57 protein-coding genes and 1 pseudogene (1 of these 58 cut by a window edge) are annotated in these 54,857 nt (G+C 62.3%); 28 read left to right on the top strand and 30 right to left on the bottom strand.

What is annotated here, in order from left to right; translation table 11 throughout:
- The 5 genes from ACEN9O_RS18950 to ACEN9O_RS18930 all read right to left on the bottom strand — a co-directional run.
- On the bottom strand, positions 1-165 hold the start of the coding sequence (locus ACEN9O_RS18950; protein ID WP_495613388.1) for a hypothetical protein. It extends 2,397 nt beyond the left edge of the window; only the first 165 of its 2,562 coding nucleotides appear in the window; the start codon lies at positions 163-165; its stop codon lies beyond the left edge, outside the window.
- Positions 166-336: 171 nt separating this feature from the next.
- A complete protein-coding gene (locus ACEN9O_RS18945) occupies positions 337-684 on the bottom strand; it encodes a DUF2185 domain-containing protein (protein WP_495613387.1) in 348 nt (115 codons plus the stop codon).
- Between the two features lie 57 nt (positions 685-741).
- A complete protein-coding gene (locus ACEN9O_RS18940) occupies positions 742-1,248 on the bottom strand; it encodes a hypothetical protein (protein WP_495613386.1) in 507 nt (168 codons plus the stop codon).
- Between the two features lie 60 nt (positions 1,249-1,308).
- Positions 1,309-1,773, bottom strand: a complete 465-nt coding sequence (locus ACEN9O_RS18935; RefSeq protein WP_495613385.1) for a GNAT family N-acetyltransferase — start codon at positions 1,771-1,773, stop codon at positions 1,309-1,311.
- Positions 1,774-1,811: 38 nt separating this feature from the next.
- Positions 1,812-2,303 carry a hypothetical protein gene (locus ACEN9O_RS18930; protein WP_495613384.1) on the bottom strand — a complete coding sequence of 164 codons (492 nt, stop codon included), beginning with the start codon at positions 2,301-2,303 and terminating at the stop codon, positions 1,812-1,814.
- Between the two features lie 181 nt (positions 2,304-2,484).
- Between ACEN9O_RS18930 and ACEN9O_RS18925 the strand changes: the two are divergent.
- A pseudogene (locus ACEN9O_RS18925) lies at positions 2,485-2,692 on the top strand (tyrosine-type recombinase/integrase); the annotation flags it as partial.
- A 130-nt stretch (positions 2,693-2,822) separates the two neighbouring features.
- Here the strand turns inward: ACEN9O_RS18925 and ACEN9O_RS18920 are convergent.
- Positions 2,823-3,254 (bottom strand): hypothetical protein, encoded by a 432-nt coding sequence (locus ACEN9O_RS18920; protein ID WP_495613383.1) that lies wholly within the window; start codon positions 3,252-3,254, stop codon positions 2,823-2,825.
- 710 nt (positions 3,255-3,964) lie between these two features.
- Positions 3,965-4,222 carry a hypothetical protein gene (locus ACEN9O_RS18915; RefSeq protein WP_495613382.1) on the bottom strand — a complete coding sequence of 86 codons (258 nt, stop codon included), beginning with the start codon at positions 4,220-4,222 and terminating at the stop codon, positions 3,965-3,967.
- A gap of 359 nt (positions 4,223-4,581) precedes the next feature.
- On the opposite strand from ACEN9O_RS18915, the gene ACEN9O_RS18910 reads away from it, so the two are divergent.
- From ACEN9O_RS18910 to ACEN9O_RS18900, 3 genes are all read left to right on the top strand, one after another.
- Positions 4,582-5,700, top strand: a complete 1,119-nt coding sequence (locus tag ACEN9O_RS18910; protein ID WP_495613381.1) for a sensor histidine kinase — start codon at positions 4,582-4,584, stop codon at positions 5,698-5,700.
- Between the two features lie 5 nt (positions 5,701-5,705).
- On the top strand, positions 5,706-6,443 hold the full coding sequence (locus tag ACEN9O_RS18905; protein ID WP_495613380.1) for a LytR/AlgR family response regulator transcription factor: 738 nt from the start codon (positions 5,706-5,708) through the stop codon (positions 6,441-6,443).
- A 120-nt stretch (positions 6,444-6,563) separates the two neighbouring features.
- Positions 6,564-7,541 (top strand): TolB family protein, encoded by a 978-nt coding sequence (locus ACEN9O_RS18900; RefSeq protein ID WP_495613379.1) that lies wholly within the window; start codon positions 6,564-6,566, stop codon positions 7,539-7,541.
- 90 nt (positions 7,542-7,631) lie between these two features.
- On the opposite strand, the gene ACEN9O_RS18895 is transcribed toward ACEN9O_RS18900, so the two are convergent.
- The 5 genes from ACEN9O_RS18895 to ACEN9O_RS18875 all read right to left on the bottom strand — a co-directional run bounded on the left by ACEN9O_RS18895 (position 7,632) and on the right by ACEN9O_RS18875 (position 13,943).
- Positions 7,632-8,318 carry an SDR family NAD(P)-dependent oxidoreductase gene (locus ACEN9O_RS18895; protein ID WP_495613378.1) on the bottom strand — a complete coding sequence of 229 codons (687 nt, stop codon included), beginning with the start codon at positions 8,316-8,318 and terminating at the stop codon, positions 7,632-7,634.
- A 47-nt stretch (positions 8,319-8,365) separates the two neighbouring features.
- Positions 8,366-9,001, bottom strand: coding sequence for a GNAT family N-acetyltransferase (locus ACEN9O_RS18890; RefSeq protein ID WP_495613377.1), 636 nt, complete (start codon positions 8,999-9,001; stop codon positions 8,366-8,368).
- Between the two features lie 145 nt (positions 9,002-9,146).
- Positions 9,147-10,709, bottom strand: coding sequence for an FGGY-family carbohydrate kinase (locus ACEN9O_RS18885; RefSeq protein ID WP_495613376.1), 1,563 nt, complete (start codon positions 10,707-10,709; stop codon positions 9,147-9,149).
- Between the two features lie 31 nt (positions 10,710-10,740).
- On the bottom strand, positions 10,741-12,342 hold the full coding sequence (locus ACEN9O_RS18880) for a glycerol-3-phosphate dehydrogenase/oxidase (protein ID WP_495613375.1): 1,602 nt from the start codon (positions 12,340-12,342) through the stop codon (positions 10,741-10,743).
- Entirely contained in the window at positions 12,339-13,943 is a 1,605-nt protein-coding gene (locus ACEN9O_RS18875) for an FAD-binding oxidoreductase (RefSeq protein WP_495613374.1), read from the bottom strand. Before ACEN9O_RS18875 ends, ACEN9O_RS18880 begins: the two co-directional genes overlap by 4 nt.
- Positions 13,944-14,065: 122 nt before the next feature.
- On the opposite strand from ACEN9O_RS18875, the gene ACEN9O_RS18870 reads away from it, so the two are divergent.
- Positions 14,066-15,085 (top strand): AraC family transcriptional regulator, encoded by a 1,020-nt coding sequence (locus tag ACEN9O_RS18870; protein ID WP_495613373.1) that lies wholly within the window; start codon positions 14,066-14,068, stop codon positions 15,083-15,085.
- On the opposite strand, the gene ACEN9O_RS18865 is transcribed toward ACEN9O_RS18870, so the two are convergent.
- From ACEN9O_RS18865 to ACEN9O_RS18855, 3 genes are read right to left on the bottom strand one after another with little or no spacing between them, the layout of a single operon-like run.
- Positions 15,082-15,528 (bottom strand): hypothetical protein, encoded by a 447-nt coding sequence (locus tag ACEN9O_RS18865; protein ID WP_495613372.1) that lies wholly within the window; start codon positions 15,526-15,528, stop codon positions 15,082-15,084. The two genes, ACEN9O_RS18870 and ACEN9O_RS18865, sit on opposite strands and share 4 nt — an antisense overlap.
- 18 nt (positions 15,529-15,546) lie before the next feature.
- The gene (locus tag ACEN9O_RS18860) at positions 15,547-16,071 is read right to left on the bottom strand and encodes an SRPBCC family protein (protein ID WP_495613371.1); all 525 of its coding nucleotides are present in this window, start codon (positions 16,069-16,071) and stop codon (positions 15,547-15,549) included.
- A 35-nt stretch (positions 16,072-16,106) separates the two neighbouring features.
- Positions 16,107-17,540 (bottom strand): cytochrome P450, encoded by a 1,434-nt coding sequence (locus tag ACEN9O_RS18855; protein WP_495613370.1) that lies wholly within the window; start codon positions 17,538-17,540, stop codon positions 16,107-16,109.
- An 80-nt stretch (positions 17,541-17,620) separates the two neighbouring features.
- On the opposite strand from ACEN9O_RS18855, the gene ACEN9O_RS18850 reads away from it, so the two are divergent.
- Positions 17,621-18,013 (top strand): VOC family protein, encoded by a 393-nt coding sequence (locus ACEN9O_RS18850; RefSeq protein ID WP_495613369.1) that lies wholly within the window; start codon positions 17,621-17,623, stop codon positions 18,011-18,013.
- Here the strand turns inward: ACEN9O_RS18850 and ACEN9O_RS18845 are convergent.
- Entirely contained in the window at positions 17,998-18,387 is a 390-nt protein-coding gene (locus tag ACEN9O_RS18845; RefSeq protein ID WP_495613368.1) for a nuclear transport factor 2 family protein, read from the bottom strand. The genes ACEN9O_RS18850 and ACEN9O_RS18845 overlap by 16 nt on opposite strands.
- Positions 18,388-18,527: 140 nt before the next feature.
- Between ACEN9O_RS18845 and ACEN9O_RS18840 the strand changes: the two genes are divergently transcribed.
- Positions 18,528-20,564: a M13 family metallopeptidase gene (locus tag ACEN9O_RS18840; RefSeq protein ID WP_495613367.1), complete on the top strand. Its 2,037-nt coding sequence runs from the start codon at positions 18,528-18,530 to the stop codon at positions 20,562-20,564.
- A gap of 274 nt (positions 20,565-20,838) precedes the next feature.
- On the opposite strand, the gene ACEN9O_RS18835 is transcribed toward ACEN9O_RS18840, so the two are convergent.
- Both ACEN9O_RS18835 and ACEN9O_RS18830 read right to left on the bottom strand, forming a co-directional pair.
- The gene (locus tag ACEN9O_RS18835; protein ID WP_495613366.1) at positions 20,839-21,849 is read right to left on the bottom strand and encodes a hypothetical protein; all 1,011 of its coding nucleotides are present in this window, start codon (positions 21,847-21,849) and stop codon (positions 20,839-20,841) included.
- A gap of 179 nt (positions 21,850-22,028) precedes the next feature.
- Positions 22,029-22,364, bottom strand: coding sequence for a hypothetical protein (locus tag ACEN9O_RS18830; protein WP_495613365.1), 336 nt, complete (start codon positions 22,362-22,364; stop codon positions 22,029-22,031).
- Between the two features lie 349 nt (positions 22,365-22,713).
- On the opposite strand from ACEN9O_RS18830, the gene ACEN9O_RS18825 reads away from it, so the two are divergent.
- The 3 genes from ACEN9O_RS18825 (at position 22,714) to ACEN9O_RS18815 (ending at position 23,928) form a co-directional block, all read left to right on the top strand.
- Entirely contained in the window at positions 22,714-23,052 is a 339-nt protein-coding gene (locus tag ACEN9O_RS18825; RefSeq protein WP_495613364.1) for a PEP-CTERM sorting domain-containing protein, read from the top strand.
- 202 nt (positions 23,053-23,254) lie between these two features.
- On the top strand, positions 23,255-23,740 hold the full coding sequence (locus ACEN9O_RS18820; RefSeq protein ID WP_495613363.1) for an Xre family toxin-antitoxin system antitoxin: 486 nt from the start codon (positions 23,255-23,257) through the stop codon (positions 23,738-23,740).
- Positions 23,740-23,928, top strand: coding sequence for an RES domain-containing protein (locus ACEN9O_RS18815; protein WP_495613362.1), 189 nt, complete (start codon positions 23,740-23,742; stop codon positions 23,926-23,928). The genes ACEN9O_RS18820 and ACEN9O_RS18815 overlap by 1 nt, the downstream gene beginning before the upstream one ends.
- Positions 23,929-23,976: 48 nt before the next feature.
- Here ACEN9O_RS18815 and ACEN9O_RS18810 read toward each other — a convergent pair whose 3' ends face one another.
- The 3 genes from ACEN9O_RS18810 to ACEN9O_RS18800 form a co-directional block, all read right to left on the bottom strand.
- A complete protein-coding gene (locus ACEN9O_RS18810; protein ID WP_495613361.1) occupies positions 23,977-24,177 on the bottom strand; it encodes a hypothetical protein in 201 nt (66 codons plus the stop codon).
- Between the two features lie 54 nt (positions 24,178-24,231).
- Positions 24,232-27,000: a M16 family metallopeptidase gene (locus ACEN9O_RS18805; protein WP_495613360.1), complete on the bottom strand. Its 2,769-nt coding sequence runs from the start codon at positions 26,998-27,000 to the stop codon at positions 24,232-24,234.
- Positions 27,001-27,127: 127 nt separating this feature from the next.
- Positions 27,128-28,516 (bottom strand): MFS transporter, encoded by a 1,389-nt coding sequence (locus tag ACEN9O_RS18800; RefSeq protein WP_495613359.1) that lies wholly within the window; start codon positions 28,514-28,516, stop codon positions 27,128-27,130.
- Between the two features lie 109 nt (positions 28,517-28,625).
- Between ACEN9O_RS18800 and ACEN9O_RS18795 the strand changes: the two genes are divergently transcribed.
- The 5 genes from ACEN9O_RS18795 (at position 28,626) to ACEN9O_RS18775 (ending at position 32,419) form a co-directional block, all read left to right on the top strand.
- Positions 28,626-29,492, top strand: coding sequence for a LysR family transcriptional regulator (locus tag ACEN9O_RS18795; RefSeq protein WP_495613358.1), 867 nt, complete (start codon positions 28,626-28,628; stop codon positions 29,490-29,492).
- A 50-nt stretch (positions 29,493-29,542) separates the two neighbouring features.
- Positions 29,543-30,331 carry an MlaE family ABC transporter permease gene (locus ACEN9O_RS18790; protein WP_495613357.1) on the top strand — a complete coding sequence of 263 codons (789 nt, stop codon included), beginning with the start codon at positions 29,543-29,545 and terminating at the stop codon, positions 30,329-30,331.
- Positions 30,332-30,344: 13 nt separating this feature from the next.
- A complete protein-coding gene (locus ACEN9O_RS18785; RefSeq protein WP_495613356.1) occupies positions 30,345-31,319 on the top strand; it encodes an MlaD family protein in 975 nt (324 codons plus the stop codon).
- On the top strand, positions 31,316-31,987 hold the full coding sequence (locus ACEN9O_RS18780; RefSeq protein ID WP_495613355.1) for a hypothetical protein: 672 nt from the start codon (positions 31,316-31,318) through the stop codon (positions 31,985-31,987). Before ACEN9O_RS18785 ends, ACEN9O_RS18780 begins: the two co-directional genes overlap by 4 nt.
- Before the next feature lie 81 nt (positions 31,988-32,068).
- Entirely contained in the window at positions 32,069-32,419 is a 351-nt protein-coding gene (locus tag ACEN9O_RS18775) for a translation initiation factor Sui1 (protein ID WP_495613354.1), read from the top strand.
- On the opposite strand, the gene ACEN9O_RS18770 is transcribed toward ACEN9O_RS18775, so the two are convergent.
- The gene (locus ACEN9O_RS18770) at positions 32,416-33,033 is read right to left on the bottom strand and encodes a cysteine hydrolase family protein (protein ID WP_495613353.1); all 618 of its coding nucleotides are present in this window, start codon (positions 33,031-33,033) and stop codon (positions 32,416-32,418) included. The genes ACEN9O_RS18775 and ACEN9O_RS18770 overlap by 4 nt on opposite strands.
- Positions 33,034-33,140: 107 nt before the next feature.
- On the opposite strand from ACEN9O_RS18770, the gene ACEN9O_RS18765 reads away from it, so the two are divergent.
- The gene (locus tag ACEN9O_RS18765) at positions 33,141-34,130 is read left to right on the top strand and encodes a GlxA family transcriptional regulator (RefSeq protein ID WP_495613352.1); all 990 of its coding nucleotides are present in this window, start codon (positions 33,141-33,143) and stop codon (positions 34,128-34,130) included.
- Between the two features lie 12 nt (positions 34,131-34,142).
- On the opposite strand, the gene ACEN9O_RS18760 is transcribed toward ACEN9O_RS18765, so the two are convergent.
- Positions 34,143-35,396, bottom strand: a complete 1,254-nt coding sequence (locus ACEN9O_RS18760) for a DEAD/DEAH box helicase (protein ID WP_495613351.1) — start codon at positions 35,394-35,396, stop codon at positions 34,143-34,145.
- Positions 35,397-35,514: 118 nt separating this feature from the next.
- Here ACEN9O_RS18760 and ACEN9O_RS18755 point away from each other — a divergent pair, with 118 nt between their 5' ends.
- Entirely contained in the window at positions 35,515-36,504 is a 990-nt protein-coding gene (locus tag ACEN9O_RS18755; protein ID WP_495613350.1) for a dipeptidase, read from the top strand.
- Here ACEN9O_RS18755 and ACEN9O_RS18750 read toward each other — a convergent pair whose 3' ends face one another.
- Positions 36,505-37,116 carry a TetR/AcrR family transcriptional regulator gene (locus tag ACEN9O_RS18750; protein WP_495613349.1) on the bottom strand — a complete coding sequence of 204 codons (612 nt, stop codon included), beginning with the start codon at positions 37,114-37,116 and terminating at the stop codon, positions 36,505-36,507.
- A 66-nt stretch (positions 37,117-37,182) separates the two neighbouring features.
- Here ACEN9O_RS18750 and ACEN9O_RS18745 point away from each other — a divergent pair, with 66 nt between their 5' ends.
- The gene (locus ACEN9O_RS18745; protein ID WP_495613348.1) at positions 37,183-37,755 is read left to right on the top strand and encodes an isochorismatase family protein; all 573 of its coding nucleotides are present in this window, start codon (positions 37,183-37,185) and stop codon (positions 37,753-37,755) included.
- Here the strand turns inward: ACEN9O_RS18745 and ACEN9O_RS18740 are convergent.
- On the bottom strand, positions 37,745-38,155 hold the full coding sequence (locus tag ACEN9O_RS18740; protein WP_495613347.1) for a hypothetical protein: 411 nt from the start codon (positions 38,153-38,155) through the stop codon (positions 37,745-37,747). The two genes, ACEN9O_RS18745 and ACEN9O_RS18740, sit on opposite strands and share 11 nt — an antisense overlap.
- Positions 38,156-38,233: 78 nt before the next feature.
- On the opposite strand from ACEN9O_RS18740, the gene ACEN9O_RS18735 reads away from it, so the two are divergent.
- On the top strand, positions 38,234-38,620 hold the full coding sequence (locus tag ACEN9O_RS18735; RefSeq protein ID WP_495613346.1) for a MerR family transcriptional regulator: 387 nt from the start codon (positions 38,234-38,236) through the stop codon (positions 38,618-38,620).
- Here the strand turns inward: ACEN9O_RS18735 and ACEN9O_RS18730 are convergent.
- Positions 38,604-40,421, bottom strand: a complete 1,818-nt coding sequence (locus ACEN9O_RS18730; RefSeq protein ID WP_495613345.1) for a DUF4153 domain-containing protein — start codon at positions 40,419-40,421, stop codon at positions 38,604-38,606. The two genes, ACEN9O_RS18735 and ACEN9O_RS18730, sit on opposite strands and share 17 nt — an antisense overlap.
- Before the next feature lie 160 nt (positions 40,422-40,581).
- Here ACEN9O_RS18730 and dapC point away from each other — a divergent pair, with 160 nt between their 5' ends.
- The 3 genes from dapC to ACEN9O_RS18715 all read left to right on the top strand — a co-directional run bounded on the left by dapC (position 40,582) and on the right by ACEN9O_RS18715 (position 43,883).
- The gene (gene dapC / locus ACEN9O_RS18725; protein WP_495613344.1) at positions 40,582-41,796 is read left to right on the top strand and encodes a succinyldiaminopimelate transaminase; all 1,215 of its coding nucleotides are present in this window, start codon (positions 40,582-40,584) and stop codon (positions 41,794-41,796) included.
- Between the two features lie 11 nt (positions 41,797-41,807).
- Positions 41,808-42,635, top strand: coding sequence for a 2,3,4,5-tetrahydropyridine-2,6-dicarboxylate N-succinyltransferase (gene dapD, locus ACEN9O_RS18720; RefSeq protein ID WP_495613343.1), 828 nt, complete (start codon positions 41,808-41,810; stop codon positions 42,633-42,635).
- 105 nt (positions 42,636-42,740) lie between these two features.
- Positions 42,741-43,883, top strand: a complete 1,143-nt coding sequence (locus tag ACEN9O_RS18715) for a PilT/PilU family type 4a pilus ATPase (RefSeq protein ID WP_495613342.1) — start codon at positions 42,741-42,743, stop codon at positions 43,881-43,883.
- Here the strand turns inward: ACEN9O_RS18715 and ACEN9O_RS18710 are convergent.
- Positions 43,880-44,041 carry a hypothetical protein gene (locus tag ACEN9O_RS18710; protein ID WP_495613341.1) on the bottom strand — a complete coding sequence of 54 codons (162 nt, stop codon included), beginning with the start codon at positions 44,039-44,041 and terminating at the stop codon, positions 43,880-43,882. The two genes, ACEN9O_RS18715 and ACEN9O_RS18710, sit on opposite strands and share 4 nt — an antisense overlap.
- A gap of 243 nt (positions 44,042-44,284) precedes the next feature.
- Here ACEN9O_RS18710 and ACEN9O_RS18705 point away from each other — a divergent pair, with 243 nt between their 5' ends.
- From ACEN9O_RS18705 to ACEN9O_RS18690, 4 genes are all read left to right on the top strand, one after another.
- Positions 44,285-44,638, top strand: coding sequence for an arsenate reductase (locus tag ACEN9O_RS18705; RefSeq protein WP_495613340.1), 354 nt, complete (start codon positions 44,285-44,287; stop codon positions 44,636-44,638).
- A 2-nt stretch (positions 44,639-44,640) separates the two neighbouring features.
- The gene (gene dapE, locus ACEN9O_RS18700; RefSeq protein WP_495613339.1) at positions 44,641-45,774 is read left to right on the top strand and encodes a succinyl-diaminopimelate desuccinylase; all 1,134 of its coding nucleotides are present in this window, start codon (positions 44,641-44,643) and stop codon (positions 45,772-45,774) included.
- A gap of 99 nt (positions 45,775-45,873) precedes the next feature.
- Positions 45,874-46,761, top strand: a complete 888-nt coding sequence (prmB, locus tag ACEN9O_RS18695; RefSeq protein ID WP_495613338.1) for a 50S ribosomal protein L3 N(5)-glutamine methyltransferase — start codon at positions 45,874-45,876, stop codon at positions 46,759-46,761.
- Positions 46,762-46,887: 126 nt separating this feature from the next.
- Entirely contained in the window at positions 46,888-48,861 is a 1,974-nt protein-coding gene (locus ACEN9O_RS18690; protein ID WP_495613337.1) for an ATP-binding cassette domain-containing protein, read from the top strand.
- Between the two features lie 11 nt (positions 48,862-48,872).
- Here the strand turns inward: ACEN9O_RS18690 and ACEN9O_RS18685 are convergent, their stop codons facing one another.
- Positions 48,873-49,361 (bottom strand): chemotaxis protein CheW, encoded by a 489-nt coding sequence (locus ACEN9O_RS18685; RefSeq protein WP_495613336.1) that lies wholly within the window; start codon positions 49,359-49,361, stop codon positions 48,873-48,875.
- 126 nt (positions 49,362-49,487) lie between these two features.
- Between ACEN9O_RS18685 and ACEN9O_RS18680 the strand changes: the two genes are divergently transcribed.
- Together ACEN9O_RS18680 and arfB are read left to right on the top strand one after the other, a co-directional pair.
- The gene (locus ACEN9O_RS18680) at positions 49,488-50,561 is read left to right on the top strand and encodes a CaiB/BaiF CoA transferase family protein (RefSeq protein ID WP_495613335.1); all 1,074 of its coding nucleotides are present in this window, start codon (positions 49,488-49,490) and stop codon (positions 50,559-50,561) included.
- A complete protein-coding gene (arfB, locus tag ACEN9O_RS18675) occupies positions 50,558-50,947 on the top strand; it encodes an alternative ribosome rescue aminoacyl-tRNA hydrolase ArfB (protein ID WP_495613334.1) in 390 nt (129 codons plus the stop codon). Before ACEN9O_RS18680 ends, arfB begins: the two co-directional genes overlap by 4 nt.
- 1 nt (position 50,948) lies before the next feature.
- Here the strand turns inward: arfB and ACEN9O_RS18670 are convergent, their stop codons facing one another.
- Both ACEN9O_RS18670 and ACEN9O_RS18665 read right to left on the bottom strand, forming a co-directional pair.
- On the bottom strand, positions 50,949-52,814 hold the full coding sequence (locus tag ACEN9O_RS18670; protein ID WP_495613333.1) for a flagellar assembly protein A: 1,866 nt from the start codon (positions 52,812-52,814) through the stop codon (positions 50,949-50,951).
- A 114-nt stretch (positions 52,815-52,928) separates the two neighbouring features.
- Positions 52,929-54,773, bottom strand: coding sequence for a flagellar assembly protein A (locus tag ACEN9O_RS18665; protein WP_495613332.1), 1,845 nt, complete (start codon positions 54,771-54,773; stop codon positions 52,929-52,931).
- Positions 54,774-54,857 lie beyond the last annotated feature (84 nt).

Below are 54,857 nucleotides of genomic sequence, written 5' to 3'. Positions count from 1 at the left end.
ATCGAGAGACTCCGCTCCTCTTTTAAAGCTTGCAAGTTCCAACATAGCATGTTCACTAGCAATGTAGTCATCAGACCAAAACGCTACGAACAGCTTGCATGTATTAACTTCCGCCTCAATCTCTTTTCGAAAAGCGACCCCCTCCTCGCCATTTCGTGTGTACATATACACTAGTCCATCCGGGAGGAGACTTTTTACCTGAGCTGCAAGGTGGGTGTCACGTACACCACCCATCGAAAGGAAAATTGAATGCATATGATAATTTTAATGTTTATCTAAAAAATCGCGCCAGGGGTCAGAATCTCATGCGAAAGTCGGCTATTGGCCGCTTACAGCCTAAGCGCCGTGTTCCAGAAGAACCAAATCACCTTCACCATCTCGCTCAAGCGCGGAACCAACTGGGAGGTCTATGAAAGCCAGTATCGACGGGTCGTAATTCACGATCGTATTGACGTCGTAGACATCATGATGCTCACTTTGACCCATATACCGTTCGTCTTCGTCACCCGCAAAGAAACGCCAACCGCTGTCTTGCTCGTTTAATGGTATCCCTCGGTACATATAGCCTACTGGACAACCATCGACGACAATCCGGTCAGTGGCTAAGCATCCTCCAACCCCACTTACTATCGGCGCTATTTCTTCCGGCGAAAGCTTGAATTTCTTGGTCTGCAATTTTTTCACCCAATATTTCTTGACACACTGCTATGCTTGAAGGGCTGCTTGTGGCCGATAGGCGAACTATTCGTATAACTCAGACCAAGCCAATCGTTCTTCCGTCCATTCATCTAGTTCGGACTCATCCAGGCTGGAAAGCATTGCACCGAGCTTCAGCTCGCCTTTCGCCAAGGCGAGCACACCGAGAATAGCGTTAGTAGTGGCGCTGTCGATTTCTGCGCCGATGTCCGCCAAGGCCAAAGCGGAGGCTTGCTCCCACGCGCTATCGTAATCCGCTTTCAACCATTCGGGTACAGCGGGATTATCTTTACGATGACGCGCAACCTCTATAGTCGCTAACAGTCCGTAGAAATTCCAATCGCGGGCTGCAGCGTTGTTTGCGATGCACACCAGTTGGGGCACCGCAGCGTAAGAAGCAATATCAACATTGCCTTGATGGTGAAGCTCGTCCCATAGCTCATTCCATACATCACTTCCATTTTGCATCGACCGCAGGGCTATCGACACATCATATGGAACTCTGTAACCGCCGTGGAACTCCTGCCATTTGTTATCTTTCAAACTCAGCATGAATTAATCGTCTTTCGTTTGCGACGGGCTGCTACTGGCCGGTAGCCGCATCATTTGAAGTTATAGCCTGAGTTTGAAGCCCTCATGGCTGCCAGCAAAGCCAAGGCGCGTATAAAAACGATGTGCTTCGATTCGGGTTTTGTCACTGGTAAGTTGCACTAGGCTGCAGCCACGTTCATTTGCCAGCTGAATTGCCGCCTTCATAAGCCAACTACCCATGCCTTGTCCGCGCATAGCGCCATCAACGCGGACGGCTTCAATATTAGCCCGAAGTGCGCCACGACGGCTAAGTCCCGGTATGAAGGTCAACTGCAGCATTGCAATTACCTTCTCACCCAGCTCGCCGACCAACAAATACTGATTAGCGTCGCTATCAATGGCATTGAATGCCTGAACATAGCACGCATCAGTGCTACCGACAGCCTCTCGATTTTTCCCTAATGCGTCGTCGGCCAACAGTTCAAGGAGCCGAGGCAAATCGCTGAGCGTCGCGCGTCGCGTAGACAAGCTCTGATGGTCGATCATTGATAGTGTCCGATGAGTCTGCAATTGGCCGTTAACGGCTAAGCTTCAAGCAGCCAATTATTTGGACGAACGAAGCCAATAACGTCCGCCGAAATCTGTTCGAAAAAGTGGCGGAACACCTCTGCATTTTCGACCTGCTGGCGCTTTGCCACGTAGCTGAAGGGCGACACGGAGACCGAGGAGCAGTCAGCGGTTTCCGCCTGTGCCATCGTCAAAAACGTTCCGTCTGCATCGCTTGCGATGCACCATTTCAATTGAGTGCACGCACCGAGAAGCAGTCCGAAACCAAAACCTAAGCCCGATATCGCCACGTCATCTGTCGCGCGGCCAAATTCTTTATCCTGACGCCACCGAGCTCTTAGAAAATCCACGTAGATTGGGGTAACTGGAAAAGCGTTGACTACGTCAACGTGTGGCGTATATCGGGCATTCAACGCGAGTAAGTTCGGCAGATTCTCGGTCCGCAGACGGTCGAGTTCTCCCGCATCAAGCTGGTGGTCAATCGTGAATCTGTAAGCTTCAGAATTCATGCGCAAGGAATCAATTCAATTAATAGAGACGTCTGCTCTTGGCCGTGCCCGACCCAATACACAAGGATACCAGCTTGCCCAAATGAAAAGCTCACCAATTTCCACAGCGTTCGAATATAGCCGCATCTTGTCAGGCGTATAGTAGAGCTTCAATTCAGAAGGTCTCTCATGTCGCCCCATCCAATGGTTCGACGAAATAGGTTTAGACCCCACGGCGTACAGCACACACACAACGCGCCGGACGAAGCCCACTCTCATCTACCGACACAAAAAAAAATCTGCGAGCGGTGCAGCTATTGCTCGGCCATACGCGACTGGACAGCACAGTTCGATATCTTGGTATTGAGGTAGACGATGCACTGGAAATGGCCGAGCAAACAGACGCTTAAGAAGAGGAGCGACGCCAGCAGTCGCCCGAAGCCGCCAATCGTCGTTCCCGCGAAAGCGGGAACCCATGCTGAGCATTCAGACAAGCGGCGTATGGATTCCCGCCTACGCGGGAATGACGGGTCTTGGCCGTCAACGGCCAATAGGCTCTACCGAAATAACACTTGCACGTAAAGCCTTAAAGCCACCGGATAGACCATAGCAGTGGTTTATCTCAACGGCAAGCGCTTGCGCATCCTCATCAGCATCGTGCATCAACCTAAAGTCCAATCCCGAAATCACGTTTTGATGGTTTAGACCATCCAGTTCCAGGTCGCTGACATGCTCGAACAGAAAATGAATGAGGGAATCATTTTCCAGCCGATACGCGCTCTCTTCGGAGGTATCACGCGTCATGTTCCAACCCCGCACGTACAAATCAATACTTGGATAATATTTGCCATCGGGTAGACGGCGCGTGCGGTCAAGTACAACTTTGTACACCTCGCCGTCATGGAAGCCAGGCCAACGTCCGAAGACGTTTAATACAAGTTCATGGTTCTCAATAAATTTGTAAGTGTCCATAAGTCATTCATGCGCTAAGGTCCGGGAACGGCTGCTCTTGGCCGAATCCAGCCGGCCTCGTTCATGATAGCAGCTTGCCTACCTACAAAATCACAAATGCTCACTCCAGGCTGAAGCCGCCCCGTTGCAGACGATCACGTTCTAGCTTCGAAGCTTAGTTCTCCGCCAAGTTCAACGCCATAGTGACCGAGGGGCGTTCCGAACGAATAGCAATCTTCGTAGTCATTTCCGAAGGAACTGCAATGGATGACGAGTGAGTGCTTGTTTTCGAAGTTGAGGCGCAGATCAAAAGCCGGCGTGGAACAAGTCACTGCCGTGATTCGTTGTCCGCAAATGGATCGGCTGCCATTGACCATTGGACCATCATTGGCGTTCGACATATGGCTCCCTGCGACGACTTTCGAGTCAGAGTCAATTCGCCATGGGCACCAGATCAACATCGAATAGGCACCTTCATATCGCCGGATTAGCTCACTCAAATGAGGATTGTTCACAGGCTTTCGTCTGAGCGTCCGGGCGCCAATGTGCAGTCCGAGGACGGATCCAGAGCCTTCACCGCAAACGACGCCCCAACATTCTTCGCCAACCAATACTGAAAGGTCGCACAGAAGTGCATCGCGTAAGGACATGCTGACTTTCCGGTTAATTATTGACGTGTCTGTTGTCACTGCCCGCTTCTGGCCGCTCTCAGTCCCACGCTCCAAGCTGGACTAAGTTGGATCGAGGTCCGTAGGGAAGCGACTTGCTTCTAGCCATTCCGCTTCATCTAACCCCTCGGTTTTCTCGCGGCGATGCCACGCCCGGTTCAAATGCGAAAAAACATGCCCGAGGTCGATACGTAGATTTACCTCGTCATAGTCTGCATCATCGCTCATATTGGATAGCAACGTAGCCAAGTGTTCTTGGGCATCTTCAAGCTCGTGCATAAGTGCCGCCCACGCAACTGGCGCGCTTTCCTTGCTAATCATGGGCAACCTTTAACTGTGTTTAGGCAAATCCGGAACTTTCGCTTGTAGCGGGTACCTGTCGATTGTACTCGAGACCGACCGGCACCTGCGGGCTGGGCCTCTGATCGTCCTTGTACCAACAGATCGGTCCGACCTCATCCTTCGGGTCAGCGGCGAGAGCTCGCATCAAATCGCGGCCATCATCGGTGCGATCGATCCAGACGCTTTCGAGGCCAATATCCTGGCACTGACTCGATCAACGTTTCTGGCTGAAGAAAAATTGTCTTTCTCATAGCGACGCAATACGCTACGATCTAGTCGGTCAACTGCGGCCTGCCGATTGCCGCATCCTTGTCTAAACCTACTTGGTAGCCCTCGCAGTGTCCGAGCAAATTGTCGATCCCGCCGTCGCAGATGCACCCGCGCCGCCCGTTCCGCGGCGAGCAGTTGCCGCAGCCCTTGCGCTGTTCTGGCTGGCTTTCGTCACCATGTACACCTTGCGGGCGGCACTGCTCGGGGTCGACCATCAAGCCGAGTCGTTGATGCGTCGTGCGGCGGTGGCGACTGTTGGCATTTCGCTTTCCTGGCTGATGTATCGGGTGCTCGAACGGACCGCAACGGCATCGTTGCGCCGGAAAATCCTGCTGACCGTGATCATGAGCTTGCCCTTCGGAGCGGGGTTTGCCGCTGTCAATGTTCTGGTGTTTTATGTCATCGCGCCGCTGCCTGGTGCGGACTGCAACATGGACGCGCCATGCATCAACCACCAGGTCATTGTCGCCATTTCAGACTTGTTGATCAGCTGGACCTTTGTTTTCCTTGCGTGGGGCATGTTGTGCCTGTCCCTGACGTCGGCGGCCGCGACCAGGCTCGCCGATTCGCGTGCCAATGCCCACCGAGCTGCGGCCCGCGTCGCTGAAATCCGGGCCTTGCGCTACCAAGTCAACCCGCACTTTCTCTTCAACGTCCTCAACTCGCTGATGACTCTCGTCCGGCGCCGTGACATGGCCGAAGTGGAAGTGATGATTGGGCAGATCGCGCGTTTCATGCGCTACAGCCTGACAGCCGATCCCCTGGCAGACGCCGTTCTGGCCGACGAAGTCGATATACAGGTCGGCTATCTCGAACTTGAACGCCGGCGGTTTCCACTGCGGCTGCAGGTGCGGGTGGACGTCACCGTCCAGGCCGCAGCCTCGCTTATACCAAGCTTGCTGTTGCAGCCGCTCATCGAGAACGCCGTCAAGCATGGGCTGGGCTGTTCAGCCGACCCTGTACTGATCCAGATCCTGGCCCGCGTCCTGCCCGATGGCCAGCTTCAGATTGTGATCGAAGACGATGCCGTTCATGTAGGCACGGCGCCAAAAGGCATGGGCATAGGCCTGAAAAACGTCGCCGAACGTCTGGCCCTCCAGTACGACGGCAAGGCGACGTGCACGGCCGGGCCTGTGTCGCCGAGTGGTTTTCGGGTGGTGTTGCTGCTGCCAACGTCCAGGCGCTAGCAGCAATGTCGATCCGCGCATTTATCATCGACGACGAGCCGCTCGCGATCGACGCTGTATGTCAGATGTGCCAGCAAGCCGGCACGGTGGATGTGATCGGCCACGCCAGCGATGGAGCAGCGGGCCTGATCGCGCTCGCATCGCACAGGCCCGAGCTTGTTTTTCTCGACATCGGCATGCCCGGTATGGATAGTCTTGCGCTTGCCATGGCGATTCAGGCCTGGAACCCCGCGCCGCTCGTCATTCTGGTGACCGCGTTCGATCACTTCGCCACGCAGGCCTTCGATCTGGCCGTCGTCGATTACCTTCTCAAGCCCTTGGAATCGAACCGCTTCATGCGGGCCGTGAACAGAGCGGAGCGGATCCTCGCGGCACGCAGGGCCACCGTTGGTCACGCGCCGCCGATGCAGGACTTCTGGGTTCCCCACGCGGGCAGCATCGTGCGCGTGCCCGCCGATTCAGTGCTGCGCATCGACGCCGAGCGAGACTATGTCCGGCTCAGCGTCGAAACACGCTCCTACTTGATGCGCGCCGTGCTGTCGGCGCTTGTTGGCCGCCTCGACCCGGCGCTGTTTGTGCAAGTGCACCGCTCCACGGTCGTGCGCATTGACTGCGTTGCCCATTTAAGGCACGTAGGCGCGGGTGCCTGGGAAATCATCGACCGCGACGGCCGACCTGCCAGAGTCGGTCGCAGCTATCTCACGGAAGTCAAGGCGCGGCTCGGATTGCCGCTACCGGATTGACCGTGGGCGCGTGCAGTTCGTCGCGCTGAAACGTCGTTCGTCGATTATCAATCGTCTTCGCCTGGTCTCCCAATTACAGTGCTGCGCAAGCCCGGAAACCACCACCTCTATCGAGAACGCATGAATGCCACCAAACCCAATTATGTAGCGATCCGCGCCGGCATGCTCGGCGCGTTGCTGATCCTGGCGCAGCAAGTTGGCATCGCGGCCGACACGCCCCCGGCCGGCGCGCCGAAAATTTTCGCGGCGGGGGTCATTTCCGGCCCCGCCAATGATGCCGACCCCACTTTTTCTCCCGATGGGAACACGGTCTATTTCTCCCGCAATAACACGATCATGCGCTCACAGCGGGCCGGCGACCATTGGAGTCCAGCGCAGATCGCCGCGTTTTCGGGGCAATGGATGGACCAGCAACCGAGCATGGCCCCGGACGGCTCCTTCCTGGTTTTTGTCTCCAACCGCCCCGTCAAGCACGGCGACTTGACGGGGCCCGCGGGCAACCTGTGGCGCGTCGATCGCCTCGGCGACGGCTGGGGCGAACCGGTGCACCTGCCCGCCACCGTCAACCGCGGCAATAGCACGTGGGCGCCCAGCGTGGCAGGCGACGGCAGCCTGTACTTTATTGAGCGGGCCAGTGCCGAAGCGCCGTTCCGCCTGTGGCGCTCGCAATATCGAAACGGCGCCTACTTGCCGCCAGTAGCGCAATCGTTCGGCGACCCACGCACGCAGGATGTCGACCCGGCCGTCGCGCCGGACGAATCGTTCATCGTGTTCGGCTCGATGCTGCCTGGGCCAAACGCATACGAACGCTTGTCGATTGCGTTTCGGCGCGGTGAAGGCTGGGGCACGCCGGTTGATCTAGGCGAGCTGGTCAATGGTCGCGGCTCCATCGATACCAACGAGGCACGGCTCGGGCCCGATGGCCGAACCCTGTATTTCAGCACCAGCAGAACCGAAGCTGTCCGTTTCCCGCGCACACTCGCGCAGGCGCGGGAGGATCTGGCCAGGAGCGAGCAATGGGACAACGGCAGCCAGAACATCTGGAGCGTGTCCCTGGCGCCGTGGCTCGATGCGCACGCGGCGGAAGCGGGCCGGTGACCTGTTGGCGCACCACGTCATGACCTGCGCACGCGTTACGGCGTAAGGTGCCGCCGCGTCACCCGGAGCGCGGCCAGGCCGCAGATAAGGCTAGCGGCAATTGCTGCCATTGTTCATATCGATCACGTCGCCGTTGATGAACGCCGGCGCATCGGTGGCCAGCCAACTGACCGTCTCCGCAACCTCCACCGCGAGGCCGAGCCGCTGGCTGATGGTCGCCGCCATCAAGCGCTTCTTGCGCTCTGGCGGGATGGTCTTCGTCATTTCCGTTTCGACGGGGCCCGGCGCAACCGAGTTGGCGATCACGCCCCGTGGCCCGTATGTGCGCGCGAGCGAGCGCATGGCGTTCATGAGGCCAGCCTTGGAGATGCCATACCAGATATCCGGATGGCCAATTTCGCCTGCGATCGATCCCATACTGATGATGCGGCCGCCGCCATTATTGGCCATCCGCTCGGCCACGGCGACACTCAACCTGACTGCAGTGATGAGGTTCACATTGAGGATGTGAAGGATAGCGTCCGCATCGTAATCGCTGGCCGTCATGGGATTCATGATGCCGGCATTGTTAATGAAAACGTCGGGCGTACCGATCTTGTCGATGATCTGCGCGGTCTGTTCGTAATCCGACACATCGGCGGTCCACGAAGTCAATCCCTGGTGGACGGAAGCCATGCCAGACCGGGACAACACATGCACCTCAAATCCCTTATCCAGAAGCTTCTTCGAAATTTCATACCCGATGCCCCGGTTACCGCCAGTGATAATCGCCTTCATTCTTAAATCCTAAGTTGTTGTAAAGAGCAGTTAATAGAAGCCGCGTGTCACTGATCATCCAGCACCGCCGTTGACCACGGTGCCAGCACGGTCCAGCCCAGGCGTTCGTAAAGCGCGCGCCCGGCTTCTGTTGCGACAAGAAGCCGCTCCATGACACCGGCTTTTTCAGCCACGGCATCCAGGTTCTGCATCACCACGCTACCCAGGCCGAGCCGGCGATGGGCTTCTTCTGTAATGATTTGGTCAAACACAGCGCTACCCGCATGCACCGCGACGCGGCCTGATGCTGCCAACTCGCCGCTGGCATGAATAACACGTGCGATGTGTCCTCCATGTTCGGCTTCCACCAAAACGTGGTAGTCCGACGGTAAGATCGCCTTGCCTGGTGCGGCCGCCGGGCCGCGCATCAGATACCCGGGGGCTTCGATTTTCCAGCGGTCCGAAAGTGCGGCACGCATAACATCAGGCGCAACGGGCGCCTTCAAGAAGATACGGGGAACCTGTATTTGCGCGGCACAAGCTTTCAGTGCAGGCCCAGCGTCGACGAACACATGGCGACGTAACTCTCCAGCAGTACCAACTTCGACGCACAGTCCGCCGGAGTGATTGAACGGAAGCGACAGGCCCCGAGCCAGGCTGCGGCCTTTGAGCCAACGTTCGATAAGGGTTAAATTCAAGCTCATAGTTCTCATTGGCGTCAATTTCAATTGGCGTTATCGAGGCGAAGCCGGGCTACGAAGACGGCAAACAGCAGCGTTCCGAACAGGGCGGACATCCTCATGACATGAGCACAAATATTATCGAAAATATATTATGCCATATGCCGTTTCAAAGCTGTTCCGGATAGCCCGTGATATCCGCGATCTCCTGGTACATCGGCTGCAGCTGCTTGTACATGTTCAGGTACACGCGCCGATACAGCTTGTCGTAGATCTGCCGGTTCGCCTCGATCGGCTGGAACACGCGGCCCGGCCGCGTCATCGCGCGCGTCGCGCTGTCGAAGTCTTTGTGCAGCCCCAGTCCCGCCGCCACCGCGATGGCCGCGCCCAGTCCCGACGTCTCGTACACATGCGCGCGCGCCGCAGGAAGGCCGAAGATATCGGCCGTCAGCTGCATCGCCGCATCGCTCTGCGATCCGCCGCCGGCCACGCGTAACTCCGTCACCGGCACGCCGCCGCGTTTCTCGATCCGCTCCCTACCCTCGCGCAGCGCGTAGGCCAGGCCTTCGAGGATCGCCCGGTACATATGGGCGCGCGTGTGAACATCGCCGAAACCGATCATCGCCCCCTTGGCTTCAGGGCCAGGTGTCTTGATGCCGGGGCTCCAGTAAGGCTGCAGCATCAGCCCCATCGAACCGGGCGGCACCTCGTTCACCAGCGCATCGAACATCGCCTCCGGCGACCTGCCCTGCTGCGCGCCGGCCATCTGCTCGAAGTGCCCGAACTGCTCCTTGAACCAGTTCACCATCCAGTAACCGCGAAAGATCTGCACCTCCGTGCTGTAGGCGCCCGGAATGGCCGCCGGATAAGGCGGTATCAAGGGCGTGACCTCGACATATTTTTTGGTGGTAGTGTTGATGGTCGCCGTAGTGCCGTAGCTCAGGCAGGCGATGTGCGGCTCCAGCGCGCCGGCACCTATCACCTCGCAGGCCTTGTCCGCGGCGGCGGCCACCAGCGGCGTGCCTTCCGGGATGCCGGTTGCCTCGGCGGCGGCGGCGGTGATCGCACCGATCACTGTGCCCGGCGCCACCAACTCCGGCAGCATATCCGCCCGCACGGCCAGCGCCTCCCATTTCCAGTCGCGCGCCCCGGCCCACTTGTGGCGCTTGTAATCGAACGGCAGATACGCCACCTGCGAGCCGACGGAATCGACATGCCGCCCGCACAAGCGAAAATTGAGAAAGCCAGACAGCAGCAGATACTTGTCGGTCTTGTCCCATATCTCCGGCTGATGCTCGGCGATCCAGTTGATCTCGGCCTCACGCCGGAAGTACTCGATGGTGCCGGAAACGCGCGCCAGCTTGAACGCCGTACGCCACAAAAAACTCAACGGCTTCTGCTTGCCCACACGGCGCTGGTCCAGCCATGTGATCGCCGGCCGCAGCACTTTGCCGTCGCGGTCCAGGTTGACCACCGTGCCGCGCTGGGTCGTCACCGCCACGCCCTTGACAGCGGCCCGCGGGATATCGGTCGAAGCCCACAGCTGCTGGCACGCCTGGCCTACCGCCTTCCAGTAGCCATCGGCATCGTGCTCCGCCCAGCCGGGATGATCGGAGAAGTATGCCTGCAAATGCACTTGCGCCTTGGCGGCAAGGTTGCCGTTCAAATCGAACAGCAGCGCGCGCACGCTCTGGGTGCCGTTGTCGATGGAAAGAAGGTATTGATCGGCCATGTCGCTCTAGTCTCGTAATGCGTGCCCGTACTTATGCGGGCAAGCTGTAGTGGGTATTCCATAATGCCAGATAGGCAGCCTGCTCGACATTCCATCGCTCGTCGCTCCACCCCAGTTCCGGCTGGCAGATGGCACGTAGCCGGTCGAGGATCTCGACACCGCCACCGCGCAGCTGGATGCCGATGCGGCTACGGCGCAGCAGCAGGTCTTCCAGCTTCTGCACCGACTCGCAACGGGCCGCCCAGCGCAGCTGCGCCCAGATGGTCTCTGTGCCGGGAATCAGCGCCAGTTCCCCTGGCTGTGCCGCCGCGACCAGCTCCCGCGCCAGCGCGCCGTAGCGCCCTTGCAGGCGCAACGCCTGGCCCGCCGGCAGGTGGCGCTGGTAGCGCAAGCGGAACGGCGGAGCAGCGCCAAACACCGGCTGCGGCTCCAGCTTGTCGCACCACTCCGGCAGCAGGGTGGCCGCCAGCTTGAGCGCATCCAGCGCGATCACGCGGAACGTGGTCAGCTTGCCGCCGGTGACCGTCAACAGCCCATCCTCCAGCCACAGCGCATGGTCGCGCCCTTCCTTCGACGGATCGGCCTTGCCGCTGTCGATCACCGGCCGCACGCCCGCATAGCTGGCGATCACGTCGCTCTCTTGCAGACCCAAATGCGGGAACTGGTCATGCAAGGCAGCCATCAGGTAATCGACTTCAGCGCGCGTGATCGCCGCCTCACGGGACAGGTCGCCCTTGTGGTCGACATCCGTCGTGCCGACCAGCGTAACGCCTTCCCACGGAAAGGCGAACACCGGCCGGCCATCCTGCGGATGCATCAAACTGATCGCCTGCGCCAGCGGCAAACGCCAGGCCGGCAGCACCAGATGACTGCCACGCAAAGGCCGCAAGCGCGGCTTGGCACCACGCGACGCAGCATCGCCCTGCAGGCGCAAGCCATCCGCCCAAGCGCCGGTCGCGCTGATGACCAGCCGTGCGCGCACATCATGCTGCGCGCCATTCAGCCCATCGCACAGCCGTACTCCGCGCACGCCGCCATCGACCCGCAGCAGCGATTCCACCGCCATGTAATTGACCGCGACGCCGCCATGCTGCTGCGCCTCCTGCAGCACGCGCATGACCAGCCGCGCATCGTCCGTCTTGGCGTCGGTGTAGACCATGCCGCCCTTCAGCCCCGCCGTGGAGACGTTGGGCGCCAGCGCCTCGAACTCGGCTCGGTCGAAATAATGGCGTGCCTTCTGTCCCGCCATCCGGTCATAGATCGCCAGCCCAAGCAGGAACATACGCTTGCCAGGCTTGCGGCCTTCAAACTCGCCGAAGGCAAAGCTCTGCGGCTCCACCAGGCCCGCCGCCTGCTGCAGCAAATGCTCGCGCTCATGCACCGACTCGCGCGTCAGCGCAAACTGGCCTTCCTTCAGATACCGCAAGCCGCCGTGCACCAGCTTGGACGAGCGGCTCGACGTGCCCCAGGCGAAATCCCGCTGCTCCACCAGCAGCGCCTTCAACCCGCGCCGCGAAGCCTCCAGCAAAATCCCCGCGCCGGTGATGCCGCCACCGATGACGATCAAATCCCACTCGCGCCCCAGCACCTCCGTCAGGCCAGAACGACCGCCACTGCGCCACAGCGCCGTCATGGCAGCAGCTTCCCGGGATTCATGATCTGCTGCGGATCGAAGTGTGCAAACAAGGCCCGCATCGCCGACAAGCCCAACTCGCCCTTCTCCGCCTCCAGGTACGGCGCATGATCGCTGCCCACGCCATGCTGATGGCTGATGGTGCCGCCGCTCTCCACGATCGCCATGCTGACCGCGTGCTTAAGCGTGCGCCAGCGCGCCAGGTCCTGCTCATAATCGCCGGCCAGCCGGTACACAAAGGTCGAATAAACGCTCGCCCCCTGCACGTACAGGTGCGACAGGTGCGTATAGGCGTGCACCTTCTCGCCGTGCTGCGCCAGCGCTCCCGTGGCAGCCGCCTCCAGCGCCCGCATCATCGTGCCGACGCGCGGCCAGTCCACCGCAGTCTCCACCGTATCGATCGCATAGCCATGCTGCCAGGCCGCGTTGCGCAGATAGACATTGCGGAAGCGGTTCTGCTTCCACTTGTCGCCCATCTTGCGGCCGATGTGCGCACCGCCGTGCGCCGACGTCAGCGCCAGCGCGTCCTTCAACGCCGATTTGGCCGAGGTCTTGCGGCCGCTCACGCCTATCATCAGCATGCACTTGCCGTCCTTGCAGCCGCGCCACGACAGATAGCGTTCCAGCGCGGAGATCAGTTTCTTGTGGCCGGCCAGCGCCAGCATGGTGGTCGTCTCCAATGGATTCGACAAGCGCAGCATCGACAGCGACAACCCCGCCTGCACCACCTGCCGCACCGCTGCCTCCGCCGCCTCCCAGCTCGGGAAGAACACCGCATGGAAGGCCTCGTACTCCGGCAGCGGCGTCACGCGCACCGTGGCCTCGGTCAGGATGCCCAGACGGCCCTCTGAGCCCAGCACCATCTCGCGCAGATCCGTGCCCGCCGCCGATGCCGGGAAAGTAGGTATATCCAGCGTGCCGGCCGGCGTCTCCACCTTGCCGCCCTTGAACATCTGCTCGATACGCCCGTAGCGCAGCGACTGCTGGCCGGAGGAGCGCGTCACCACCCAGCCGCCCAACGTCGAATATTCGAAGGACTGCGGGAAGTGGCCCAGCGTGTAGCCGCGCGCCCGCAATTGCGCCTCCAGGTCCGGCCCGAACACGCCGGCGCCGAAGGTCGCAAGCTGCGATTCCGTATCCAGGAAATACATCTGCCGCAAGCGCGTCAGGTTCACCGCCAGCACCGGCTGCGCGCCGGCCTGCGCCGTCAGATGCCCGGCCACGCTGGTGCCGCCGCCCTGCGGTATCAGCGCAACACCGAACTGCTGCGCATAGTCGATCAGCGCCCTCACCTGCTCGGCGCTTTCCGGATAGGCCACGCCATCCGGCGCCGTCTCGATCACGCCGTAACGCAGACGCAGCCAGTCCGGCAGGCTCTGGCCCAGCGCGTTGCGCAGCCGGACCTCGGCCGAGGTGTCGATCAACCCACCGATCAGCGCGTGCGACGGCAGCCGCGACGGCGCGATCCGCGCGCACGCCTGCTCGAAGGCCGCATCCGCCACCGGCGTGCCGGCGCCGATGCGCTGCGCCAGGAAACCCAACGCGTCCTCGCTCAGCGCAAACTCTATCGTATCGTCACCCCAACCGTTCCAGCGTCTCATTGTTTTCCTGTCTGCGTAGCGGAGCGCTTGCTATACTGGCGCGCACCGAGTTTGAATGACAACAGAATAAGATAACGAACCAACTAGGTATTGCGCTTTTATGACACACGCCTTGTCCAATCATGCCAAGTAAGCCCGCTGACCTGTCGCGCCGCGTGGCCGGCTCCTACCTGCAGCCTCTGCTCGAAGCGGCAGCCGCGCGTGGCGTCACGGCTGCGGCACTGGAGCACGCTGCTGGCATGGCGCCGGACTCCCTGCAACCGCTGCCCGAATCGCTGCACGCCGACGACTACGTGCGCCTGCTCGACATCGGCGCCGAACTGGCAGCCGATCCGAATTTCGGCCTGCACGTGGGGGAACGGGTCAAGCTGGGCACCTACAGCGTGTATGGCCTGATCCTGCTCAGCTGCCGCGATTTCGGCCAGGCCTTCGAGCAGACCATGCGCTACGAGCAGCTGGCGCATGACCTGGGCCGCTCCGCGCTGACGGTGGCCGACGGCGTGGCGCACTACACCTGGCACAGCAACTACAGCCCGGCCCAGCGCCACCTGGCCGACAGCGTCTTCGCCGGCATCCGCGTGTTCGGCAACTGGCTGGCCGGGATCACGCTGCCGGCCGCGCAGCTGGCGCTGATGCATGATGGCGGCGCTCCCGAAGCCCGCGACGAGTATCTGCGCGTGCTGGGCACCATGCCCAGCTTCGGCGCTCCGGCCAACGTCGCCAGCTTCGACGCCGCGCTGCTGGCCTTCCCCGTGCCGAACGCCGACGTCAGCCTCTACCCGGTGCTGCAACAGCACGCCGAGCAGCTGCTGCGCCAGCGCGCGCAAGCCGACAACTCGATCGCCCAGCAGGTGCATGCGGCCATCGTCCGCAACCTCGCACACGGCCAGGTAAGGCTGGCCTCCATCGCCGAGGAATTGAAACTGTCGCCACGCACGCTGCAGCGCAAGTTGAGCGACGCCGGCGCGAGCTTCCAGCAGATACTGGACCAGGCCCGCTTCGCGCTGGCCAAGGACTACCTGCGCCAGCCGGACCTGAGCCTGGTGGATATCGCCTTCCTGCTGGGGTACCAGGAGCAGAGCGCCTTCAATCACGCGTTCAAGGAATGGGCGGGCGTCAATCCCGGCGCGTATCGAAGCTAGATCGGATTGCCCTTGACCCGAATGAAGGGCCCCAGGCACTTGTCCGTGCGCCGCTCCACGCACATCAGGAACATATCGCCGCTGGGGTGGAACAGCAGATAGCTGGTGACGGCGCGTCCGACCTCGGTCACGTCGCCGAGGCAATCGCGTTTGCCGTTATCCTTGACGATGGTGTCGACTTCCTTGTAGAAGCCCTCCTTGTCCGGCTGGTCGCTGATGGCGAAGGTGGACTCGGCCACCTCCTCGTTGCTGAACACCAGCGTGGTGCCGTCGCCGCGGATGCGATAGGTCTCGCTGCATGAACCGTCCGGCAGCGTGATCTGCCAGGTCCCGATGACGGGATGACTCTGGCGCAGCGGCGCCACCGTTCCCGCGCTGGCCGGCGCCATCAAGACCGCCGGAATCGCCAGCATCGCCACCGCCCGCCTCAGACGCTTGTTCATGGCCCGCCTCCGCTCACGCTATTTTTCAGCCACCGCCTTCATATTCGCCAGGCCGGTCTCGAAGTCCTTACCGATCATGCTGTCCATGCTCACCAAGAGGCCCATCAGCTTGGTCGTGAAATTGCTTGGCCCGGACATGGTCCAGCTCACGGTGGTCAAATCGCCCTTGGGTTCCAGCGCGAACTGGGTCAGGCAGTGCGACTCGAACGGCTTCAGGAAATCAAGCTTGATGTCCACCTTGGTGGGTGTCTGGCCGGTGATCTCCATGCGTCCCGCACCAACCTTGTCGTCGCCTTGCCATGCGTAGACGGCGCCCTGATCCCTGGGCGCGCCGCTGAAGGTGCGCTGCATGGCCGGGTCCAGCTTTTCCCAGGGAGACCAGGACGTCCAGTTGTGGAAATCGCTGATCAGCGGCTGGATCTTCTCGGGAGGCGCCTTGATGGCGATGGTGCGCTGCACGCGGAAACTGTCCGGCTGCATCGCGGCCAGGCCCAGCACAATCAATACCAGAACGACGACACCGATGGCGATCTTCTTCAGCATGATTTCTCCCTTTTTTAAGATGCGCGTCTAGACTATCATGTTTTTTTGATCAGTCGCACCGGCAACGCGCTCGGCGTCATCGTGAAGGTGAAGCGCTCCTCGACCGGCGCCGCGCCCGGCACGCGCTCGATCGCGAAATTCTTGGCCAGCATGGACATCGCCATCTTGATCTCGGCCATCGCCAGATAACGGCCGGGACAGAAACGCGGCCCGCCGCCAAAGGGGAACAGCTTGCGCGCGGGATCGTCGCCGCTGCCGTTGGCGCCTTCCAGCCAGCGCTCCGGCTGGAATTTTTCCGGCTGCGCCAGGTCGCAATCGCGCTCCGACGCCTGGCGCAGCAGCAGGAAGATCAACGTACCGGCCGGCACCAGCAGATCGCCCACCACCGCGTCGTCGTTCGGCTGCGCCGCCATGACGGGCGCCACCGGCTTCAGGCGCATCGCCTCGCGGGTGGCGGCGTCGATGTATTTCAGGCGGTCCAGCAGATGGTAGTCGTCCAGCACAGCCTTGGAGCCCAGCACCTGCTCCGTCTCCACCGCCATGCTGCGCGCGGCCTGCGGATGGGACGACAGAAAATCGATCAGCCAGGCCGTCGTGTTCGACGTCGTATCCTCGCCGGCGAACACCATCGTGATCGCGTTGCCGACCACCGCCTCGTCGGTCAGACCGGAATCCGGCTCGTCGCGGGCGACGATCAGCGCCTCCAGCATATTGGATGGCTTCTGCCGCAATGCCGGATTGGCCTCGATGCGCTTGCGGGCATCGGCGATGAAGCCAAAGATGGCGCGCTGGATGCGCGCGGCGGCGGCGATGGCCTCGTGGTCTTCGGCGCGCTTGAGCATCGAGATGCGCCAGTAGGCAAACGGCGACGTCAATCGCTTGGCCACCAGTTTGAACAAGAATTCGATATCGCGCTGCAGCGGATGCTCCTCCAGCTCCAGCGTGTTGATGTCCTGGCCCATCGCCAGGCCGATGGTCACATCCAGCGTATAGGCCTTCAGGTCGCGCAGCACATCGACCGGCCTGCCGGCGGCGATGGCGGCGTCCCAGCGCAGGCGCAGGCGTTCGGTCAGCGCCGTCAGCGTGGGGAAGAAGTTATGGATCACTTCCGGCGTCAGCGCCCGCATCACCAGCTTGCGCTGGCGGCGCCAATCCTCGCCCTCCGCCGTGAACAGGCCGCGCGTGCCGACTTCGTTCAGCATCTCGGCAGTACGGCTGGAGCGGCGCATCGCGTCGGGCCGATCGCGCAGCAGGCTGGCGATCAGTTCGCGGTCCGATATGGCGACGATTTCCTTGCGCATGATGCGGAACTTGTAAATGGCGCCGAACTCGCGGCTCCAGTCTTCCAGCGCCTGATGCAAAGGACGGCGATTGATATCGCGGACATTACCCAGCAGCGGCCGGCCCTTCGGCCCAGGCAGGTCGGCGAGGCTGCGCAGCTGCGGCGGCGCGACGGACGTCAGTTCCATGGTGTTCCCCATTCGATTAAGTCTCCGCGTACACTATACCCTGAAATGTTGACGATATACTCACTCAATTGAGGAAAGCCATGCTATCGCACGTCTACGTAGGGATTAACGACTTCGAACCCGCGTTCGCCTTCTACCATGCGGTGATGGCGGAGCTGGGCACACGTCTGCGCTTCAGCGACGCCGCCAAACCGTGGGCGGCGTGGCAGCCGGCCGAGGGCGCGCGCCCCCTGTTCATCATCGGGAAGCCGCATGACGGCCAGCCTGCCGCCTGCGGCAACGGCCAGATGATGGCCTTGATGGCGCCGACACGCGCAGCAGTCGACCGAGCGCATGCCGCCGCGATGGCGCATGGCGGCCAGTGCGAAGGCCCGCCGGGGCTGCGGCCGCACTACCACGCCAACTACTACGGTGCCTACTTCCGCGACCCGGAGGGGAACAAACTCTGCGTGGTCTGTCACGACGCCGAATAAGGTGCACTGATAACCGTCCCCTGGTGGAAAACGATCTGCCACACGTCATTTGTCTTCCGCCAGAGCGTCGTCCGGCGCGTCCGCCGGTTTGGCTGCTGTAGAACATAGTTGAGCTGATAGAGGTCCTGGGCGATCTGGCGGATGGCAAAGTCCGAGCACGACCAGTCGTCGGGTTCCGGCGTCTTGTAGCGCTCCAGCAGATGCGCGATCACGAAGTCGCGATCATAGGTCGCGCCGCTGGCGCCTATCTCCCAAAAATCGTCAACCGTCATGTCAAGCAGGTCTGCGCGGCTGGTGCCGAACTCGCGGCGATGGAAGATAGGCTCGCGCGCCCTGAGCACTTCGAGTATCGAATCGAGATCGGAATTCAGCATCTGTTAATCCTGTTTAAGTTTATAAAACACCTGGCCGATTGCTGCAATGCGTCACTATTTCGACGGGTATAATCCGCAGTCGCATGCTAGACCAAAACCTCCTCGCCAGCGTGCACCATATCAAAACTAAAGGACTCTTCGTGCATCGTTCACTGATCAGCGCCGCTTGCTGCGCCCTACTCCTCTGCTCCACGCCATCGCTGTACGCCCAGACCGCCGCGCCGGTATCCGGCATCGATCTGAAAACCCTGGACCCGGCGGTACGTCCGCAGGATGATTTCTACGGTTACGTCAACGGCGTCTGGACCCGCAACACCGAGATCCCGGCCGACAAATCGACCTGGGGCACCTACATCGAATTGCGCGAAACCGCGCAAGGCCAGCTGCGCGCCGTGATCGACGCCACGCTGAAAAATCCCGGCAAGGCAGGCAGCGACGCGCACAAGATCGCCGACCTGTACTCCAGCTTCATGAACGACAAGGCGCGCAATGCCGCCGGCTTCAAACCGTTGAAGGCCGACCTGGCCCACGTGGCCGCCATCAAGGACAAGAAGGACTTGCCGGCGTTGTTCGCCTACCTGCAACGCAATGGCATACAGACGCCGTTCTCGGCCTACGTCGCGGCCGATGCGCAGGACCCCGAGCACTATACCGTCAGCATCAGCCAGTCCGGCCTGGGCCTGCCTGACCGCGACTACTACCTCAAGGACGACGACGCCAAGCTCAAAGCCGTGCGCGCCAAATACCAGCAGCATATCGAAACCATGCTGACCATGAGCGGAGACAAGGAGGCCGGCACACACGCCGCCCAGATCCTCGACATCGAGACCCGCCTGGCCGCGGCGCAATGGACCCGCGTGCAGATGCGCGATCCGGTGAAGTCGTATAACCGCGTCGAGTTCGACAAATTCGCGACGCTGGCGCCGGCCTTTGACTGGAAGGCTTACTTCACCGCTGCCGGCCTGTCGCCGAAAGAATCGTCGGCCGTAGTGCGCCAGCCAAGCTTCCTTGGCGGCTTGTCCGAGATCCTGTCCAACGTGCCGCTGGAATCGTGGAAGAGCTATTTCAACTGGCGCATCATCGAAAGCTATGCGTCCTATCTGAACGACGCCGCCGTCAAAGAACGCTTCGCCTTTGAAGGCACGGTGCTGCGCGGCGTGCCGCAAAGCGAACCGCAATGGCAGCTGGCGCTGCGCTTCACCGATGGCGCGCTTGGCGATGCTGTCGGCAAGCTGTACGTGGAAAAATATCTGCCGGCAGAAACCAAACCGCGCGTGATGGCGATGTTTAATAACTTCGTGGCCTCGTTCAAGGACGGCATCGAGAAGCTGGACTGGATGGGGCCGGAGACCAAGAAGGAAGCCCAGCTCAAGCTGGCGGCCTTGAAACCGAACATCGCCTATCCGGATAAATGGCGCGACTACAGCGCCATGAAAACGCAGAAGAATGACCTGATCGCCAACGTGCGCGCGGCACGCGCCTGGAGCCGCCAGCGCAACCTTGAGAAGCTCGGTCAAACCGTGGACCGCGATGAATGGTCGATGACGCCGCAGACCGTCAACGCCAGCTACAGCCCGTCGCTGAACGCGATCACGATCCCGGCCGCGATCCTGCAGCCGCCGTTCTTCAACGTGAAGGCTGAAGACGCGGTCAACTACGGCCTGCTCGGCATCACCTTCGGGCACGAGATCAGTCATGCCTTCGACGACTCCGGCAGCCAGTACGATGCCAAGGGCCGCCTGCGCAACTGGTGGACTGCCGAAGACCGTACCGCCTTCAAGGCGCGTGCAGCAGGCCTGGTCAAACAATATGGTTCGTACAGCCCGGTGCCGGGTTACTTCATCAACGGCGAGCTGACCCTGGGTGAAAACATCGGCGACAACTCGGGCCTGTCTATCACGTATCAGGCGTATCAACGTTCGCTGCAAGGCAAGCCGTCACCAGTGCTGGACGGCCTGACCGGCGAGCAGCGCCTGTATATCGGCTTTGCGATGAAGTGGCGCGCCAAGCTGCGCCCGGAAGCGGCAATCGCCCAGATCAAGAGCGATCCGCATTCGCCTGGCGAATTCCGCGCGAAGGGCACGGTAATGAACCAGCCGGGCTTCTACCAGGCGTTTGATATCAAGCCGGGCGATCCGATGTATCTGCCGCCGGAACAGCGCGTCATCATGTGGTAAGGATGGTTCGACATGCCTCGACCGCGCGCGGTTGAAGGCATGGTCGGATGACTCTCCCCTTTTCGGCCCGGTCGGCATGATGTCCGGGGTAAAGGGGGATTTCTATCCGTCGCGACAGCGGCGTGAATGCGGGATTTTCTCAGCTCGCACATACACTCGCGTTGTACTTCCGAAATCGCCCCATCTCGGACCTTGAGAAGCGCTGACAAATTCAGGGCCAATTTGGAAATTGGAACTGTTGCCTAAATCCTGCTACAGGCTCCGCTAACACCATTCAGCAAGCGCGGATATCCTCATAAAGCTCAGGTTCATTCAGGCTATTTCTTAAAAGTGAATGCGTGACTTTTCTCAAAAATTCATTCGCATGACTTGAGTTGCGCAAGATCGTAAACTCGCCCTCAAAGGTCAGAATGGAACCGTGCGCGACGGCGCTACGATAACCATATAGCTTATCCCAAACCTTCTTCGGAGACGTATTTCCGAAATAAGCATCATACGGGATTGGTTGATCAAACCTGCGGGACAGTAGTGCAACTTTAGTTGTAATTTGATGATTAATGGAGTCGCCCTTGTCAATCGGCTTGTGAGTTATAAGTGATTCGATAATCGCGAAGAGTCCCAGAACTTCAAACAAGGTTTCAGAGGATTGAGCATTGAGCAACCACAATCTTTGCAGGGCGTGTTCTATTACTGAGTGAGTTCCTGGTCGTCTATCGGGCCCAAGGAGGTTAGCAATCGCAGCGTACACCTTGGTCACTTGCAACAACGATTCAGGAGTCAGTACAACACCTTTTTCTATCCCTGCGGAAGAGTGCATCATGTTTAGAAGCTGATCATGCCATCCTGCTCCCCCATAGCTATCAATATGAAGCCCTTGATTGTTGAACGGAGTGTCACATAGTTCCGAGGCATAGCCAATCCAATGGCTCGTAGAGCCGGCTGAGGGAGTGCGAATTACATAGTAGCGCCAATCTTTGGCGTCCAATTGAGTCCAATGCCAGCTCGATTGATTTTCATTTGAAACTACAGTTACTTTATCGTATTCGTATTGCAAGTACGGAGTTTCAAACTGGCTGCTAGGGCGCCGACTACTCAGCAACGCCTTTAGCGCGTCTCGTTCTTCGTTAGTGGCGCGATCAATAACACAGTTCGGAGCCACCGTAAAGGGAAAAACTCCGTCATCAACTTGAACGCGCCCCAAAATCAACGATACTCGACGGGAGTTCAGGAATCTAACTTCAAAACTACCATTCTCTGGATTGGATGCAGATGAAGACGTCGTCATAATATTGGAACTGCTATTGTCATTTCTAAATATTCGCAAAAAATGTCAGCTTCCGTTTGCTGACTTCTTAGCCCAAAAAACGAGCAATTCCCTTAGTAGCGAGCGCAATGAAAGGAACGATAATTTCATAAATTTCGAGGTCCGCTTCTGGCCGATAGCGAACGAGGTTAAAGCAGCGCTCAGCTAAAAACGCCAACCACGTTATAGACAAACCCGCCGAACATCAGAGCCATCGACAACCACATTGCTGGCAGCAGGCGAGGAGGAAACAACTTGGCGTAGGCATTGCGCTCCGCGCTGTCGTCGAGACGGACCGGCATACGCGCAACGCGGAAGAAGTCGCCGTAGGGGACGAAGGCCCAGATGCAGCAATATAGGCCTAGGCCAGCGCCCATCAGGGCGTGGCCCAGCTGGCCGCTCGGAACCAAAAATACGGCATTGGCGACCAGTGCGATACCGACAATGGAAGCGGCTACGGAAACAAGGGTCGCACGGTTCGGTTGAAATCGCATCATCTTTACTTTCAATGGTTCTACGAGCAGAGCCACATGATAGCGCCGCGAACAAAGAAAACATACTCTTCAATTCTCACACGTCACCGTTCAATTTTCAGCGTTCAAAGACGATGTGGACGTATATGCATGCGATTGTAGGTCACCTCTTGGCCGATCTCAGCCTGAAGTAACAGGATACCAGCTTGTCGAAATGAAAATGTCTCACATTCCCACAATGCAATGACGATTGCGTAGTAAAAACGCATGAGAAAGCTCTAATCGGCGTCAACCGACTTCACGCCCGGAGCCCATCCAACGGATCCCCGCAATCCCTGTCATCTCGCCGGCTTCCAATCGTTTTGTCGATGCCGTGCACATTGTGGCGCTGACGGAAAATGGCCAGTCCGGCCTGCAACAGGAAGTGGGCATCGATTTCATCGATAGCCGCCAACAGGCTCTGAATTCGATAGCCCTGCCCGATGAGATCAAACCGGTGGACTATTCCCTAATGGCCGTCTACAACAGTTTTACCTACGCCTCGCGCGATGACGCGCTGAACGTGACCATGATGATCAATACGTTGACGCCATCGTTGCCTGATCCCGGCCCAACGCCCCCGGTCTCCGAACCGGAAAGCTACGCCATGCTGTTGGCCGGCCTTAGCACGCTCGCTTTGCTGGCTCGGCGTAAGAAGGCCCGCAGCGTTTGATCGAGTCGCGCATCGTCACGCCTTGGCCACACGCGGACCAAGGCATGATGCTTTTTGTGCTTCGACAGACTGCTTAACGAGGGCGCTTAGGATGGCATCTAGCTCATGTGAAAAATCCACTCATTGTCAAGCCAACGGCATGAACCTTCCAATTCAAAGCGGTCTATAATGGTCTTCCGTGAAGTCTAAACTTAGATAGACCATGGCGACGACTACAAAAAAACCGCTACCCCGCCCATCGACCGCCGGTGTGACAAGACTGGTTCCCCGCAGTGGCATCGCGGCCAAGAACCAGCACACAGGCACCTTCAACAGTGATTCAGCAACTGCAATCGAGGACATGCGCCGCGGCATCCCCTCCAGTGTGGTACCAATGATCGCAAATCGCTTCGGAATGAGTCAGGATGAACTGTTCGTGGTGTTGCGGCTGCCGCGCAGCACGATGAAAAGCCGCATCAGCAAGAACGGGGTGCTCTCCTCTTCCGAACAAGACCGCGTGTATCGCGCCGATCGTGTCTGGTCGCGTGCGTTGGAGGTGCTGGAAGACGAAAATGCCGCTCGCGCATGGATACGCCGTAGCAATCGTTCGCTAGGCGGCGAAACTCCATTGTCGCTGTTGGATACCGAAGCGGGCTACGAGCTCGTGCTGCACACACTGGGCCGGATCGAATACGGGATCATATCCTGATGGCTACAGCGCCGCAAATATTGTGGCGGATCGTCAAGCATACCTCCAAGTACGCGGCCGATGACCTCAGTGGCGGCGGCGCCAAACTCACAGGTGGCCGTTGGAACAGCAAAGGTAATTCTGATCAACCCATTGCACTCGGCACATCGCAGGTACTGAGGCAATTCATCTACGATCCACGGCTTTGACAACTAGCTTGGCTAGCTGTCAAAGCGTATCACTAGTTGCTACATGTATCAGGCCAGCGCTTCTTTCGCCGCTTCCTCGGGCGACAAGCCGTCGTAAAACAGATCGGTGAACCACTCGACCTGTTCTTCGATATGCTCCTGCGCCTGCTCCTGCGTGGCACCGCCCTTCACCAGGAAGCCCTCCACTTCGATACACCAGTTGATCAGTTCCAGGGTTTCCGGGTCCAGTTCTTCTTTTTTCTTTGCCATGATAGTTCTCTACATCGTGATGGATACAAGCCGCCAGTGTAACAGGCGGCCCGGTTACTTCGCCGGATACAGCACCACCTGCACATAATTGTTCATGTCAAAGTAGCGCTTGGCGGCGTCTTTCAACTCGGCCGCCGTCAACGCTGCCACACGCGATTCGTAGGTCAGCACTTCGTCCGGATCGGTCTTGTTGAAGAAGGCGTTCATCAACACCCCCATCCAGTAACCGTTCTCGCGCAAGCCCCTGCGGTAGTTCTCGATCCACGAAGCCTTTACCTTAGCCAGGTCCGCCTCTTCCGCGCCGTTCTCCTTGATCTTGTCGATCTCCGCGAATGTCGCCGCCAGCACCTTGTCGACATTCTCCGGCGCGCACGGCAGGTTGGCCGTGATCGAATAATTCTGGTACGGGATGCGCTCCATGTTCCCCCGTACGCCACCGCTGTACATCGCGCCCATCTTCTCGCGCAGCACCTCGATCAGTTTGATGTTCAGCACCTCGATCAGCGCCTGCAAGCGCATGCGCTCCTGCGCCGAGAACGACGCGTCACCGGTAAAGGACAAGGAGATCGTGCTCTTCGGCTCAGAGCCCGCATGCACTTCCTTCTTGACCACGCCGCGCACCGGGCGCACACCTTCATCCTTGAACGCCACCGGAATCTCGCCCACCGGCAGGCTGGCCAGATAGGTGGCGATCAACGGCTTGATCTTCTCGACATCGAAGCTGCCGGCCACGAAGAAGGTAAAGCCCTTGGCGCTGGACATGCGGCTGCTGTAGATATCGACCACGCGGTCCATGCCCAGTTGGTCGAAGTCGGCCGGCTTCGGCGCCCGCTGCACGCGCGGGTTATTGTTGTACAGCGTCGCAGTGATGGTGTCATTGAAGATCGACTCCGGCCGCACCATATTGTTCTTCGCCAGTTCGCGCTGACGGTCCACGTAGGCACTGTAGATGGCGGCATCCTTGCGCGGCTGCGTCATGTTCAGGTACACCAGCTGCAGCATGGTCTCGACGTCGCCGCTGCCGGAGCCGCCGCTGACGGTCTCGTTGATCGAGCTGACGCTGGCGTTGGCGCCCGCCGTCTTCCCGGCCAATACCTTCACCAGATCGCTCGGCGTGTAATCGCGCACGCCCATCTGGTGCACGATGTTGCTGGCGTAGCGCGCGTTGAACAGGTCCTGGTCGCCGAACAGCGACCAGCCGCCGTAACGCAAGCCTGCGAGTATCACCTGGTCGTTATTGAAGTCGGTAGGCTTGAGCACCACCTTGACGCCGTTACTCAGCGTAAGCTCCGTCAGTCCCAGTTTGGCGTTGACGCTCTCGCTGACGATGCTGCCCGCCTTGGGCGGCGCCGCCATCAACTGGCTGGAATAGACCTTCTCCTCCTGCGCCTTGACGCTAATCTTCTCGGCCGCGCTGGCAGTGGCCAGCAGCTCTTCGGCCTTCGGCGCCGGCACGCCCTCCGTCTCGGTACCCGTGTAGATCACCAGTTTGTTCTGGCCGTCCGGGATCGCCGCACGCACGGCGGCGTTCACCTCCGACAGCGCGATGCCCGGTATCAGCTCGCTGGCGTAGCGGTACTCCATCGCGATGCCGGGGATGGTCTCCTTGTCGAGGAAATTGCGAATGTACTCCGCCGCATAGCCGGCCGAATCCGATTTATCGCGCTCGTTGTACATGCGCTCGTAGTTGCGCAGTATGCCCTTCTTGGCGCGCTCCACCTCGGACGCGGTAAAGCCGTACTGGCGCGCGCGCTGGTCTTCCTGCACCAGCGCGTTGATGGCCGGCGTGGCGCCGCCCTTGCCCAGCACCGCACCGGCACCGAACGAACGGTAGCCGCGCATCACGGGGCTCATTCCGCTGCCGCCTTGCAGGAACGGCGGGTTGGCTTGCTGCGTCAGCTCGTGCATGCGTTGGCTGAGGATAAAGCTGTACATATTCTCGATCAGCTTCTGGCGATAGTCGGCGATGGTGGTACCGGCCGGCCATTCCTGGATCGGGTAGCGGATGAAGATCGAGTTCGCGCCGACCTCCTTGTCCGTAAACACCACGCCTTCGGATGCCGCGCGCTCGGGGATCTTGGCGTATTCGCGCGGACGCTCGTTCTGCGGATTTTTCAACCCACCGAAATGCTGGGTGATCAGCTTTTCCGCGTCGGCCGGCTCGATATCGCCGACTACCACCACCGCCATCAGGTCCGGGCGATACCAGTCGCGGTAGAAGCGCTTGACGGCGTCGTACTTGAAGGTCTTGAGGATGTCCTCTTTACCGATCGGCATGCGCTGGGTATAGCGCGAGCCGTTCAGCACCTTCGGCAGCAGCACCTTGTTCATGCGGTCGTCGACGCCCTTCCCCAGCCGCAGTTCCTCCAGCACGATACCGCGCTCGCTGTCGATGTCAGCGTCGTTGAACGACAGGCCGTGCGCCCAGTCCTCCAGCACCTGGAAGCCCTGCTTCACTACCTCCGGCTTATCGGTCGGTATCGGCAGGATGTAGACGGTTTCGTTGAAGCTGGTGTAGGCATTCAGATCGGCGCCGAACTTCACACCGATCGACTGGAGATAGGACACCAGCTCGTTGCGCTTGAAATGGGTCGAGCCGTTGAAGGCCATATGCTCGGTGAAATGCGCCAGGCCTTGCTGGTCCTCGTCTTCCAGGACCGAGCCGGCCTTCACCACCAGCCGCAGCTCCAGCTTTTTCTCCGGACGGGTGTTCTTCTGCACGTAGTATGTGAGGCCGTTGGCCAGCTGGCCCACCTTGACCTGCGGGCCTACCGGTATCGGATCGCTCAGTTTCAACGGCGGCTGATCGGCGGCTTGCGCCATGAGGGAACACGCCAAAAGAACGGCGGCGGAGGCGCTACGCATTATCATCAGCTTCATACCTGTTGCATAATTAAGAAGGAAAAAAGCTACCTTACACTGAAATTCTTAATTTTGGCTATATTCCTTTCTAAACCGGCTTGCCCAGCCTGACGTAGCGGTACACCAGTACCAGCGCGCCGGCATAGGCCGCGGTGATCAGGCAGAAGGCCAGCGGCAAGCGCCACGCCCATTCGGACACCATATGCATCACGGTGCCCATCATCGCCACGCCGACCAGGGCGCCGATCTGGCGATTGGCGTTCAACGCGGCGGCGGCGCTGTTGGCGTGCGCCTTGCCGGCCACCAGCATCACCGTCGCCGTCATGCCCGGTATCGCGATGCCGATAGCGAAGTTCATCGCCACGGCGGCCAGCACCAATTGCAGGTACGGCGTTTGCGGCGTCAGGCCGATCAGCATCACGAACGCCATGCCCAGGCCCACCATCAGGCCATACATCATCGGCGGCCGCGTGCCGACGCGGGCGGTGATGCGCCCCGAAGTCAGGTTGCCGACCGCGAAAGCGGCCATCATCGGTATCAGCTTCAAGCCGGTGTGCAGCGCATCCGCGCCGGACTGCTGGATATAAAGGCTCAGCAGGAACAGCTGGCCAAACACGGCGAAATTAATCAGGAAGCCGACACCGTTGGCCGCAGCGAAAGCCGGTGTGTCGAACAGCGCCCGTGGCAGCAAGGGATGCGCGCCGGTGCGCTCGCGCCGCACCAACAGGAATGCGGCCAGCACCGTCGCCGCCAAGGCCACCAACACCGGCGCCGAGCCCCAACCCAACGACGGACCTTCGATCAGCACAAAGCTCAGGCCCGCCAGCGCAGCCACGCCCAGCAGATGGCTCAGCATCGACAGCGCGCGCTCCAGGCGCGGCGTGGCCGGCGCCACCACCTGCGTCAGCACGATGCCGAGCAGGCCGATAGGCACGTTCACCCAGAACACGCTGCGCCAGCCGAACGTATGGACCAGCAGCCCGCCCACCAGCGGGCCTGCCGCCGATGAACAGCCGACGATCGCCGACCACGTGCCCAGCATGCGCGCGCGGGTGGCCTGGTCTTCATAGGCGTGCGTCAGCAGGCTCAGTGAACTCGGCATGAACAGCGCCGCGCCAGCGCCTTGCAGCAGCCGCGCGGCGATCAGCGCGTTGCCGCTGGGGGCCACGGCGCACAGCGCCGAACCAAGAATGAACACGCTCAAGCCGCCCTGGTAGACGTTCTTGGGGCCGTAGCGGTCGGCCAGCGCGCCGCCGGCCATCAGCAGCGCCGCGAAAGTTAGCGTGTAGCCGTCCACCACCCACACCAAACCGGTGAGCGGCACGCCCAGGCTGAGCGAGATGTCGGACAAGGCGGTATTGACGGCGGTGACGTCGACCATCGCCATCACGAAGCCTATGGCCAGTGTCATCAACACCAACAAGGCGGGAATCTGGCGCGGCTCGATGGCCGGCGCCGCGGTGCCAGGAGTAATCATGATGCTTCCTTGAGTAAGTTTGCATCGATGTTAGTCGTCTTGCATGATGCAGTAAATACGCATAAGATCAGCACTCCGATGCAAAAATGCATCACCACCGGATACCCGCATGGACTGGGACAATGCCAGGATCTTCCTCGCCATCTACCGCAAGGGCACGCTGCGCTCGGCCGCCGCCGCCCTCGATATCGATCAGGCCACCGTCGGCCGGCGCCTCAACGCGCTGGAAAAGTCACTCGGCGCACGCCTGTTCCTGCGCACGCCGTCCGGCTACCTGGCCACGCCAGCCGGCGAGCTGGCCGTCACCGCCGCCGAATTGATGGAGCACGCGGCCCTGCAGTTCCAGCGCGAGATGCAGGGCATCGACAACCGGCTGTCAGGCATCGTGCGCGTCGCCACCTCGGACACCATCGCCAGCCACTCGGTGCTGGGCGCCATGCAGCGGCTGCATATCGTGCATCCGGAAATCCGCATCATCCTGAGCACCAGTACCGAGATCACCAACCTGACCCGGCGCGAAGCCGACCTGGCGGTGCGCACGCTCAAGCCCACCAGTCCCGACCTGATCTCGCGCCACCTGACCCGGCGCAGCATGGGCCTGTACGCCACGCCCGCCTACCTGGCCGAGCGCGGCGTGCCGGTCCAGGGCAACGGCATGCAAGGCCACGACATCATCATTTACCAGGGAGCGGTGGCGCCGCGCCACATGGAAAAGCTGTGCTTCGAACCCATTGCCAACGCGCGCGTGGCGATAGAAGTCAACAGCGGCATGATGATGCTGGACGCGGCCCGGCGCGGCATGGGCGTGGCCGAACTGCCCTGCCACATGGCCGACGGCGATCCGCAGCTCACGCGCATCTGGCCCGACCGCGTCGACCATTACGATGTCTGGCTGGTGATGCACAGCGACCTGAGTCGCAGCGCCCGCGTGCGCGCCGCCGCCGACGCCATCATCGCCACCTTCGCCGAAGAATAGGCGCCTGAGGCGGACGTACGCCGACGCTGCGGCAGTGCTAAGATGTCAATATGAGCATAGAAGCAGCCATCCCGTCTGCGCTGAAGCGCCTGAACCACGCAACCGCCGCCTGGCTGAACAGTTGGTGGCGGCTGCTGCAATTCGCGGTGTTGATGCTGTCGCTGGCGTTCACGCCCGGCAGCTACGGCGGCGCCAACCGCAACCTGCTGGCGCGCCACATCGTGCGCGACACCGCGCCCAACCTGGCCTGGTACGGTGTGCTGTCGGCGCTGGTCAGCCTGGTGCTGATCCGCATCGTGGTGGTCACATCGCGGAGCTACGGCCTGTCGCGCTTCGCGCTGGAGATGGTGGTGCGCGTGCTGGTGCTGGAACTGATCCCCTTGACCGCCGCCGCCTTCGTCGCGCTACGCACCACCCTGCCCGCCGGATTGGAGTTCTCGCAAAGCCGCAACAACGCCGCCAATACCAGCAACGACGAGCTCCAACGGGAATTCTTCCCGCGCGTGGCGGCCGGCGTGTTCGCCGTCTGGATGCTGGCCGCCGTCAGCTGCGTGACGACGCTGATCCTCGCCTACCTGTCGCTGTACGGCTTCACGCCATGGGCGCTGCCCGGCTACACGCGCGTGGTCGGCCAGGTCTTCAATCCGGCGGTGGCGCTGATCCTGGTGCTGAAGATCGTCTTCTTCAGCTTTGCGGTCGGGCTGATTCCGATGGCCTCCTCCTTCTATTTCGGCGCCAGCTATCGCGCCAAGGTCACGCACGGCCTGTACGACATGGTGCGGCTGTTCGCCGTGATGCTGCTGATCGAGATCGCCTCATTGATGGGCAATTACTACTGAGCGGAATGAGACAATGACCGAACAAACAAACGAAGCTGCGTCTGTACCGGTGCGCAATGCGGAATTCAAGGCGGCGCTGCTGCTGGTGCTGATGGTGCTGCTGGTGGCCGGCTCTGCGCTCTACCTGCTGTACGCGCGCGGCGCCTTCGAATCGACGCAGACGCTGGTGCTGCAGGCGGACGATTCGGAAGGCGTCACCGTCGGCATGGACGTCACCTTCGCCGGTTTCCCGATAGGCCGCGTGCGCCGCATAGAACTGGGCAAGGACGGCAAGGCACGCGTGATCGTCGACGTGCCGCGCAATGATGCGCACTGGCTGCGCAGCTCCAGCATCTTCACGCTGGAACGCGGCCTGGTGGGCGGCGCCAAGCTGCGCGCCTTCAGCGGTATTCCGACCGATCCGCCGCTGGAAGACGGCGCCGCCCGCGCGCTGCTGGTCGGCGACGCCGGCGCCGAGATTCCGCGCCTGCTGGCCGCCGCCAAGGAACTGCTGGAAAACCTCAACGCGCTGACGGCGGAGAACTCCGCACTGGCCGCGAGCCTAGCCAACGTCCAAGGCGTCACCGGCAAGCTGAATGGGCCCAGCGGCGCCATGGGCCTGATCGCCGGCGACGACAAGAACGCACAACAACTGGCGGAGCGCGCCAACAAGCTGCTGGTCACCGTGAACGCGCTGGCCACCAAGGCCGATAGCCTGATCGGCCACGCCGACAACCAGGTCTTCGGCAAGCAAGGTGTGATGACGGACGCGCAAGCGACCATCGTGCAGCTCAACGGCCTGCTGGCCGACGCCCGCAACAGCCTGAAGAAAATGGACGCGGTGCTGGTCGAGGCGCAGGCCGTCGGCGCCAACGCCAAGGAAGCCACGGCCGACCTGGGCACGCTGCGCGGTGAAGTGGAAAGCAGCTTGCGCCGGGTCGAACAGCTGGTCAATGAGATCAACCGCAAATGGCCATTCAAGCGCGACACGGAGATCAAGCTGCCATGAAGACCAACGCCACCCTGATCGCGACGCTGCTCGCAACCGCGCTGCTGGCCGCCTGCGGCAACAACCCGCCGGTGCCGGACTGGCAGATGAACGCGCAGAGCTCCATCGAGCGCTCGACCGCCGCCTACATGTCCGGCAACGCCCGCGTGGAAGTGGCCGAGTACCAGCGCGCCCGCGAAGCGCTGGCCAGCACCGGCAAGGTCGACCTGATGATACGCGCCGAATTGATACGCTGCGCCGCCCGCGTCGCCTCGCTGGTGTTCGAAGAGTGCACCGGCTACGACAAACTGTCGCAAGACGCCAGCCCGGCCGACCGCGCCTATGCCGCCTACCTCGCCGGCCGCGCCACCGCCGCCGACGCCGCGCTGCTGCCGGTGCAGCACCAGGCGGTGGCCTCCGCGTCGGGCGACACGGCCGCCGCCAGCGCCGTGCAAGCCATCGCCGATCCGCTGTCCAAACTGGTGGCCAGCGGCGTGCTGCTGCGCGCGGCCAAAGCCACACCGGAAGTGCTCAGCGGCGCCGTGGATACCGCCTCCGCGCAGGGTTGGCGCCGTCCGCTGTTGGCATGGCTGGGCGTCCAGGCGATGCGCGCCACGCAAGCAGGCGACACCGCCGAAGCCCAACGCCTCCAACGCCGCATTAACCTCGTCACAGAGAAACCGCTGTGACTACCGCGTCGGCTCATCGCGCCCGGATCGCTGAGGAACGCCCGTTTTCTGTGGGCCGGCTTCTGCTAGAATCTCGCCCCTATGAACACCCGACTCGTCTACTCCACTGAGACCGGCCGCATGTGCCCCGATTGCGGGCAGCCGGTCGCCGATTGCCGCTGCAAGGCAACAGCCAAATCCAAACCCGTTGGCGATGGCGTCGTGCGCGTGTCGCGCGAATCGAAGGGCCGTGGCGGCAAGACCGTTACGTTGGTCAAGGGCCTGGCGCTGGACGCCACCGCTCTCGCCTTGCTCGGCAAGCAGCTGCGCAGCGCTTGCGGCTCCGGCGGCACCGTCAAGGACGGCGTCATCGAAATCCAGGGCGACCACTGCGACCTGGTGATGGAGGCCCTGAAAAAACAGGGTCTCCAACCCAAACGCACCGGCGCTTAACGGGTGCGCTGGTTCGACAGATAGACATTGTCGCCTTCTAGCTTGCTGCCGTCACGCACCGCGGCCTGCCACGTTTCAGTACTCACTACCGCGCCGAAGTTGGAATGAAACACCGTGTTGAACACGCGATGGATCTCTTCCGCACTGGCCTTGCCTGCCGCGTTCTCGTATGGCAGCGCGCCGGTGGCATCCTCCAGAACTTCCACTTGCAAGCCGCGATGCTTCGCCTCGTAGATGGTGGACGCATTGCAGTTGTGCGTCATGTAGCCAACGATAGTCAATGTGTCGATGGCGTGTTCCTTCAGCCATTCGGCCAGGTCCGTACCGGTGAACACGCTCGCCATGTTCTTGTTGATGAAATGGTCGTGCGCGCGCTGTGCCACCGCCGGATGCAGCTTCCAGCCGTCCGAACCCAGGCCGAAGATCGGTGAGGCTGCCGGCGCGTCATGCTGCACCACCACCACCGGGATACCCGCCTCGCGCGCCACGTCCATGGCACGGCCAATGTTCGGCAGCGAGGTCTCAACCGGCGGATATTCAATCTTCATCTGGCCGGTGAAGTATTCATTTTGTACATCGATCACGATCAAGGCACGGCGTGGGGTTGCGGTCATGATTTTCTCCTGTAGGATAAGGCGGAAGCGCCCGGTGATTGATATTCTCCGTCACCGGGCTGTTATTCAAAAGTGGCCCGAAGGCCACCATACGATATAATCAGGCCATGTCTGCACGCATTTCACCCGCCCGGAAATTCCGCATCGCCGTCATCGCCTTCGACGGTATCAACCCTTTTCACCTGTCGGTGCCGTGCCAGGTATTCGGCGCCCAGCGCGCCGACTGCGAAAGCGCGACCTTCGACGTCAAGGTATGCGCGGAAGAGCCGGGAGCGTCGCTAACCACCACAGCCGGTTTCGACATCGTCGCCCCCCACGGCCTTGTCGCCCTGACCCGCGCGGATATCGTCATCATGCCTTCATGGCATTCCGACTGCCGTCCCGCTCCCGCCGACCTGCTGCAAGCCCTGCGCAAAGCCCACCAGCGCGGCGCGCAGGTAGTAGGCCTGTGCGCCGGCGCGTTCCCGCTGGCGGAAGCCGGCCTGCTGGACGGGCTCACCGCCACCACGCACTGGGCCAAAGCCGATGCGCTGGCGGAGCACTATCCCAAGGTCCGGGTTGACCGCGAAGTCCTGTATGTCGATGAGGGAAAAGTGGTCACATCGGCCGGCGTAGCGGCGGCTCTGGATTGCTGCCTGCACTTGCTGCGGCAGTTGTGCGGCGCGGAGGTCGCCAATCGCGTGGCACGGCACATGGTGGTCGCGCCGCACCGGCAGGGAGGACAGGCTCAGTTCATCGAGCGTCCGCTCCCCGTCAGCGGAAGCGACGACCGTTTCGCGCAGGTGCTGGCATGGGTCGGCGAGGATTTGACACAGAACCATAGCATCGATGCGCTGGCCGAACGCGCCTTGATGAGCCGCCGGAATTTCACCCGGCACTTCCGCCAAGCCACCGGCACCTCGGTCAAGCAATGGCTGCTCAACCAGCGGATGGCCCACGCCCGGCGCCTGCTGGAGGGCAGCGAGGTATCGATCGAGGTGGTGGCGCAGCAGGCGGGATTCGGTTCCGCGCTATCGCTGCGCCAGCATTTCCGGACGGCGTTGCGGACTTCGCCGTCCGAGTATCGCAAGTTGTACCGCTCCACGGCGCCGGATTAACAGCGCGGAAGCTTACTCCCCCGCCGCCGCAGCGGCTTCGCGCAGCTTGTCCTTCTTGCTCTTGCGCTTGCCCTTGATGCCGCCGTTGACGGTGTCCGTCACCGAATTGGCCGCGGCTGGCGGCAGCGTCTCCACCGCTTCGAAGCCGGCGATCTGCTCGCGCGGCAGCAGGATGTCCTGGCGCTTTTCGATCAGGCGGAAATGCTGCTCCGTCTCCGCGCTGACGAAGCTGATCGCCACCCCGCTCTCGCCCGCGCGGCCGGTGCGGCCGATACGGTGCGTGTAGTCCACCGCCGATCGCGGCAAGTCGTAATTGACCACCGCCGGCAAACGGGCGATGTCGATACCGCGCGCCGCCACATCGGTCGCCACCAGCACCTGCAGGCGGCTGGCCTTGAAATCGCCCAGCACCTCCGTGCGCGCTCCCTGGCTGAACTCACCGTGGAAGGCGCCGGCGCGGATGCCGTTGCGGTTCAACTTATCGGCCACATGCTCGGCCGCGTACTTGGTCGCGACGAACACCAGCACCCGGCTCCACTTGTGCTCCTGGATCAGGTGCTTGAGCAGCATGGTCCGGCGCGGCACGTCGACCATGATCGCGCGCTGCAGGATATCCGGCTTGCTCAGCGGCTCGGACAGCACCTCGATGCGCGTCGGCTGGTGCAGCATGCCGTCCGCCAGTGCCTGCACCGCCGGCGGAAAGGTCGCCGAGAAGAACAGGTTCTGGCGCTGCTTGGGCAGCAGTTCCAGGATGCGGTTCAATTCTTCGCTGAAGCCCAGGTCCAGCAGGCGGTCCGCCTCGTCCAGCACCAGCATCGCCGTGCGCGAGATCTTCAGCGCATTGTGGTCGATCAGGTCCAGCAGCCGTCCCGGCGTGGCGACGACGATATCGGCGCCGCCGCGCAGCGCCATCATCTGCGGATTGATCGACACGCCCCCAAACACGATCGACACCTTGACCTGCATCGGCAGATGCGCCACCAGCTTGCGGATCGACTCGCCTACCTGCGCCGCCAGCTCGCGCGTCGGCACCAGGATCAGGCCATGCAGCTGGCGCGGGCCGTTGCGGTTGTCCAGCAGCGATTGCAGCAGCGGCAGCGCGAAGGCGGCGGTTTTACCGGACCCGGTCTGCGCCGCGCCCAGCACATCCTCTCCGCGCAGGATGGCGGGAATGGCGGCGCTCTGGATGGCGGTCGGCTCCTGGTAACCGATTTCGGTAACGGCGTTAATCAGTGAGGGAGCAAGGCCCAGCGAAGAAAAAGACATGTTGGCCTTAATAGTGTGAATTCCGGCAGTATAAAGCATGCGCACCACACCCCGGCCGCGCCGATTTGCCCTGGACAAAGATTCGTGGGAATATAGCATTTTGATAAAGCCTACAACCATGATCAATTGGGACGCCCACGCTTGCCTGCCGCAGCATCCGCAGGCCGATTTCACCCCCGTGCAAAAGCTGCATGCCGCCGGGGTGAACTACGTCTCGCTCAACGTCGGGGGCGACATGAACCCGATCTCGCAGGTGATGTCCGTGATCGCCGGCTACCGCGCCACCATCGCCTCGGACCCGGACCGCTACGTGCTCATTTCCAGCGTGGACGACGTGATCCAGGCCGCCGCTGACGGCCGCATGGCTATCAGCTTCGACCTGGAAGGTGCGATGCCGCTGCTCGATCAGCCTGAGATGATCGCCCTGTATGCCCAGCTGGGCGTGCGCCAGATCCACTTCGCCTACAACCGCAACAACAACGTCGCCGACGGCTGCCACGACCTGCCGCGCGGTCTCACGTCGCTCGGCCACAGCATGGTGAGCGCGGTGAACGACGCCGGCATCCTGATGGACTGTTCGCATACGGGCCGACTGTGCAGCCTCGATATCATGGCCACATCGACGCAGCCCGTGATCTTCAGTCATGCCAATCCGTACGCGCTGGTGCAGCATGGCCGCAACATCACCGATGAGCAGATCCGCGCCTGCGCTGTCACCGGCGGCGTGGTATGCGTATCCGGCCTGTCGTGGTTCCTCGGTAAGGAGCATCCGACCGCCGACGACGTCGCGCGCCATGCGGCCTATGTCGCGGAAGTGGTGGGTGTCTCGCACGTTGGCATCGGCCTCGATATCTGCTTCCAGCAGCCCGGCCTGGACGACACGCCACCTGGCGACTTCGACCCGGGCTACTGGTGGCCCGCCTCCGCCGGCTACAGCACCAACCGCCCACCGACCTTCACGCCGCCGGAAGTCTGGCGCCAACTGGCCGCCGCGCTGCGCAAGGTCGGCATGACCGACAGCGAGACCGAGCTTGTCCTGGGCCGTAACATGATGCGCGTGGCGCAGCAGGTGTGGAGCAAGCCGCAGGCGCTGCTGAAGGCTGCCTGACTATTTGCGCAGGCGCGCTTTCAAGTAGCTGAGCAGCACCAGCTTGAACTCCGCCACCAGTTCCATCCGCTCGGCGGCCGCTGCCCCGGCGTACAAGGGATTGAGTCCCTTGACGATTTGCAGCGACACAGTGGCCAGCCGCAGCGCCTCCTCCTCTTCCAATTCCGGCTGCTTCTCCCTCAGCGCCGCGCCTATCCTGGACCGCAGCCGCTGGCGCGCGCCCGCATCGCGCTGATACCCAAGCGTCGCATTGAGCAGCGTGAAGTAGGCCGGGTGCTCGTTGAAAAACCCGATCATCAGATCGAAGATCCGGTCAACCAGCGCGGCGATGCTCAGTTGCGAGGCATCGGCAATCAGCGTCGTCCAGCGACGCGCCATCTCCTCGCCGTAATGCTCACGCAGCGCCTTCGCCAGGGCCAGCTTGTTGGGAAAATACTGATACAAGGCTCCGATGGACGAACCGGATCGCTCGGCGATGGCGGTCATGGTCGCGGCGTCGTAGCCGGCTTGCGCAAACACGGCCGCTGCGGCATCCAGCATGGCCGCCATGCGCTGTTCGCCGCGCAGTTGCTGCGGCTTGCGCCTGGCGTTTTTTTCAATATCTGAGGGCATCCTCACATTATAAACGAATTCGGCCTATAATTATCTGAGGACACCCTCACATTTAAGGAGCCAACAATGAATCTCGAACCTTCCAGCACAGCCCTGGTATTGATCGATCTACAGCACAGCAACGTGGCACGGGAGCTGGCGCCGCATACGGCGCAGCAGGTGGCGGCCAACGGTGCCCGCCTGGCCGACGCCGTGCGCCGCGGCGGCGGTACCGTGGTCTATGTCCGCGTACTGGTTAACGAGCTACTGCGCCTGCCGGCAGATATCTCGCTGGCCCGCGATCCGTCCGCCCCACCACCACCGCCGCAAGCGTCCGAACTAGTCGAGCAGGCAGGCTGCCAGGCGGGCGACATTGTGATCGCCAAACGCCAGTGGGGGGCGTTCCATGGCACGGAACTGGACCAGCAGTTGCGCCGCCGCGGCATCCGTACGCTCATCATGGGCGGTATCGCCACCAACTTCGGGGTCGAATCCACTGCTCGCGCAGCCTTCGACCAGGGCTACGCGCTGGTGTTTGCGCATGACGCGATGTCCAGTCTGAAGGCGGAGATGCACCAGTTCGCGGTGCAGAACATCTTCCCCTTCATCGGCCATGTGCGCAGCACGGATGAACTGGAGACGGCACTCCTCAAGCGCTAAGCGCCTTCATTTCCCGCACCGGCAGCCACTGCGCCACGCAGAAAGCCATCTCCGGCACGATAAACAGCCAAAGCAGCGGCGCGCCGGTGACCGCCAGCGTCCAGATCATCCAGGTCGAAAACAGCAGCCGCGCCGCGCCGTCGAAACGGCCGAAGCGCTGCTGAGGATCGCTGATGCGCAGCAGCGACCACACCAACACCACGCTGCCGAGCAGACAGGCGAACAGCACGTGGAACGGTTCAAACGCCGGCAACGCGGCGCCGCCCAGCCGCTGGTTGATGTCGTCCAGCTGGGCGCGGGCGAAAGCGAAGCTCCACGGCGTGGCGAAAGGCGCCGTCACGATCAGATCGTAGATGGCGCTGCCGAGGACAATTTTACGGAAGGTGGATGGTGCAAGCATGACGTCTCCTGGAATAAGATGGAGCCATGCTAAAGCCTGGAGTACACTCCAGGGTCAATCGATATTTGGAGCCTGGGCATGCAAATTGGAGAAATCGCCAGCGCCACGGGGCTAAGCCGGGATACCTTGCGCTTCTACGAGAAGCGCGGCCTGCTGCGCGCGCGCCGCAGCGCCAACGGCTACCGCGACTATCCGCCGGAAGCGGTGGACTGGCTGCGCTATATCCGCCTGGCGCAAACGCTGGGCTTCACGCTCGGCGAAATCGAAGCCGACCTGCCGCTGCTGGCCGAACCGGAATCGTCCGCGCCCCAACTGCGCGCAGCGCTCGAGCGCAAGCTGGAAGACATCGACAAGCGCATCGACGGCCTGCACACCCTGCGCGGCGAATTGGTTCGCAGGTTGGGCGAGAACATGGAGGCCTGCCCTTTGCAGAACGGCCCTCTGCCGGCTACTTTGCTGCCTTGATTAGTTTGCAGTCGTCCGCGCCGAACTCCGACTGGAACTGCAATAGCTGCCCCGCCACCTCCAGCGCCTTCATGCGCGGCGCGACCAGCGCGTACTGGCCTGCCTTCAGCTTCTCGATCAACGGAGCGCACTCGCTGCCGCTGGCATCGAGATGGCCGGCCACCGCCCACTTGCCGTCGGCGCGTTCGGTGTAGAGCGGTGCCGGCATGTAGCGGCCGGCGTTAAACAGCAGGACTTCCGGCTTGCCGTCGCCGTCGACATCAAGCACCAACGCATCGCAGTTGCTGCCACGGCTCACCAGGCATGGCAGGATCGCCTGATCGTCCATGGGGCTCCACCTCTGGGCCGCGAAGCCGGCCGGCAGCTTGGCAGTAGGCGGCCATACCTTGACGTTGTCGGCTATCGATACCGATGGGACCTGCGAGCCTGGACCCCAACGGTTAGGTTCCTTCAAAGCCTTGGTGGCCAGGTCGCGTATCAGTGCCGCATCCGGGCCGCTGGCCTGCTGCGACAGGTGCGTCAAGGCCTCCAGCCCGTAGCGCTGTCCTTCGAAACGCAGATAGCGGAAATCGAATTCGGCGGCCTTGGTACGGCCCTTCTCCAGCCGCGCCACCTGATTGTTCACCGACAGTCGCACCGGATCGGCGATGGGCGTGAACAAGGCAAGCAGCACCGCCAGCACCACGAAAGCCGTCGCCACGTTGACGTTGGCGATGGGGCCCAGCCAGGTCTCATAACGATGCGCCGCCCAGGCGTAGCCCAGCGCGTAGCAGCTTGCCACCACGAGGCATGCGGCGGCGATCACACGATCCGAGGTCCAACCGTAGTCGTACACCCGCAAGCCCAGCGCATAGATGGCGATGGCCGTCAGCGGCAGCACCAACAGCGAAGCCACGCGCGCGCTCACCCGCACCACCAGCGCCGCCTTGGCATGGCCATTCTGGAAGGCGGCGTTAATCAGCACGATCAGCACCGCGTCCGCCGCCAGCAGCAGCGAGGTGGCGTGCCGCGTCGCCCACAATGCATCCAGCCCCGTGAACGGCAGCGCGCACAGGAAACCGCTGACGATCAGCGCCGCCACCGGCAGTATCCACGACAGCAGCACCAGCAGCAGGCTGCGGATGCCGCGCACGATGGCCGGCCGCACGTCCGTGATATGCATCGCGCACGACCAGGCGAAGCAGATCACCGGCACCACAAACCACGACTCTTCCATCATATGCTTGAGGAAGCCAAGCTTCACCATCGCAAACAGGCCGCTACCCATCAGCAGCACCAGCCACAGCGCGCCGACGAAGAAGGCCGAGAACTTCAGTTGCACTGCCAGCTTCCACGCCAGCTCAAAATACGTGTCGTAGCTGGCGACACGGCGCTTGTCCGATGCCCCCGCCATCACCAGCGAATGGGCGATGTACATGAAGACCGCACCGAAGATCATCACGGGACCCGACATCGAGGTGAACGCGCCTTTCGCAAGCTCGCCGGCGCCCCGCCCCACGCCTGCCTCGCGGCTGACGGCATGCAGGCCCATAATCAGCACCACACCAGTGGCGACCGCCATCCATTGCGCCACCTTCTTCGGCGCCAGGTGCCCCATGGCCGAGATCAGCATCGCCGGCAGCAGCGAGCACGCCATCAACAGGGGCGTCATCACATACGGCGTGCCGGCCGGCCACCAGCCGCCCCGGTCGGCCTGGTACAGCCAATACAGCAGCGCTCCCTGCGCCAGCCCGGTCGCCAGGCGCAGCGCCATCACCTGCCGGCTGACGCCCGCCTCCATCGTCGTTTCATCCTGTTCCATGCCTGACCTCTATGTGAACCGTGGGCCGCAGTATCTCACATGTTTATTATTTAGCATTGATAGCAAGTCTGCCAGCCGCCGTATGACGAGGCCTGCGCAGAGGCGCTATAATGGTTGTCTACACTGCTCTTTTTTCAACGCTCCGCATCCGGTCCGCCAAGTGAATCCACATCTCGACAAGCTGCAACCCTATCCGTTCGAAAAACTGCGCCAGCTGTTCGCGCAGGTGACCGCCAGCCCACAGCACAAGGCCATCAGCCTGGGCATGGGCGAACCCAAACATCCTACGCCGCAGTTCATCCAGCAGGCGCTGATCGACAATGTGGACGGCCTGGCCAGCTACCCGACCACCATCGGCTCGGACGCGCTGCGCGGCGCCATCGCCGGCTGGCTGGAACGCCGCTATGGTATTCCCAAACTGAACCCGGCCACCCAGGTGCTGCCGGTGAACGGCTCGCGCGAGGCGCTGTTCGCACTGGCGCAGACCGTGATCGACCCGGCCGCCAAATCGCTGGTGGTCAGCCCGAATCCGTTCTACCAGATCTACGAAGGCGCGGCCTATCTGGCCGGCGCCGAGCCGTACTTCGTCAACTCCGACCCGGCACGCAACTTCGGCTGCGACTACGACAGCATTCCATCCTCGGTTTGGGAGCGCGTATCGCTGCTGTTCCTGTGCTCCCCCGGCAATCCGACTGGCGCCGTGCTGACACTGACCGACTGGGAGAACCTGTTCGCCCTGTCCGAGCGCTACAACTTCATCATCGCCGCCGACGAGTGCTACTCCGAGATCTATCACGGCGAGAAGGCACCATTGGGCGCGCTGGAAGCGGCCCACACGCTGGGCCTGTCCACGGTCGACAAGCCCTACGCGCGCCTGGTGGTGTTCAGCAGCCTGTCGAAACGCTCCAACGTGCCGGGCATGCGCTCCGGCTTCGTGGCCGGCGACGCCGATGTACTGAAAAAATTCCTGTTGTACCGCACCTATCACGGCGGAGCCATGAGCCCTTCCGTGCAAGCTGCTTCGATCGCGGCCTGGAACGACGAAACCCACGTCGAACAGAACCGCGAAAAATACCGCGCCAAATTCGCCGCCATCACGCCGCTGCTGCAGGAAGTGCTGCAGGTCGAACTGCCGGACGCCGGCTTCTACCTGTGGGCCGACGTCAGCCAGACCGGCCTGTCGGACACCGAATTCGCCCAGCGCCTGTACGCCGAATATAATGTCACCGTACTGCCGGGCAGCTACCTGGCGCGCGACGCCCACGGCGCCAATCCGGGCCGCAACCGCATCCGCATGGCGCTGGTCGCCGAGACGGAAGAAGGCCTGGAAGCTGCGCAGCGCATCGTCCAATTCTGCAAAAACCTCAACAAATAAGATCGCACATCATGAGCCAACAACTCCAGCAAATCATCGACCAGGCATGGGAAGACCGCGCCAACATCAACCCAGGTAACGGCACCGCCGAACTGCGCGACGCGGTTTCGCACGTGATCGCAGGCCTGGACGCCGGCTCCATCCGCGTGGCCGAAAAAACCACCGGCGACTGGGTTGTGAACCAGTGGGTCAAGAAAGCCGTGCTGCTGTCCTTCCGCCTCGAGAACAACGTGCAGATGCCGTCCGACGGCACCATGCAGTTCTACGACAAGGTTCCGACCAAGTTCGCCAACTACACCGCAGAAGATTTCGCCAAGGGCGGCTTCCGCGTGGTTCCGCCTGCCGTGGCGCGCCGTGGCTCCTTCATCGCCAAGAACGTGGTGCTGATGCCTTCCTACGTCAACATCGGCGCCTACGTCGATGAAGGCGCGATGGTCGACACCTGGGCCACCGTCGGTTCGTGCGCGCAGATCGGCAAGAACGTCCACCTGTCCGGCGGCGTCGGCATCGGCGGCGTGCTCGAACCGATGCAGGCCAATCCGACCATCATCGAAGACAACTGCTTCATCGGCGCCCGTTCGGAAATCGTCGAAGGCGTGATCGTCGAAGAGAACTCGGTGATCTCGATGGGCGTGTACATCGGCCAGTCGACCAAGATCTACGACCGCGCCACCGGCGAAGTGACCTACGGCCGCGTGCCTGCGGGTTCGGTGGTCGTATCGGGCAACCTGCCTTCGGACGACGGCAAGTACTCGCTGTACTGCGCGGTCATCGTCAAGCGCGTGGATGCAAAAACCCGCGCCAAGACCGGCATCAACGAACTGCTGCGCGGTATCTGACCCTTCGGCTGAATCGAGGCCTGCGGCTAAGGCGTGGGCATGGGGTCGGACCCACCGGGTCCGACCCCGGCATCTAGGTTCAGGGGTAAAACTAAGGAGAGTGCCATGGCCATGGAACGCCTGTTCCAGCTGATGAAGGAAAAGAACGCGTCGGACATGTTCTTTGCGGTGAATTCGCCGGTACACATCAAGATCAACGGCAACCTGATCCCCATCAATCAGCAAAAGCTCGAACCGGACAACATCCACTCGCTGCTGTCGGAGATCGCCTCCCCCGCGCAGATGGAGGAACTGGCCGCGACCAATGAACTGAACATGGGCGTGTCGGTGCCGAACATGGGCCGCTTCCGCCTCTCCGCGTTCAAGCAGCGCGGCACCATCTCCGCCGTATTCCGCTTCGTGCCGGCCACCATACCGGTGCTAGCCGATCTTCAGCTGCCGCCGGTGCTGGCGGACCTGATCATGGAAAAACGTGGCCTGCTGCTGCTGGTCGGCTCGACCGGCTCCGGCAAGTCCACCACCATCGCCTCGATGCTGGACCACCGCAACGAACTGCGCTCCGGCCATATCCTGACGCTGGAAGACCCGATCGAGTACCTGTTCAAGAATAAAAAATCCATCGTCAACCAGCGCGAGATCGGCAGCGACGCCAAGGACTTCTACACCGCGCTGCGCAACTCGATGCGCCAGGCACCGGACTGCATCCTGATCGGCGAGATCCGCGACAAGGAAACCATGGCCGCAGCCTTGGCCTACGCGCAGTCTGGCCACCTGGTGCTGGCGACCCTGCACGCCAACAACAGCTATAACGCGCTAAACCGTATTATCAGTTTCTACCCGATCGAAAACCGCGCCGCGCTGCTGCAGGACCTGTCGTCGACGGTCAAGGCCATCGTCTCGCAGCGGCTGGTCCGCTCGATCAACGGCGGCACCCGCACGGCGGCGGTGGAAGTGATGGTCAACACCCGCTACATCTCGGACCTGATCGAAAAAGGCGAAATCGGCCAAATCAAGGAAGCGATGGAGAAGAGCATGTCGCCCGGCTCGCAGTCGTTCGAACTGGCCCTGCTCAAGCTGGTGCAGGATGGGCTGATCAGCCAGGACGAAGCGCTGGCCAACGCCGATTCCGCCACCAACCTGCTGTGGCTCCTGAATAATGGCCCGGACAGCAAGAACGCCCAGGCCGAACCGGAAGCCAAATCGCCGCCGGACGAGGCGTCGTTCACCGAGTTCACGTTAAATACCTAGTCGGGAATCTCGCGCCGGTCCTTCTCCACTGTTTGCACCAGGCCCCAACCCAGCTGCCGACGGATATCGACAATGGACGGCGGCGGGCAGTGTTGCGCCTGTCGCTCGCCCAGGTAGTGACGGATCTGTTCCTTGGTCGGTTTCTTCTGCAATTCCATCCTGCGGCTCCTGAACATGGTAAATGTCTTAAATATCTTGCAAGGCTGCCGTCAGTCCCTTGCAAGGATCAAGCCGCCCGATCCATAGTAGGCAATGGACGCGGCGACCACCAATGCCATTTCGATCAACAGAGATATCAAATTGACATAGCTGGAGGCCGTTATCGGGGCTGCCGGCGGGATTTCGGGACGGAGACATGGTATTCTGTCGGCCTTCCGCCGTCTTCATCCCAATTCAAGCACATGACAACCACCCTCTACGGCATCCCGAACTGCGACACCGTCAAAAAGGCCCGCGTCTGGCTGGCCGGCGCGCAGCAGGATTTTGTGTTCCACGATTTTAAAAAGCAGGGCCTGACGCGCGAGATCGTCGCCGGCTGGCTCAAACACCTGTCGCGCGATGTGCTGGTGAATAAAAAAGGCACGACCTGGCGCGCGCTGTCCGACGAGCGCAAAGCCTCCATCGTCGACGACGAAAGCGCCATCGCGCTGATGCTGGAAAATCCGTCCGTGATCAAGCGCCCGGTGCTGGACAAGGACGGCACCTTCGCCGTTTCCTTCTCCGACGCCCAGTACAAACAAATCTTCGACAAATAAAAATGACTCCATCCAAGACCCTGGCGCTGACCGAAAAGCTGATCGCCCTCTCCTCTGTCACCCCGGACGATAAAGGCTGCCAGCAGCACCTGATCGATTTGCTGTCGCCGCTGGGTTTCGCCTGCGAGGTGATCGAATCGAACGGCGTGACCAATCTGTGGGCGCGTCGCGGCACCACCTCGCCGGTGCTGGTGTTCGCCGGCCATACCGACGTGGTGCCCACCGGCCCGGTCGAGCAATGGCGCTCGGAGCCCTTCAACCCCACCCACCGCGACGGCAAGCTGTATGGCCGTGGCGCCGCCGACATGAAGACCTCGATCGCCGCCTTCGTGGTGGCCTGCGAGGAGTTCGTCGCCGCCCACGCCGACCATAAGGGCTCGATCGCCTTCCTGATCACCAGCGATGAGGAAGGCCCGGCCATCGATGGCACGGTGGTGGTCTGTAATATCCTCAAGGAGCGCGGCGAGACGCTGGACTACTGCATCGTCGGCGAGCCGACCTCCGATGAAACCCTGGGCGACATGATCAAGAACGGCCGCCGTGGTTCGCTGTCGGGCAAGCTGACGATCAAGGGCGTGCAGGGCCACATCGCCTACCCGCAGCTGGCGCGCAACCCGATCCACCTGGCCGCGCCCGCGCTGGCCGAGCTGGTGGCGGAGCGCTGGGACGAGGGCAACGAGTACTACCTGCCGACCTCCTGGCAGATGTCCAACATTAACGCCGGCACGGGCGCCAACAACGTCATCCCCGGCGAGATGATCATCGACTTCAACTTCCGCTTCTCGACCGCCAGCACCCACGAGGAACTGAAGCGCCGCGTGCACGCCATCCTGGACAAGCACAATCTGCACTACGACCTGAAATGGGCGCTGAGCGGCCTGCCCTTCCTGACGCCGCGCGGCGTCTTGAGCGATGCGCTGTCGGCCGCGATCAAGTCGGAAACCGGCGTCGATACCGAATTGTCAACCACCGGCGGCACCTCGGACGGACGCTTTATCGCTCAGATCTGCCCTCAGGTGATAGAATTCGGGCCTCCCAACGCAAGTATCCACAAGATCGACGAGCATATCGAGCTGCGTTTTGTCGATCCGCTGAAGAATATCTATCGCCGCACGCTGGAAAACCTGCTGAGTTAACGTCGTACCCGCGAAAGCGGGTACCCATACCGAGTATCCAATCCCGCTCGGCATGGATACCCGCTTTCGCGGGTATGACAGCATTTTACCGAGATAGCCATGAACACGACTCCTTTCACCACGCCGCGCGACCTGTTGCGCTACGCCGTCACCCGCTTCAACGCCGCCGAGCTGTTCTTCGGCCACGGCAGCGTCGAAGCCTTCGACGAAGCGGCCTACCTGATCCTGCACACGCTCAAGCTGCCGCTGGACCGCCTGGACCCGTTCCTGGACGCTAAGCTGCTGCCGGAGGAAATCGCCGCGGTCATGGCTGTCATCGACCGCCGCACCAACGAGCGCGTGCCGGCCGCCTACATCACCAACGAAGCGTGGCTGGGCACCTACAACTTCTACGTGGACGAGCGCACCATCGTGCCGCGCTCCTTCATCGCGGAACTGATCCCGCAGTACTTCGCGCCGTGGGTCAACGAGCCTGAAAACGTCAGCAACGTGCTGGAACTGTGCACGGGCTCCGGCTGCCTGGCCATCATGCTGGCCGACGCCTTCCCGGATGCGCACGTGGACGCGGTGGACATCTCGGCCGACGCGCTGGAAGTGGCGAAGAAAAACGTCGCCACCTACAAGCTGGAAGACCGCCTGACGCTGATCCAGTCCGACCTGTACGCCAATGTACCGGACAAGAAATATGACCTGATCATCACCAATCCGCCGTATGTGAACTCGTCGTCGATGAGCAAGCTGCCGATGGAGTACCGCGCCGAGCCTGAACTGGCGCTGGACGGCGGCAAGGACGGCATGGACCTGGTGCGCAAGATCGTCGCCGGCGCCGCCGAGCGCCTGACCGACGACGGCATCCTGATCGTCGAAATCGGCAATGAGCGCGAGTTCGCCGAAGCGGCCTTCGGTGAACTGGGCCTGACCTGGCTCACCACCAGCAACGGCGACGACATGGTATTCCTGCTGACGGCCGACCAACTCAAGCTGTAAGCACCCCGCAACCCGCGACGCATGGGGTCTGACCCCGTGCGGGGTCAGACCCCGGTTTGCGGGTTGGCGCACACTAGCCTCCACCATTCAAAGACCAAGATGATTCGCTTTATTCAAGTAAGCCTGATGCGCGGTATTAAGCCGCTGCTGGAACAGGTCGATGTCACCCTCAACCCCGGCGACAAGATTGGCCTGATCGGCGCCAACGGCGCCGGCAAATCCAGCCTGTTCGCGATGATGCGCGGCGAGCTGCACCCGGACCAGGGCGAGATCGACTTCCCGGCCAAATGGCGCGTCGCTTACGTGGCGCAGGAAACCCCGCCGCTGGAGCGCGCGGCGCTCGACTACGCCATCGACGGCGATGTCACCCTGCGCAAGCTGGAAGCGGAACTGGCACGCCTTGAATCGGAGCCTGAATCGTCCGAGAACGGCATCGCCATCGGCGAGATCTACAGCGCGCTGGCCGATGCCGACGCCTACACCGTGCAGTCGCGCGGCGAGCAGCTGCTGCTGGGCCTTGGCTTCTCGATCGACCAGATGCAGCAGCCGGTAGCCAGCTTCTCCGGCGGCTGGCGTATGCGCCTGAACCTGGCGCAGGCGCTAATGTGCCCTTCCGACCTGCTGCTGCTCGATGAACCGACCAACCACCTGGATCTGGACGCGATCATCTGGCTGGAAGACTGGCTCAAACGCTACACCGGCACGCTGCTGATCATCTCCCACGATCGCGACTTCCTCGACGAAGTGGTCAACGTGGTGGTGCACATCGACGAGCGCAAACTGAAGCGCTACTCCGGCAACTACTCGTCCTTCGAACGCCAGCGCGCGGCGCAGATGATCCTGGCCGCCGGCGCGCTGGAAAAGCAGCAGCGCAAGCGCGCCCACCTGGAGTCCTTCGTCAACCGCTTCAAGGCGCAGGCCTCCAAGGCCCGCCAGGCGCAGAGCCGCATGAAGGCGCTGGCCAAGATGGAAGAACTGGCGCCGCTGCGCGCCGCCGCCGAATTCTCGTTCGAATTCCGCGAGCCGCTCAGCGCCCCGAATCCGCTGCTGGTGATGGAAGACGTCGACGCAGGCTACAAGATCGAAGACGAAAAAACCGGCGAGATCACCCACAAGACCATCGTCAACAACATCAAGTTCTCGCTGCAGATCGGCCAGCGGATCGGCCTGCTGGGCGTGAACGGCGCCGGTAAGTCCACGCTGATCAAGACCATCGCCGGCGAACTGTCGCCGCTGACCGGCGACGCCACCATGGGCAAGGGCCTCAACATCGGCTACTTCGCCCAGCACCAGGTGGAGATGCTGCGCCACGACGAATCGCCGCTATGGCACCTGGCGAAGATCGCACCGACCGTGCGCGAACAGGAGCTGCGCAACTTCCTGGGTGGCTTCAACTTCCCCGGCACCATGGTCACCAGCTCGATCGCGCCGTTCTCCGGCGGCGAGAAGGCCCGCCTGGCACTGGCCCTGATCGTCTGGCAGCGCCCCAACCTGCTGCTGCTCGATGAACCGACCAACCACCTGGACCTGGAAACCCGCGAGGCGCTGACCGAAGCGCTGGCGCAGTTCGAAGGCACGCTGGTGGTGGTATCGCACGATCGCCACCTGTTGCGCGCCACCACCGACCAGTTCATCATCGTCGCCGACGGCAAGCTGCAGCCGTTCGACGGCGACCTGGATGACTACAAGGACTGGCTGCTGCAGACCAAGATGGGCAAAGGCACCGACGTGCTGCCCGCCGCCGGCAAGGCCAACAAGACCGAGTTCCCGGTCGCCTCGCCGGTCGCGCCGCCGCCGTCTGCGGCGCCGGTGGTCAACAGCAAGGAACAGAAGCGCAAGGAAGCGGAAGACCGCCAGCGCCTGGCCACGCTGCGCAAGCCGCTGGAGCAGAAGATCAAGCGCCTGGACGACCAGATCGCCAAGCGCAGCGCGCAGAAAGCCGAAGTGGATGCGGCCCTGGGCGAGTCGTCGATCTACGACGCCGCCAACAAGCCCAAGCTGAAACAGCTGCTGGCCGATCAGTCCTTCTTCACCAAGGACCTCGGCCAGCTGGAAGCGGAATGGCTGGAGTTGCAGGAGCAGCTGGAAGCGCTGGCCTAACCAAACGGCCGTCAAGCGGCCTGGCGGGCGCCCATCTTTACTTTTTGGATCGACATCAGCTTATCGATGTCGACCACGATCAACCGGCGCCCGTCCGCTTCGCCGATGCCGACCAGGTATTCCACCGCGCTGGCGCCGGGGATGGGCTGGATCTGCCCCAGCGTCAGCTGCACGATATCGGTCACACCATCCACCACCATCCCCATCACGCAGCTCGACAGCTTGAGGATGATCACATCCGTCAGCGGATCGTGCTCGGGCGGCTTGGGCCCGAAGGCGATGCGCATGTCGACGATCGGCATGATCACGCCGCGCGACACCGCAACCCCGGCCACGATCTCCCCTTCCGACGAAAACCGCTCCAGTGCCTTCAGTGGCCGCAACTCCTGCACCTTGCTGAAGTCCAGCGCGTAGTCGAGACCACCCAGCCGGAACACCAGATATTGGCCCGGCGCAACGGCAGTGTCGGCGCTGGTGGCTTGCATAGTCGATGAAGGCATAATGATCCTTTCGTCCGGGACGTGCGGTAACAGGCATGTGCCATCCTACCTTCGCCCCCCGCTCCGGTCGTTGAGCGGCGTCAATATTCACCCGGCTCGCGGCGGCTGGTTTGCTACAATGAATTCATGACTACAGACCTCCCCCTCAGCGGCATCCGTGTGCTGGACCTGACCCGATTGCTGCCCGGCCCCGTCGCCACCATGCACCTGGCGGACATGGGCGCGGAAGTGATCAAGATCGAAGATCCCGGTCCCGGCGACTACGCGCGCGTCATGGGGCCGGTGCGCAAGGAGGTATCGCAGTTCTTCGTCGCCGTCAACCGCGGCAAGCGGATGATGCGGCTGGACCTGAAGGACGCCGCGCACCGCGAGCAGCTGCTGGCGATGGTGGAGACGGCCGACGTGCTGGTCGAAAGCTTCCGCCCCGGCGTGATGGATAAACTCGGCCTGGGCTGGCAGACGCTCCGCCAGCGCAATCCCAGGCTGGTGATGTGCGCGATCTCCGGCTACGGCCAGCACGGCCCCTTTGCGCAGCTGGCCGGGCACGATATCAACTACATCGGCTATGCCGGCATGCTGGACCAGAACGCCGGCGCCGACGGCGTGCCCGCGCTGCCCAACCTGCAGGTGGGCGACCTGCTGGGCGGCGCGCAATCGGCGCTGCAGGGCATCCTGGCGGCGCTGGTGGCGGTCAAGATGGGCGGCGCCGGCCGCTTCGTCGACGTCTCCATGACGGCCGCCGTGATGGCGCATAACATCATGCCGCTGGTGGCGGTCAACAACGGCGCACCGGCCGCGCCGGGCCGCGACCTGCTGACCGGCGGCGTCCCCTGCTACAACGTCTACCGCACGGCGGACGGCCGCTACATGGCGGTCGGTGCGCTGGAGCTCAAGTTCTGGCAGGGCTGCTGCGACGTGCTGCAACGGCCGGACCTGAAGCCGCGCCACTGGCAGCTCGGCCAGCAGGTCGGCGGCGAGGATGCGATGGCGCTCAAGGCCGAACTGGACGCGCTGTTCGCCAACCGCACGCTGGCGCAATGGACCGAAGCCTTCGCCACCGCCGACTGCTGCGTCTCGCCGGTGCTGCGCACCGAGGAAGCCATGCTGCACCCGCTGTTCCGCGACATCGTCAGCCGCCGCACGCACGACACCGAAGGCGAGTCGTGGTCGGTGGCGCAGCCGGTGAGGTTTGCGCCGTGATCGATGTGAACGAAGTGGAGTTCAACGCCATCCGCGCCCAGGGCCCGGGCGGCCAGAACGTCAACAAGGTTTCGAGCGCGGTGCATCTGCGCTTCGACATCGCCAGCTCGTCGCTGCCGGAGCATATCAAGGAACGCCTGCTGGCCATGCGCGACCAGCGTATCACCAAGGACGGCGTGGTGGTGTTGAAGGCGCAGCAATCGCGCAGCCAGGAAGCGAACAAGGAGGAGGCCTTGCGCCGCCTGCAGGAACTGGTCGACAGCGTGGCCGTGCTGCCCGCCGTGCGCCGTCCGACCAGGCCCACCCGCAGCTCGCAGCGCAAGCGCCTGGACGGCAAGGCCAAGGACGGCGAGCGCAAACAACTGCGCGGCAAAATCAGCCTGTAGGCTAATCCGTCGTCGGCGCCCAGGCGATCGGCCCGGCGCCGCCGGCATAGATGGTGCTCATGCCGGCCGCCGTGGTACGCACCTTGGCCTTGACCTCCTTGGCCGGCCGGTCATACGCCGGCGGGCCGTCCGGCACGAAGCTCATGGTCCGCAGCAGCACGTCGCCGGTCAACGCCTGCACCACGCAGCGCGAGCCGCTCATCACGGAGGCCTTCTGCCGCTGCACCTGGTTGACCTCTTCCTGCGCCTGCTCCTGCTGCACCTGGGCCGCCTTCATCGCCAGCGAAATCTTCGCCACCGCCTTCAGCGACGGCCCCACCGCAGCCGCCATCTTGTGGAACAGCGGCTCCTGCTCCGGCGTCAGCATCACCTCGCGCTTGCGCACACGGGTGGCCAGCGTCAGATAATTGCGCACCTCGGTCTGGCCGGTGATGGCGTCGATCTCCGCCTTGCGCAGGCTGGCCTCGTGCGCCGCGTGCTGCACCTTCGGCTGCAGCTCGGCGATCTTCTTGTCGAACTTGGAGGTGTCCGGCACCAGCGTGTAGAGCAGCATCTCGTTCTGCTTGCGCGGCCCCGCGCTGGCGATCTCGATCTTGCGCGCGGCGATGGCGCAGCCCTCGGCCACCTTAATCACCACTTCCTCGGCCATGATCTCGCAGTTGCTCGCCTCGCCGATCACCACCCGCGTGCCGGAGATGATGCAGCTCTCCGCACGCGCCAGCGTCACCTCGCCGCGCTTCGTCTGCAGCACCGAGCCGGAAGCCACACCCTGCACCCGTATGCCGCCATCGGCGTTGGTGACGGTGCCGCCCATCAGGTTGCGGCTCAGGACGATGTCGCCGCCGCGCGAGACGATGATGCCGAACACGTCGCCGTGGATGGTGATGTTGCCGCCTTCGACCGAGCGCTGCTCCTGCACGTCGCCGAATTCCTCGTACTCGCCGGTCAGCTGCAGATTGCCGGTGGTGCGCGCGCTGACGCCTTCGCGGCTGATGATCTTGGGGCCGATCGACAGGCGCTTGCTGCCCGGGTCCACGCTGAGGAAGCCCTCCACCGCCGACACCAGGAACTCGCCGTCGCGCAGGTGCTCGATCACCGTGCCCTCGCCGGCCACGCTGCTCAATTCGATATCGCGCGGAACCGGCGGCTCTATCACAATGCCCGACAATTCATAACCGCGCACGCCCGCCGTGCGCGGCACCTTGCGCAGCAACTTGACGTTGGGCTTGACTTGCGGGAAGCGGTTCTGGAAGGCCTGCAAATCGAGCTTGCCGTCCGACTTTTCGCGCGGCGCGTTGCTGCGATGGATATCCTGCGACACTTCGACGATGGCGGCGTCGCGCCCCGGCGTGGCGTTGAGCCGCCGGGCGACGATGATGCGCGCCAGGCGCCCGCTGGCGATGACGTCGCGCACGGCCGGCGCGTCGATGCCGAAGCGTATGCCCTTGACCCACATGTCGGAAACGAATTCGTCGAAGTTCAGGCGCGCCGGTTGCGGCGGCATGCCCGGCACCTCGAAGAACACCGGCTCGAAATAGTATTCGGCCTCGCCGTTGATGATCTTGACGGATTTGTACAGCGCCCGGCGCGGCGGATGGAACGGCTCGATGCTGTCGGCGAAGCGTATCAAGGGCTTGCCGGTCAGGTTGGCCGGCAGGTCCGGGCCGCAGTTGTAGAGCAGCTTGATGAAAACGGCGTAATCGAGCCTGGCGAAATAGGCGCTGCCGAGGAAGACCTGGCTGATCGCCGACAGGCAGGAAACGGTCGAGGCGCCGGCGGCGAAATAGACCCCGTCCGCGCGCTTGACGATCGCTGCGGGCAGCTCGCTCTCCGCGTTTAAGTCCAGCGCCGTCGCGTCATCAGACACAGTAATCCCCAGAAAAATGTACGTCGAAACGCCGCCCGGCCAGACAGCGCTTCTTCACTTTGTAATGTTGAATCTAGATTAGCATGAACCGCGGGCCTTGTGCGCGCACCTTGGCTAGCCCGCCACAGGCCGCGGCCGCGCGTTGAGGTGCCAGTCCAGCGAGCCGGCGCTGTCGCTGAACAGCACCTCGCCGCCGCTGGGCGAACCGCGCAGGCGCTGCTTGATGTCCTTGGCGGGCAGCTGCGTCAGCGCCGCGACGTCGGCCAGGAACGGCATGGTGCGCACCATCGTATCGCCGCTGACCATGTGCAGGCCGCAGCGCGCGATGCCCGCCGCTTCCGCCTTCTGCTCGATCACGCGGGCCAGCTTGTCCTGCAATAGCTTCTGCTGCGTCTGGCCGGCTTGCAGGTCGGTGCGCAGCTTGGCGATGGCCTGCAATTCGGTCGCCACCGCGCCGGCGATCTTGCGCAGGTGCTGGCCCTGGTCGGCGGTCAGCTGCAGTTCCTGCGCCCGCAATTTCTCGGCCAGCGCCAGGTAGCGCCGCACATCCGGCACGGCCGCGATGCGCTCGGCCTCCTGCTGCGCCGTCAGGTTGGCCGCCTCGAAGCCCGCCACCCGTAGTTCCAGGTCGGCGATCTCCTGGTCGAACTGGCTGACGTCCTTTACCAGCACATAAATGACCATCTCGGTGCGGCGGCGCGGGCCGGCGTTTTCGATTTCGACGTTACGGCCGGCCACCGCGCAGCCCTCGGCCACTTCGATGCGGATTTCCTCGGCGATGATCTCGCAGTTGGAGGCCTCGCCCACCGTCACGATGGTGCCGGAGATGACGCAGTTCTCGGCCCGGCCGATATGCACCGCGCCGCTGCGGGTGGAGATCACCGAGCCCGAAGCGACACCGGTGACGGTGATGTTGCCGGCCGCGTTGGCGATGCTGCCGCTGACCAGGTTCTTGTCCAGCACCACGGTGCCGCCGCGCGAATGGATGTTGCCATAGACGTTGCCGTGCACCGTGATGTCGCCGCCGGTGACGTCGCGCTGCTCCTGCACGTCGCCGAATTCCTCGTAGGCGCCGGCCAGTTCCAGGTTGCCGGTGGTGCGGCCGCTGACGCCATCCTTGCTGACGATTTTATCGGTGATGGAAATGCGGTTGGACTTGGCATCGACGTTCAGGAAACCTTCGCGGGTCGATACCAGATACTCTTCATCGCCCATCATCACGGCATCGGTGCCGTCGCCGGCGAAGAAGCGCAGCGTCAGGTCCTTGGGCGTGGCGGCCGGCGTCATGCGGCCGGCCAGGTCGAAGCCCGGCTGCCCCGGCACGGCGGGCAGCTTCTTCAGCAAACGCACGTTGGCCTTGATCTGCGGGAAGCGGTTCTGGAAGCTGCTCAGGTCGATGCGGCCGTCGGCCTTGGTCTTGGGCGCGTCGCTGCGGTGCAGGTCGGACGATACTTCGACCACCGTCGCATCCTGGCCCGGCTCCGGCTCCAGCTCGGTGGCCACGGTGATGCGGTCGGCCTTGGTGGACGCGATGGCCGCCGCCACCGCCGCCACCTCGATGCCGAACAGGATGCCCTTGTTCCACATCTCGGCCACGAACTCGTCGACATCCAGCCGCGTCGGCCGCTCCGGGATCACGGTGCCGTCCGGCAGCGTCATCTCGTCCAGGTACAGCGTCTCGAAATAGTATTCAGCGTAGCCGCGTCCCATCTTCGGATTCTTGTACAGCGCCACGCGCTGCGGCTCTATCACGCGCACCTCGTCCGCCAGCCGCGCCATGCCCGGCGCGCCGGTGTCGGGGCCGACGCCGTACAGCGCCTTGATCAGCAAGGGATAATTCAGGCCGGCGAAATAGCAGTGGGAATGGAAGATTTCATTGATGGCGGCGGTCAGCGTCAGCGGCGACAGCGTCAGGTCGATGTAGATGCCGTCCGGCCGCTTCAGCAGCCCGATAGGCAAGCCGCTCCCCGGAGCGTGGGACTCCTTACCTTGCACGGCAGGGGCAACCTCTTGAACCACCATCTTCCTCCGAACGGCACGCGG

Source organism: Duganella sp. Dugasp78 (assembly GCF_059491455.1).
This window is presented reverse-complemented; position numbering and strand designations above follow the sequence as displayed.

Excerpts from the sequence above, each read along its gene's own strand:
- ACEN9O_RS18885 (WP_495613376.1), bottom strand. The coding sequence starts at position 10,709 with ATGGCCGATCAATACCTTCTTTCCATCGACAACGGCACCCAGAGCGTG.
- ACEN9O_RS18935 (WP_495613385.1), bottom strand. The coding sequence starts at position 1,773 with ATGATCGACCATCAGAGCTTGTCTACGCGACGCGCGACGCTCAGCGAT.
- ACEN9O_RS18690 (WP_495613337.1), top strand. The coding sequence starts at position 46,888 with ATGCGCGGTATTAAGCCGCTGCTGGAACAGGTCGATGTCACCCTCAAC.
- ACEN9O_RS18920 (WP_495613383.1), bottom strand. The coding sequence starts at position 3,254 with ATGGACACTTACAAATTTATTGAGAACCATGAACTTGTATTAAACGTC.
- ACEN9O_RS18705 (WP_495613340.1), top strand. The coding sequence starts at position 44,285 with ATGACAACCACCCTCTACGGCATCCCGAACTGCGACACCGTCAAAAAG.
- ACEN9O_RS18865 (WP_495613372.1), bottom strand. The coding sequence starts at position 15,528 with ATGAACAAGCGTCTGAGGCGGGCGGTGGCGATGCTGGCGATTCCGGCG.
- ACEN9O_RS18710 (WP_495613341.1), bottom strand. The coding sequence starts at position 44,041 with ATGGAATTGCAGAAGAAACCGACCAAGGAACAGATCCGTCACTACCTG.
- ACEN9O_RS18880 (WP_495613375.1), bottom strand. The coding sequence starts at position 12,342 with ATGACGGCGCTGTGGCGCAGTGGCGGTCGTTCTGGCCTGACGGAGGTG.
- ACEN9O_RS18765 (WP_495613352.1), top strand. The coding sequence starts at position 33,141 with ATGTCTGCACGCATTTCACCCGCCCGGAAATTCCGCATCGCCGTCATC.
- ACEN9O_RS18790 (WP_495613357.1), top strand. The coding sequence starts at position 29,543 with ATGAGCATAGAAGCAGCCATCCCGTCTGCGCTGAAGCGCCTGAACCAC.
- ACEN9O_RS18775 (WP_495613354.1), top strand. The coding sequence starts at position 32,069 with ATGAACACCCGACTCGTCTACTCCACTGAGACCGGCCGCATGTGCCCC.
- ACEN9O_RS18780 (WP_495613355.1), top strand. The coding sequence starts at position 31,316 with ATGAAGACCAACGCCACCCTGATCGCGACGCTGCTCGCAACCGCGCTG.
- ACEN9O_RS18850 (WP_495613369.1), top strand. The coding sequence starts at position 17,621 with ATGCTATCGCACGTCTACGTAGGGATTAACGACTTCGAACCCGCGTTC.
- ACEN9O_RS18845 (WP_495613368.1), bottom strand. The coding sequence starts at position 18,387 with ATGCTGAATTCCGATCTCGATTCGATACTCGAAGTGCTCAGGGCGCGC.
- ACEN9O_RS18830 (WP_495613365.1), bottom strand. The coding sequence starts at position 22,364 with ATGATGCGATTTCAACCGAACCGTGCGACCCTTGTTTCCGTAGCCGCT.
- ACEN9O_RS18805 (WP_495613360.1), bottom strand. The coding sequence starts at position 27,000 with ATGGCGCAAGCCGCCGATCAGCCGCCGTTGAAACTGAGCGATCCGATA.
- ACEN9O_RS18905 (WP_495613380.1), top strand. The coding sequence starts at position 5,706 with ATGTCGATCCGCGCATTTATCATCGACGACGAGCCGCTCGCGATCGAC.
- ACEN9O_RS18940 (WP_495613386.1), bottom strand. The coding sequence starts at position 1,248 with ATGCTGAGTTTGAAAGATAACAAATGGCAGGAGTTCCACGGCGGTTAC.
- ACEN9O_RS18755 (WP_495613350.1), top strand. The coding sequence starts at position 35,515 with ATGATCAATTGGGACGCCCACGCTTGCCTGCCGCAGCATCCGCAGGCC.
- ACEN9O_RS18735 (WP_495613346.1), top strand. The coding sequence starts at position 38,234 with ATGCAAATTGGAGAAATCGCCAGCGCCACGGGGCTAAGCCGGGATACC.
- ACEN9O_RS18815 (WP_495613362.1), top strand. The coding sequence starts at position 23,740 with ATGGCTACAGCGCCGCAAATATTGTGGCGGATCGTCAAGCATACCTCC.
- ACEN9O_RS18685 (WP_495613336.1), bottom strand. The coding sequence starts at position 49,361 with ATGCCTTCATCGACTATGCAAGCCACCAGCGCCGACACTGCCGTTGCG.
- ACEN9O_RS18820 (WP_495613363.1), top strand. The coding sequence starts at position 23,255 with ATGGCGACGACTACAAAAAAACCGCTACCCCGCCCATCGACCGCCGGT.
- ACEN9O_RS18800 (WP_495613359.1), bottom strand. The coding sequence starts at position 28,516 with ATGATTACTCCTGGCACCGCGGCGCCGGCCATCGAGCCGCGCCAGATT.
- ACEN9O_RS18770 (WP_495613353.1), bottom strand. The coding sequence starts at position 33,033 with ATGACCGCAACCCCACGCCGTGCCTTGATCGTGATCGATGTACAAAAT.
- ACEN9O_RS18890 (WP_495613377.1), bottom strand. The coding sequence starts at position 9,001 with ATGAGCTTGAATTTAACCCTTATCGAACGTTGGCTCAAAGGCCGCAGC.
- ACEN9O_RS18715 (WP_495613342.1), top strand. The coding sequence starts at position 42,741 with ATGGCCATGGAACGCCTGTTCCAGCTGATGAAGGAAAAGAACGCGTCG.
- ACEN9O_RS18875 (WP_495613374.1), bottom strand. The coding sequence starts at position 13,943 with ATGAGACGCTGGAACGGTTGGGGTGACGATACGATAGAGTTTGCGCTG.
- ACEN9O_RS18895 (WP_495613378.1), bottom strand. The coding sequence starts at position 8,318 with ATGAAGGCGATTATCACTGGCGGTAACCGGGGCATCGGGTATGAAATT.
- ACEN9O_RS18750 (WP_495613349.1), bottom strand. The coding sequence starts at position 37,116 with ATGCCCTCAGATATTGAAAAAAACGCCAGGCGCAAGCCGCAGCAACTG.
- prmB (WP_495613338.1), top strand. The coding sequence starts at position 45,874 with ATGAACACGACTCCTTTCACCACGCCGCGCGACCTGTTGCGCTACGCC.
- ACEN9O_RS18740 (WP_495613347.1), bottom strand. The coding sequence starts at position 38,155 with ATGCTTGCACCATCCACCTTCCGTAAAATTGTCCTCGGCAGCGCCATC.
- dapD (WP_495613343.1), top strand. The coding sequence starts at position 41,808 with ATGAGCCAACAACTCCAGCAAATCATCGACCAGGCATGGGAAGACCGC.
- ACEN9O_RS18795 (WP_495613358.1), top strand. The coding sequence starts at position 28,626 with ATGGACTGGGACAATGCCAGGATCTTCCTCGCCATCTACCGCAAGGGC.
- ACEN9O_RS18745 (WP_495613348.1), top strand. The coding sequence starts at position 37,183 with ATGAATCTCGAACCTTCCAGCACAGCCCTGGTATTGATCGATCTACAG.
- ACEN9O_RS18835 (WP_495613366.1), bottom strand. The coding sequence starts at position 21,849 with ATGACGACGTCTTCATCTGCATCCAATCCAGAGAATGGTAGTTTTGAA.
- ACEN9O_RS18785 (WP_495613356.1), top strand. The coding sequence starts at position 30,345 with ATGACCGAACAAACAAACGAAGCTGCGTCTGTACCGGTGCGCAATGCG.
- ACEN9O_RS18730 (WP_495613345.1), bottom strand. The coding sequence starts at position 40,421 with ATGGAACAGGATGAAACGACGATGGAGGCGGGCGTCAGCCGGCAGGTG.
- ACEN9O_RS18900 (WP_495613379.1), top strand. The coding sequence starts at position 6,564 with ATGAATGCCACCAAACCCAATTATGTAGCGATCCGCGCCGGCATGCTC.
- ACEN9O_RS18915 (WP_495613382.1), bottom strand. The coding sequence starts at position 4,222 with ATGATTAGCAAGGAAAGCGCGCCAGTTGCGTGGGCGGCACTTATGCAC.
- ACEN9O_RS18760 (WP_495613351.1), bottom strand. The coding sequence starts at position 35,396 with ATGTCTTTTTCTTCGCTGGGCCTTGCTCCCTCACTGATTAACGCCGTT.
- ACEN9O_RS18930 (WP_495613384.1), bottom strand. The coding sequence starts at position 2,303 with ATGAATTCTGAAGCTTACAGATTCACGATTGACCACCAGCTTGATGCG.
- ACEN9O_RS18680 (WP_495613335.1), top strand. The coding sequence starts at position 49,488 with ATGACTACAGACCTCCCCCTCAGCGGCATCCGTGTGCTGGACCTGACC.
- dapE (WP_495613339.1), top strand. The coding sequence starts at position 44,641 with ATGACTCCATCCAAGACCCTGGCGCTGACCGAAAAGCTGATCGCCCTC.
- ACEN9O_RS18855 (WP_495613370.1), bottom strand. The coding sequence starts at position 17,540 with ATGGAACTGACGTCCGTCGCGCCGCCGCAGCTGCGCAGCCTCGCCGAC.
- ACEN9O_RS18810 (WP_495613361.1), bottom strand. The coding sequence starts at position 24,177 with ATGGCAAAGAAAAAAGAAGAACTGGACCCGGAAACCCTGGAACTGATC.
- ACEN9O_RS18870 (WP_495613373.1), top strand. The coding sequence starts at position 14,066 with ATGCCAAGTAAGCCCGCTGACCTGTCGCGCCGCGTGGCCGGCTCCTAC.
- ACEN9O_RS18860 (WP_495613371.1), bottom strand. The coding sequence starts at position 16,071 with ATGCTGAAGAAGATCGCCATCGGTGTCGTCGTTCTGGTATTGATTGTG.